The sequence below is a fragment of the Pseudomonas sp. NPDC047961 genome (genome assembly GCF_050272435.1).
In the GTDB taxonomy this organism is placed as follows: Bacteria; Pseudomonadota; Gammaproteobacteria; order Pseudomonadales; family Pseudomonadaceae; genus Stutzerimonas.
Genome location: NZ_JBNNMD010000001.1, coordinates 1,241,240 through 1,295,132, shown reverse-complemented (window position 1 = coordinate 1,295,132; position 53,893 = coordinate 1,241,240). Strand labels below are relative to the sequence as shown.

Below are 53,893 nucleotides of genomic sequence, written 5' to 3'. Positions count from 1 at the left end.
GCCGCTTGAAGTGCGGATGGGTAAAGGTAAGGGCAACGTCGAGTACTGGGTAGCCCAGATTCAGCCGGGCAAGGTGCTCTACGAGATCGAGGGTGTTTCCGAAGAGCTGGCGCGTGAGGCATTCGCCCTGGCTGCTGCAAAGCTGCCGCTCGCCACCTCCTTTGTTAAGCGGACGGTGATGTGATGAAAGCGAATGAGCTTCGTGAAAAATCCGCTCAGCAGCTGAACGAGCAACTGCTCGAGCTGCTGCGCGACCAGTTCAATCTGCGTATGCAGAAAGCAACTGGCCAGTTGGGGCAGTCTCACCTGCTCTCGCAAGTCAAGCGCGACATCGCTCGTGTCAAGACTGTGCTCAACCAGCAGGCAGGTAAGTGATCATGGCTGAAGTTGAAAAAACTGTCCGCACGCTGACTGGCCGCGTCGTCAGCGACAAGATGGACAAAAGCATCACCGTTCTGATCGAGCGTCGCGTCAAGCACCCGATCTACGGTAAATACGTGAAGCGTTCGACCAAACTGCACGCCCACGACGAAACCAACCAGTGCCGTATTGGCGACAAGGTCACTATCCGCGAGACTCGTCCGCTGGCGAAGACCAAGTGCTGGATGTTGGTTGATGTCGTTGAACGTGCCGTCGAAGTCTAAGGGCTAGGGGTCGGAGAAATTATATGATTCAGACTCAATCAATGCTCGATGTGGCGGATAACAGTGGCGCTCGTCGCGTCATGTGTATCAAGGTGCTCGGTGGTTCGCACCGCCGTTACGCCGGCATCGGCGACATCATCAAGGTTACCGTCAAGGAAGCGATTCCTCGTGGCAAGGTCAAGAAAGGCCAGGTAATGACCGCTGTTGTGGTCCGTACCCGTCACGGTGTTCGTCGTCCAGACGGCTCCATCATTCGCTTCGATGGCAATGCTGCTGTTCTGCTGAACAACAAGCAGGAGCCTATTGGCACCCGTATTTTCGGGCCGGTGACGCGTGAGCTTCGTTCTGAGAAGTTCATGAAGATCGTCTCGCTCGCGCCTGAAGTGCTGTAAGGAGAAGCCGCATGCAAAAGATTCGTCGCAACGACGAGATCATCGTCATCGCCGGCAAAGACAAGGGCAAGCGCGGTAAGGTGCTCCGGGTTCTCGCTGACGACCGTCTGGTTGTCGGTGGCATCAACCTGGTGAAGCGCCATACCAAGCCGAACCCGATGTCGGGCGTTCAGGGCGGTATCGTCGAGAAGGAGGCGCCACTGCACGCCTCTAACGTCGCTATTTTCAATGGCGAAACCAACAAGGCTGACCGCGTTGGGTTCAAGGTTGAAGACGGCAAGAAAATTCGTGTCTTCAAGTCGACCCAAAAGCCGGTTGAAGCTTGAGACTGCTAGGTAGATAACCATGGCACGACTAAAAGAAGTTTATCGGAAGCAAATCGCTCCCAAGCTGAAAGAAGAGCTTCAGCTTGGTAACGTGATGGAAGTTCCGCGCATTACCAAGATCACCCTCAACATGGGTATTGGCGAGGCAATCGGTGATAAGAAAATCATCGATAACGCGGTTGCCGATCTTGAGAAAATCACCGGCCAGAAGGTCGTCGTGACTCACGCTCGCAAGTCTATCGCTGGCTTCAAGGTCCGTGAAGGCTGGCCGATCGGTGTCAAGGTGACGTTGCGCAGCGATCGTATGTACGAGTTCCTGGATCGCCTGTTGTCGATCTCCCTGCCTCGGGTTCGCGACTTCCGCGGCCTGAATGCCAAGTCGTTCGACGGCCGCGGCAACTACAGCATGGGCGTGAAAGAGCAGATCATTTTCCCGGAAATCGATTACGACAAAATCGATGCCCTGCGTGGTCTGGACATCACTCTGACTACTACTGCTCGGACGGATGAAGAGGGGCGCGCGCTGTTGCGTGCATTCAACTTCCCGTTCCGTAACTGATTGGAGTAGGCACATGGCTAAGCAAAGCATGAAGAACCGCGAGCTGAAGCGTCAGCAAACGGTTGCTAAGTACGCCCAGAAGCGTGCCGCGCTGAAAGCAACCATCGCCAATCCGGAGTCCACTCCGGAAGCGCGCTGGGAAGCTCAGGTGGCTCTGCAGAAGCAGCCTCGTGATGCAAGCGCTTCGCGCCTGCGTAACCGCTGCCGTTTGACCGGTCGTCCGCACGGTGTTTATCGCAAGTTCGGTCTTGCGCGTAACATGCTGCGTCAGGCCGCTATGCGTGGCGACGTACCAGGTCTGGTCAAAGCCAGCTGGTAAGAATGGTAGCCCGGCGTTCCTGTCGGGCTGGCTGTTCCAAAATCAAGCCCCTATGGGGCTTGATTCGTTTCTGGACTATCTCTAGAATGTCCGGCTCGCCCGAGCCACGCCTTTGGCGTTCGCTCTTCTAGCAGGCGACACGAGCCTTCGCGGGCTTATTTTTTTGTATTAGGAGCCAAGAGCCCATGAGTATGCAGGACCCGTTAGCGGACATGCTAACTCGTATCCGTAATGCCCAGATGGCTGAAAAGTCCGTCGTAAGCATGCCGTCTTCCACTCTGAAGGTGGCAGTAGCCAACGTTCTTCAGGGTGAAGGCTATATCGCAGGATACAACGTCAGCAGCGACGCCAAGCCGCAGCTGTCTATCGAGCTTAAGTATTTCGAGGGCCGTCCGGTCATCGAGGAGCTGAAGCGCGTAAGCCGTCCTGGCCTTCGCCAGTACAAATCCGTTGATCAGTTGCCAAAGGTTCGCGGCGGTCTGGGCGTTTCGATCGTGTCCACCAACAAAGGTGTGATGACTGATCGGGCTGCTCGCGCTGCTGGCGTTGGCGGCGAAGTGCTCTGCACAGTGTTCTAAGGGGGGGATAAGCATGTCTCGCGTTGCTAAGAACCCCGTAAAGCTGCCCGCTGGTGTTGAATTCAACATGTCCGGCCAGCAGCTTTCGGTTAAGGGTGCCAAGGGCGCTCTGGAACTGAATGTGCACTCGTCAGTGGAAGTGATTCACGAGGCTGGTGAGCTGCGTTTTGCTGCTCGCAATGGCGATCAGCAGAATCGCGCCATGGCCGGTACCACCCGTGCGCTGGTTAACAATATGGTAATTGGTGTCAGCCAAGGCTTCGAGCGCAAGCTTCAGCTGGTTGGCGTTGGTTACAAGGCGCAAGCCAAAGGTCAAGTGCTGTCCCTGGCTCTCGGCTTCTCGCATCCGGTGGAATATGAACTGCCGCAAGGCGTTACCGCTGAGACCCCCAGTCAGACCGATATCCTGATCAAGGGTGTCGATAAGCAACTGGTCGGTCAGGTGGCTGCTGAAATCCGCGATTTCCGTCGTCCTGAGCCTTACAAAGGCAAAGGCGTGCGTTACTCGGACGAAGTGGTCCGTCGTAAAGAAGCTAAGAAGAAGTAGGGCATAGCAAATGAGCGTAAAGAAAGTTACTCGTCTGCGTCGCGCTCGCAAGGCACGCCTGAAGATGCGCGAGCTGGAAACCGTACGCCTTTGTGTGTACCGCTCTTCCCAGCACATCTACGCCCAGGTCCTTTCGGCCGACGGCGGCAAGGTCCTGGCCAGCGCCTCGACTCTGGACAAAGAACTGCGCGGCGGAGCCACTGGCAACGTCGACGCTGCCAAGAAAGTTGGTCAGCTGGTCGCTGAGCGTGCTAAGGCCGCAGGTGTCACTCAGGTGGCGTTCGACCGTTCTGGCTTCAAGTACCACGGTCGTGTCAAGGCACTGGCTGATGCTGCTCGTGAAGGCGGGCTGGAGTTCTAAGTTATGGCATATAACGAGCAAAAGCGCGACGAAGGCTACATTGAGAAGCTGGTTCAAGTTAACCGCGTCGCCAAGACTGTAAAGGGTGGTCGTATCTTCACTTTCACCGCGTTGACCGTGGTGGGTGATGGTAAAGGCCGTGTAGGTTTCGGTCGTGGCAAATCCCGTGAAGTGCCGGCAGCCATTCAGAAGGCCATGGAAGCGGCTCGCCGCAACATGATCCAGGTTGATCTGAACGGCACCACGCTGCAGTACGCCACCAAGGCGGCGCATGGCGCTTCCAAGGTCTACATGCAGCCCGCTTCCGAGGGTACCGGTGTGATCGCCGGTGGTGCTATGCGCGCCATCCTTGAAGTGGCTGGTGTGCAGAACGTCCTGGCTAAGTGCTACGGCTCTACCAATCCGGTGAACGTGGTTCATGCCACTTTCAAGGGGTTGAAGGCCATGCAGTCGCCTGAGTCGATCGCTGCCAAGCGTGGCAAGAGCGTCGAGGAGATTTCCTGATCATGGCTAACACCGTCAAGGTCACGCTGATTAAAAGCGTCAGCGGTCGTATCCCCAATCACAAGCTGTGCGTAAAGGGCCTCGGCCTTCGTCGCATTGGTCACACCGTCGAGGTTCAGGATACTCCTGAGAATCGCGGCATGATCAACAAGGCTTATTACATGCTCCGTGTGGAGGGCTAAGCCATGCAACTGAACGATCTGCGTTCTGCGCCGGGTGCCCGTCGCGAAAAGCTTCGTCCTGGTCGTGGTATCGGTAGCGGTCTGGGTAAGACCGGTGGCCGTGGTCACAAGGGTCAGACTTCCCGTTCCGGCGGCAAGATTGCTCCAGGGTTCGAGGGCGGTCAGCAGCCATTGCATCGTCGTCTGCCGAAGTTCGGCTTCGTTTCGCTGAAGGCCATGGATCGCGCAGAAGTGCGCACATCCGAGCTGGCCAAGGTCGAGGGCGATGTTGTCTCCGTGCAGAGCCTCAAGGATGCCAACGTCATCAACCAAAACGTGCAGCGTGTGAAAGTCATGCTGTCCGGTGAAGTTGGTCGCGCTGTGACCCTGAAAGGCATCGCCGCCACCAAAGGTGCGCGTGCGGCTATCGAAGCAGCTGGCGGCAAGTTCGAGGAATAAATGGCTAAGCAAGGTGCTCTCTCCGCGCTGAGTAATGGCGGGCTGTCTGAACTCTGGGCTCGTCTGCGCTTTTTGTTGATGGCGATTATCGTCTATCGGATAGGGGCGCACATCCCGGTGCCGGGGATCAATCCCGACAGGTTGGCCGAGCTGTTCCGTCAGAACGAAGGGACCATCCTTAGTCTGTTCAACATGTTTTCAGGTGGTGCGCTGGAGCGCATGAGCATCTTTGCTTTGGGGATCATGCCGTACATTTCGGCATCGATCATCATGCAGCTCATGACTGCTGTCAGTCCGCAACTTGAGCAGTTGAAAAAGGAAGGCGAGGCCGGTCGCCGCAAGATTAGCCAGTACACGCGCTATCTAGCGCTCGTTCTGGCGATCGTGCAGGCCATTGGCATGTCCGTCGGTCTGGCCGGTCAAGGGGTCGCATTCAGCAGTGACTTCGGCTTCTACTTCGTCGCCATCACGACGTTTGTGGCGGGTGCGATGTTCATGATGTGGCTGGGTGAGCAGATCACCGAGCGCGGTGTCGGCAACGGCATTTCGATGTTGATTTTTGCTGGTATCGTTGCTGGCTTGCCGGGCGCCCTTGGGCAGTCCTTCGAGTCGGCTCGCCAGGGTGATGTCAATATCATTGCGCTGTTGGCAGTGGGTCTGCTGGCCGTTGCGATCATTGGTTTCGTGGTCTTCATTGAGCGTGGTCAGCGGCGAATTGCGGTGCACTACGCCAAGCGTCAGCAGGGTCGTAAGGTTTTCGCTGCGCAGACAAGCCACTTGCCTTTGAAGGTCAATATGGCTGGTGTGATTCCGGCAATTTTTGCGAGCAGCATTCTGTTGTTCCCGGCTTCGTTGGGTCAGTGGTTTGGTCAGTCCGAAAGCATGAGCTGGCTGGCTGATATCTCGCAGGCGATCGCTCCCGGTCAGCCGTTGAATATCCTTTTGTTCAGTGCCGGCATTATCTTCTTCTGCTTCTTCTATACGGCGTTGATGTTCAACCCTAAAGACGTCGCAGAAAACTTGAAGAAGTCCGGTGCGTTTATTCCAGGGATTCGTCCTGGTGAGCAGTCGGCGCGCTATATCGATGGTGTGCTGACCCGCTTGACCTTGTTCGGCGCCCTGTACATGACGGCTGTTTGCTTGCTTCCTCAGTTCCTTGTGGTAGCCGCAAATGTGCCGTTCTACCTTGGCGGGACCTCGTTGCTGATTGTGGTCGTGGTTGTAATGGACTTTATGTCCCAAGTGCAGTCACACCTGATGTCCCACCAGTACGATTCCCTGATGAAAAAAGCCAACCTGAAGGGCTACGGCAGCGGAATGCTCCGCTGAAGTCGGCTCGTAAGGTTCTAGGAGTTGGTCATGAAAGTTCGTGCATCGGTTAAAAAGCTGTGCCGCAACTGCAAGATCGTTCGTCGCGAAGGCGTCGTTCGAGTGATCTGCAGCGCAGAACCGCGACACAAACAGCGCCAAGGCTGAGTGTGAGCTAAGGCTCGAGCCCGGTAGCTAGTGCGCTGCCGGGTTGATTATTTGTTATTACAGCGTTAGTATCTCGCGCCCTTTTCTTGGCTTCCGGGGCGTTGGGTAGCTGTCAATTGGAGTTTCACTGAATGGCCCGTATTGCAGGCGTAAACATTCCGGATAACAAGCACACTGTTATCTCGCTGACCTACATCTATGGTGTTGGTCGCACTCGCGCACAGACAATCTGTGCCGCTACCGGTGTAAACCCGGCAGCAAAAATCAAGGATCTTAGTGACGAGCAGGTTGAGCTGCTTCGTGGCGAAGTGGGCAAGTTCATCGTTGAAGGTGACCTGCGTCGCGAAGTCAACATGAAGATCAAGCGCTTGATGGACCTGGGTTGCTATCGCGGCCTGCGTCATCGTCGTGGTCTGCCGGTCCGCGGTCAGCGTACCAAGACCAACGCTCGTACCCGTAAGGGTCCGCGTAAGCCGATCCGCAAGTAATCGCATTAGCGCATCGACAGGAATCTAATCATGGCAAAACCTGCTGCTCGTCCTCGTAAAAAAGTAAAAAAGACGGTGGTTGATGGCATCGCCCATATCCACGCTTCTTTTAACAACACCATCATCACTATCACCGACCGTCAGGGCAATGCGTTGTCCTGGGCGACGTCTGGTGGATCCGGCTTCCGCGGTTCGCGTAAGAGCACCCCGTTCGCTGCCCAGGTGGCTGCCGAGCGTGCTGGTCAAGCTGCGCTGGAGTATGGCCTGAAGAACCTGGACGTTAACGTCAAGGGTCCTGGTCCGGGTCGTGAATCTGCCGTTCGTGCATTGAATGGTTGTGGTTATAAAATCGCCAGCATCACCGACGTGACGCCGATCCCGCACAACGGGTGCCGTCCGCCGAAGAAGCGCCGCGTGTAATCAGGAGACAGTGAGAAATGGCTCGTTATATTGGTCCCAAGTGCAAACTGTCTCGTCGTGAAGGCACCGATCTCTTCTTGAAGAGTGGTGTGCGCGCGCTCGAATCGAAGTGCAACATCGAAACCCCACCGGGTGTTCACGGTCAGCGTCGTGGTCGTTTGTCTGACTACGGTACCCAGTTGCGTGAGAAGCAAAAAGTCCGCCGTATCTATGGTGTTCTCGAGCGTCAGTTCAGCGGTTATTACAAGGAAGCTGCCAGCCGCAAGGGCGCTACCGGTGAAAACCTTCTGCAACTGCTCGAGTGCCGTCTGGATAACGTCGTGTATCGCATGGGCTTTGGCTCTACTCGTGCCGAATCGCGTCAGCTGGTCTCGCACAAGTCGATCAGTGTGAACGGTCAGACCGTGAACGTTCCGTCTTACCAGGTCAAAGCTGGTGACGTGGTAGCCGTTCGTGAGAAGTGCCGCAACCAGCTGCGTATCGCCCAAGCCCTTGAACTGTGCGTACAGCGCGGTCGCGTTGAATGGGTCGAAGTAGATGCCGACAAGAAATCCGGTGTTTTCAAGAATGTTCCGGCGCGCAGTGATCTGTCAGCCGACATTAACGAAAACCTGATTGTCGAGCTCTACTCCAAGTAAGGGCTAGAAAATAGGTGTATCCATGCAGATTTCGGTAAATGAGTTCCTGACCCCCCGCCATATCGATGTGCAGGTGGTCAGTCCGACCCGTGCCAAGATCACACTCGAGCCACTCGAGCGCGGTTTTGGCCATACCCTGGGCAACGCGCTGCGTCGTATTCTGTTGTCCTCCATGCCCGGCTGCGCTGTGGTCGAGGCTGAGATCGACGGTGTGCTCCACGAGTACAGCGCCATCGAGGGCGTGCAGGAAGATGTCATCGAAATCCTGCTGAACCTCAAAGGTATCGCCATCAAGCTGCACGGCCGTGATGAAGTGACCTTGAGCCTGGTGAAGAAGGGCGCGGGCGCTGTTACCGCTGCCGATATCCAGCTGGATCACGATGTCGAAATCGTCAATGGTGATCACCTGATCGCCAACCTGGCGGCTAATGGTTCGATCAACATGAAGCTGAAGGTCGCTCGCGGCCGTGGCTACGAGCCGGCTGATGCGCGTCAGAGCGATGAAGATGAAAGCCGCAGTATTGGCCGTCTTCAGCTCGACGCAACCTTCAGCCCGGTCCGTCGCGTGGCTTATGTTGTCGAAAATGCTCGTGTTGAGCAGCGTACCAACTTGGACAAGCTGGTTATCGACCTGGAAACCAACGGAACCCTGGATCCTGAAGAAGCGATCCGTCGTGCCGCGACCATTCTGCAGCAGCAGTTGGCCGCGTTCGTCGACCTCAAGGGTGACAGCGAGCCGGTCGTGGTCGAGCAGGAAGACGAGATCGATCCGATCCTGTTGCGTCCAGTTGACGATTTGGAACTGACCGTACGTTCGGCGAACTGCCTCAAGGCAGAAAACATCTACTACATCGGTGATCTGATTCAACGCACCGAAGTCGAGCTGTTGAAGACGCCGAACCTGGGCAAGAAATCTCTGACCGAAATCAAAGATGTTCTGGCTTCTCGTGGTCTGTCCCTCGGCATGCGCCTCGACAATTGGCCGCCAGCCAGTCTCAAGAAGGACGATAAGGCTACGGCCTGATCGACCATAGTCACCGAACTGATCGTTTGGTAAGGAATTTCAATCATGCGTCATCGTAAAAGTGGCCGTCATCTCAGCCGCACAAGCGCTCACCGCAAGGCCATGTTCCAGAACATGGCGGTGTCGCTGTTCGAGCACGAACTGATCAAAACAACCCTGCCCAAGGCCAAGGAACTGCGTCGCGTAGCTGAGCCGCTGATCACTTTGGCTAAGGAAGACAGCGTCGCTAACCGTCGCCTGGCTTTCGACCGTACTCGCTCCAAGGCTATCGTTGGCAAGCTGTTCAACGATCTCGGCCCGCGTTATGCCACCCGTCAAGGTGGTTACCTGCGTATTCTCAAGTGCGGATTCCGCGCCGGGGACAATGCGCCGATGGCTTACGTTGAGCTGGTTGACCGTCCGGTCACCGGTGAAGTGGAAGCTGCTGAGTAAGTTTTGCTTGCTTGAAAAAACCGAGCGTATGCTCGGTTTTTTTATGCGCACAGATTAGTTCCTAATATCGCTCTGCTCTGATCGATATCGATGTGTTGGCTTTCTGAAGGCATCTCTCTAGAACGCCAGGCCAATCGCCTTGTATTCAGCTTAAGATGACATGAGCGAAACATGGCCGCTTAAGATATCCGCTCTTCGTTTGCGGCTAATCAGTTCGCTAGGCCCGTGGTCATGGGCCCGCTTTGTGTCCGCTCTTCAGCCACCCACGCGCGCGTTACGGTTTTTGGTAGCAGGCAGCGAGACGTCGTCGACCGAGAAATAGCCGGATAGCAGCTGATGTTTAAGCCGGGCGCTATACCCGGCTTCTATTGCTGTTAGGCCTTGTCGCGCTCCAGCAAGGGTTTTAGGAAGTGGCCGGTATGTGACTGGGGCATTGAGGCGACTTGCTCCGGTGTACCTGTTGCGATGATCTGTCCGCCCTTCGAGCCTCCTTCTGGCCCCAGATCGACTAGCCAGTCAGCGGTTTTGATTACATCCAGGTTGTGTTCGATTACCACGACAGTATTGCCGTGGTCACGAAGGCGGTGGAGTACGTCCAGGAGCTGCTGGATATCCGCAAAGTGCAGCCCAGTGGTTGGCTCGTCGAGGATGTACAGGGTTTTACCTGTGTCGCGCTTGGATAGCTCTCGGGACAGCTTGACACGCTGCGCTTCGCCGCCAGAAAGGGTGGTCGCACTCTGTCCCAGCTTGATATAGGAAAGTCCTACGTCCATTAGCGTTTGCAGCTTGCGCGCCACAGCGGGCACTGGATCGAAGAACTCCCTGGCCTCCTCGATGGTCATGTCCAGTACTTCAGTAATGCTCTTGCCCTTGTACTTCACCTCGAGCGTTTCGCGGTTGTAACGTTTGCCTTTGCACACATCACAGGGCACGTAGATGTCGGGCAGAAAATGCATTTCCACCTTGATCACGCCATCGCCCTGGCAGGCTTCACAGCGACCGCCCTTTACATTGAAGGAGAAGCGTCCCGGTCCGTAGCCTCTCGACCGTGCTTCCGGAACGCTGGCAAAGAGTTCGCGAATGGGGGTAAACAGGCCGGTGTAGGTAGCTGGGTTGGAGCGGGGCGTCCGTCCAATCGGGCTCTGATCGATGTCTACGACCTTGTCCAGGTGCTGGAGCCCGTCGAATGAGTCGTGCGGTGCCACTTCTAACGTAGTAGCACCGTTCAAGGCTGTGGCGGTGATCGGGAAGAGCGTGTTGTTGATCAGTGTCGACTTACCCGAGCCCGAAACACCTGTGATGCAGGTCAGTAGGCCGACCGGGATCTCCAAATCTACGTTGCGCAGATTATTCCCTCGTGCCCCCTTTAGCTTGAGTAGCTTGTCGGGGTCACGCGGTGTCCGCTCGGCAGGATAGAGAATCTTCACCCGGCCGGATAAATAACCGCCGGTCAGCGACGCAGGGTTGGACATGACTTCATCGGGAGTGCCCTCTGCCACGATCTGCCCGCCATGCACGCCCGCCCCCGGGCCAATGTCGACTACGTAGTCAGCCAGGCGGATTGCGTCCTCGTCGTGCTCGACGACAATGACTGTGTTGCCGATGTCGCGGAGGTGGCGAAGCGTGCCCAGCAGGCGCTCGTTGTCCCGTTGATGGAGCCCGATGGAAGGTTCGTCGAGGATGTACATGACGCCGACCAGGCCGGCACCAATCTGGCTCGCCAGGCGGATGCGCTGAGCTTCGCCGCCCGATAGGGTGTCGGCGCTGCGGTCCAGGGTCAGGTAGTCGAGGCCGACATTCACCAGGAACTGGAGGCGCTCGCAGATTTCCTTGAGGATCTTATCGGCAATCTCGCCGCGGCGACCGGGTAGCGTGAGCCTTCTGAAATACTCGGTGGCATCGCCAATTGGCAGCCCGGTCACTGCGGGTAGCGTCTTGTCGCCGACCCAGACATGGCGAGCTTCGCGCCGCAGCCGGGTGCCTCGACATTCCGGGCAGGGCTGGGTGCTGAGATATTTGGCCAGCTCCTCACGCACCGAATTGGACTCGGTTTCACGGTAACGGCGCTCAAGGTTGGGAATGATGCCCTCGAAGGGGTGCGAACGTTTGACGATGTCGCCGCGGTCGTTCAGGTAGCGAAAGTCAACATTCTCCTTGCCGCTGCCGCGCAAAACGAACTTCTGCTGGTCGGGCGGCAGTGAGTCAAACGGTTCGTCGAGACTGAAGCCGTAATGCGAGGCGAGTGAACCGAGCATCTGAAAGTAATAGACGTTGCGGCGATCCCAGCCACGAATAGCACCTTCAGCCAGCGTCAGCTCGCCGTTGACTAGGCGCTTGGCGTCGAAGAACTGTTTCACGCCAAGGCCGTCGCAGGTCGGGCAAGCCCCGGCTGGATTGTTGAACGAGAATAGCTTGGGCTCCAGCTCGCTGATCGAGTGCCCGCAGATGGGGCAGGCGAAGCGGGCGGAGAAAATCATCTCGTCGCTTTCATCCTCTTCCTCCATCGAGGCGACCAGAGCAATGCCGTCGGCGAGCTTCAATGCGGTTTCGAATGATTCAGCAAGTCGTTGCTGCAGATCGCTCCGGACCTTGAAGCGATCGACCACAACGTCGATGGAGTGTTTTTTCTGCTTGTCCAGCTTGGGCAGCTCATCGAGTTCGCAGAGCCGACCGTTTACCCGCGCGCGTACAAAGCCCTGAGCGCGCAGCTCGTCGAATACCGCCAAGTGCTCGCCCTTGCGCTCGCGGATGACCGGGGCTAGCAGCATCAGCTTGCGGCCTTCCGGCAGTGCCAGCACCTGGTCGACCATCTGGCTCACCGTCTGGGCCTCCAGTGGCGCGTCATGGTCGGGGCATCGTGGCGTGCCAGCGCGTGCATAGAGCAGCCGCAGGTAATCGTAGATCTCGGTAATGGTGCCAACCGTGGAGCGCGGATTGTGCGAGGTCGACTTTTGCTCAATGGAAATGGCAGGAGAGAGCCCTTCGATGGTATCGACGTCGGGCTTTTCCATTATCGAGAGGAATTGCCGGGCGTACGCCGATAGGGATTCGACGTAGCGGCGCTGGCCCTCGGCATAAAGCGTGTCGAAGGCCAGCGAGGACTTGCCCGAACCGGACAGGCCTGTGATCACGATCAGTTTGTCGCGTGGCAAGGTCAGGTCGATGTTTTTCAGGTTGTGGGTACGAGCCCCACGAATCAGAATCTTGTCCAAAGCAGCCTCGCATGGCGGGCGAAAACCCGAAAGTATACGGCCAGGGGCGACATCGCGGCAAAGTAGCGAGCCTGTGCCGAGCAGGGGATGACTGCTAGAATCGCCGCCGGTTAATTCAAGCGAGACCCCACATGCATGATCCTTACAGCGAGCGCATGAGCGCTAGCGAAACCCGTGCAGCCTCCGGCTTAGCCCTGGTTTTCGCGTTTCGCATGCTCGGCATGTTCATGGTTCTGCCGGTGCTGGCAACCTATGGTATGGATCTGCAGGGCGCAACGCCGGCACTCATTGGTCTCGCCATTGGTGCTTATGGTTTGACCCAAGCGATGCTGCAAATTCCGTTCGGAATGATTTCTGATCGAATTGGACGCCTTCCGGTGATCTATTTCGGGCTACTGATCTTTGCCGCTGGCGCTGTGCTCGCGGCAACGGCCGACACCATCTGGGGGGTGATCGCCGGTCGCGTCCTGCAAGGGGCAGGTGCAATTTCGGCTGCGGTAATGGCCTTACTATCCGACCTGACTCGGGAACAGCATCGCACCAAAGCAATGGCGATGATTGGCATGAGCATCGGCGTATCGTTCGCGGTGGCGATGGTTGTCGGTCCGCTACTGACAAGCGCATTCGGACTCTCAGGGTTGTTCTGGGTAACGGGAGGCATGGCAGCGCTGGGCATTCTCGTCGTAGCCGTGCTTCCGCGCGCGCCAGCACATATCCGGCACCGCGAATCAGGGGTCGCCAGACAGGCGCTGGGCGCAACGCTTCGCCATCCAGACCTGCTGCGGCTTGATTTCAGTATTTTCGCGCTCCATGCCGTTCTCATGGCCAGCTTCGTGGCGTTGCCGTTAGCGCTTGTGAATGAAGCCGCTTTGCCCAAGGAAGAGCATTGGTGGGTGTACCTCACCGCACTGGTGGTGGGTTTCTTCGGCATGGTGCCTTTCATCATATATGGGGAAAAGAAGCGCCAGATGAAGCGCGTGGTACTTGGCGCGGTAGCCGTACTGGTGCTCTCCGAGTTGTTTCTCTGGTGGTTCGGCAATCAGCTCTGGTCGCTGGTCGCCGGCATGATCGTGTTCTTCATCGCATTCAACTTGCTGGAAGCTTCGTTACCGTCGCTGATTAGCAAGGTCGCCCCCGCAGGTGGCAAGGGAACGGCGATGGGGATTTACTCAACGAGTCAGTTTCTCGGCTCCGGCCTGGGCGGCGTACTTGGCGGTTGGCTCTATCAGCAGGGTGGGCTAGGCCTGGTATTTGCTGGTTGTGCAGCGCTCTGCGCGCTCTGGTTTGCCGTGACTTGGAGTATGCGTGAGCCTCCCTATGTCACGGGGCTTCGTCTGCCGCTGTCGGCCGGGGCTGCGCGTAATCCCGCACTCACGGAACAGATGATGGCGGTCCCTGGTGTGTCCGACGCAGTGGTCATCGTCGAGGAGGCCGCTGCTTATGTGAAGGTGGACCTGAAGGCGCTGGATCGAGCTGCACTGGATCACTTGGTGGCCTGATCGAGCGACGCCACATTGCCCGTCGACAAACTTGAGGCTTTGGGCATCGTCCGGTCGCGCCGGTTGGCCGACCTCCGGCGGTAGGGTAAGATTGCCGGTCATTGGTTGTTTCCCGATTGCGAGGATTTCAGCCAACTACATTCATGTTTCAGCAAAGGAGTTACCCATGGCCAGAGGGGTGAATAAAGTCATCTTGATCGGCAATGTCGGCGGCGACCCGGAAACCCGCTACATGCCCAATGGCAATGCGGTGACCAATATCACGCTGGCCACCACCGACAGCTGGAAAGACAAGCAGACTGGCCAGCAGCAGGAGCGCACCGAGTGGCATCGTGTCGTGCTGTTCGGCAAGGTTGCCGAGATTGCTGGCGAGTATCTGCGCAAGGGCTCGCAGTGTTATATCGAGGGTCGCCTGCAAACCCGAGAGTGGGAAAAGGATGGCGTCAAGCGCTACACCACCGAGGTGGTAGTAGACATGGGCGGCACCATGCAGCTGCTCGGCGGCCGTGGTGGCAGCTCCGACGATGCGCCTCGTCAGTCTCAGCCACGCCCCCAGCGTGATTCCCAGCCGCAACAGCAACAACAATCGCGCCCGCAGTCTCAGCCGCAGCCTGCCCAGCAGCCGGCCCCGGACTACGACAGCTTCGACGACGATATCCCGTTCTAGAGTTCACTCCATGCGAATGCGCCTGATGCTGTTGGGCGGCGGTAATGCCCTGGGTCAGGCGCTTATCCGCCTGGGTGCCGAGGAGGACATCGGCTTCCTCGCGCCACGCCCGCCCAGCCAGGGCTGGGATGCGCCAAGTCTGACTACTTTGCTCGACGATAACCGCCCGGATATCGTGATCAACCTCGCCTATTACTTCGACTGGTTCCAGAGTGGGCGTGTCGATGAAGCGGTGCTCGCCAGTCAAGAGCGCGCAGTCGAGCGCCTGGCCGAGCTGGGCCAGCATCATCAGTTTGTACTGATGCAGCCTTCCAGCTACCGCGTCTTTGATGGAGCCAGAACCACCTCCTACAGTGAGAAAGACGAGGTCGCGCCGTTAGACGCTCGCAGCTGCGCCCTTTGGCGTGTGGAGCAGAGTGTGCGTTCGCTTTGCCCTCGGCACGTTTTGCTACGGTTTGGTTGGTTGCTCGACGATAGCTCAGAGGGCTTGCTGGGTCGGTTCCTTCAGCGTCTTGAGCAGAACGACGAGCTGTGTCTCGCTGATGATCGTCGAGGCAACCCCACGCCCGTTGAAGATGCTGCGCGGGTCATTCTGGCTGTGTTGAAGCAGCTCGATTGCGAGGCGCCGTTGTGGGGCACCTATCACTATGGTGGGCACGAGGCGTCAACCCCGTTGGTGGTTGGCCAAGCGCTTCTGGCCGAAGCGGCTAACCATCGCCAGCTGGCGGTTGCGAGCCTGACTCCCATCGCACACGCCGCCTGCTCGGATGCAGCGGACGAGCCGCAGCATGGCGTGCTGGCGTGCAAGAAGATATTCAATACTTTCGGCATCAAGCCGCGCGCCTGGCGCACTGGGCTGCCGAGCCTGCTGGAGCGCTACTATCGACATGGCTGACTTACCGATTCTGGTTACCGGTGGCGCCGGTTTCATTGGCTCCAACCTTATCGATGCGCTTGTCGCGCGAGGCTACCCTGTTAGGGTGCTGGACAACCTGTCCACCGGAAAACGCAGCAATTTACCGGACGATCCGAGCGTTGAGCTGATTGTGGGGGATGTGGCGGATGCACAAGCCATGCGCAGCGCAGTTCAGGGCTGTCGCGCCGTTGTGCACCTTGCCGCGGTGGCGTCGGTACAGGCTTCGGTCGATGACCCGGTTGGCACGCACCAGAGCAATCTGGTCGGTACGCTGAATTTGTGTGAGGCCATGCGCGAGACGGGCGTACGCCGGGTTGTTTTCGCTTCCAGCGCGGCGATCTACGGCAACAATGGCGAAGGCCAGCCCATCGACGAGGACACGCCCAAGGCGCCCTTGACTCCATATGCGGCGGACAAGCTGGCCAGTGAGCACTATCTTGATTTCTACCGGCGTCAGCATGGACTTGAGCCGGCAGTCTTCCGCTTCTTCAATATTTACGGCCCTCGGCAGGATCCATCCTCTCCCTATTCAGGTGTGATCAGCATTTTTACCGAGCGGGCACAGAAGGGATTGCCTATTGCTGTTTATGGGGATGGACAGCAGACTCGGGATTTCCTCTACGTAGGCGATCTGGTAGAGCTGCTGCTGCAGGCGCTAGAGCTGCCTGTTGTGGAGGTGGGGGCTGTGAATGTTGGTTTGAACCAGGCGACCTCTTTGAACCAGCTGCTCGATGCGGTTGGCGATGTGCTGGGCGGATTGCCCGAGGTGAGGTACCAGGCGGCGCGACAGGGAGATATCCGTCATTCGCGAGCTAACAATACGCGGCTGCTGCAGCGCTATCGTTTACCTGAGCCTGCGACCGGAATGCGCGACGGCCTGGCGAAATTGCTAGGTTTGTAGCGTAATCCGCGGGCATAGAAAAGGCGCCGAGAGGCGCCTTTGTCTTGTCTGAGATTCGGCAATGCCGACGGCTTCAGAACTTGTAGCCGAGACCGACCATGTAAACCATGGGGTCAACTTCCACGTCGACCTTTGCACGAATGCCTAGGCCAGGGTGGTCAATATAGGCGTCGGTGTCGATATCGATGTAACGGACCTGCGCGTTGAGCATGACCTGTTCTGTCAGCATGTAGTCCATGCCAACCTGAGCTGCCCATCCCCACGAGTTTTTTACTCGGAAATTGTCATAACCACGATCAGTGAAGTTGCTGCTGACACTTTCATCAAAGAACCAAGTGTAGTTAACCCCGGCACCAACATATGGCTGGAATGCAGACGTGGTTGCCATTGGGTAATAGACAAGGCTGAGGGTTGGCGGCAAGTGTTTGAGTTCACCGAGATTGCCGTCAGCAATGCCACCAAGGCCGGTACCGGACACTGAGACGTCGTGGGTGAACGGGCTAGCGGCCAGCAGCTCGACTCCGAGGTGATCGGTGACCATATAAGCGAAGTTCAGGCCCAGCTGGGTATCGCTGTCGAGCGATGCTTTCCCACCCAGGTCTGTCCCGGCTAGGACTCCACGGTCAACCGCTACGCCTGAAGTCTCTTCACGCGGATCAACAGTAATCGCACCAGCACGGACAATCACGTCACCAGCCTGATGGGCCTGGGCGAAAGGGGAGGCGAGGGCTACGGCCAGCACGGACGCGGTAAACAGGGTCTTGCGCATAATGGAACTCCATCCAGACATGGTGTGTTGCGACTGGTGGCCATGGTAGGGCGTGCGGGCCCGCCGACTTTGATCCAGCTCAACGAAACGTTCCGCTTTATCCGGGCTGCGACGTATTGCCCGGGTTGCCTTCTTTTGCGGATCTAGATGATAATGTTTCTCTTTTCTGGTCTGACCTTCGTCTGCAAGGACCCATCAATGCAAGCCCTTATACCCCGCCTCTTGGCGGTCGCCGTGTTGCCCTGCTGCGTGCAGCTCCATGCAGCTCCGCTGGACGCTGCGCTGGAAGAAAGCCAGCAGCTGGCTGCAGAAGCCAAGGCGTCGCAGGCGCGCATCGAGCAACTCGATGACGCGACGCGGCAGATGCTCACCGAATACCGCAACGCCGTTCAGCAGGCGGAGGCCTTGAAGGCCTACAACGAGCAGCTGGTCGAGCTGACCGCTGCGCAGCGCAAGGAACTGGATGGATTCCAGCGTCAGTTGGACAGCATCGAACGCACCCAGGAAGCCGTTGCACCGCAGATGGGGCGGATGATCGAAGTGCTCGAGGAGTTCATCGCGGCAGACCTACCGTTCCTCCCCGACGAGCGCGCCGATCGGCTCGCCAGCCTGCAGGACATGCAGGCGCGCGCAGACGTCAGTCTCGCTGAAAAATACCGGCGCATCCTCGAGGCCTATCAGATCGAGAGCGATTACGGACGTACCCTGGAAGCCTGGCGCGGTGAGCTGCCGGTCGAAGGTGGCAGCCGCAGCGTTGAGTTCCTGCGCCTGGGGCGGACCATGCTGTATTACCAGACGCTGGATGCTCACGAAAGCGGATGGTGGAATCCGCAGACCCGCGCCTGGGAAGTACTCGATGGCAGCGCGCGTCGACCAATCACCAAGGCCATTGCCATCGCTCGTCAACAGCAAGCCCCAACCTGGCTCGAACTGCCCATCAAAACCCTGGCCAAGGAGGCTGCGCAATGAGCCGCTTGTTGACGTTGTTGCTCATCGGCTTGTTGCCGGCAATGGTTCAGGCTGCCGAACCGTTGAGTCCTGACCAGCTGCTGCAGCGCATTCGCAGCGAACGCGCCGCGGAAGTCGACGCCATGCAAGCGCGCGAGCAGGCCTTTATCCAGAATCGCAGCGAGCAAGCGCAACTGCTGGCGCGAGCCAATGCCGCGCTTGAACAACAGAAAGCCGAAGCCGAGCGTCTGAAGACAGAATTCGACCGTCAGGAAGCCGCGTTGGCCGAGCAGGAAAAGCTGCTGGCGCAGCGTGTCGGTCACCTTGGAGAACTATTCGGTGTGGTGCGGCAGAGTGCTGGTGACATCGCCGGGCAATGGCAGGACAGCCTGCTCAACGCGCAGTACCCGGAGCGCCTGCAGCGTCTGCGGGCATTGGCGGAAAGCCGCACGCTGCCGTCAGCTGAGGATCTGGATAGCTTCTGGATGACCCTGCTTGAAGACCTTACGGCCAGTGGCCAGGTGGAGCGCGTCGAGCTGGCGGTAGTCGGCGTCGACGGGCAGCGCACCACTCAGCCGGTCCTGCGGGTCGGTAACTTCTCGGCGTTCACCGCCGATGATTTCCTTCGCTACGACAGCGACGCCCGCGAATTGCTGACGCCTGGCCGCCAGCCTGCCGGCATGGGGATGGTCAATGACTATGTCGACAGCAGCGAGGCGTTGGCCACTCTGCCGATCGATCCGAGCCGCGGCTCGTTGCTGGCTCAACTGCAGCGTCAGCCGCAACTGTGGGACCGCGTTCAGCAGGGCGGGCTGGTCGGCTGGGTGATTCTTGCCTTGGGTGCCGTCGGCCTGATCCTCGCCATCTGGCGCATGGTCTACCTGGCACGGGTTGGGCGAGCAGTGAGCCGGCAGACGCGCGAGCTCAATCAACCGCGTGACGACAACCCGCTTGGGCGCATCATCGGCGTGTTGGGACCGAAGCCACAGCTGTCCGATCTCGAGACGCTTGAGCTCAAGCTCGACGAGGCGATCCTTCAGGAAACACCGCCACTCGAACGCGGTCAGCCACTGCTCAAGTTGCTTAGCGCCGTCGCGCCGTTGCTCGGCCTGCTGGGTACGGTGACCGGCATGATCGTGACCTTCCAGGCGATTACGCAGAGTGGCGGTGGTGACTCTCGGCTGATGGCTGACGGTATCTCCCAAGCATTGGTAACCACGGTGTTGGGTCTGGTTGTGGCGATACCGCTGTTGTTCCTGCATAGCCTGCTGGCCAGCCGCAGCAAGGCGCTGATCCAGCTGCTCGAACAGCAAAGTGCTGGCCTGATCGCGCTGCATCTTTCGGGGACTCCGCGTCGTGACTGATCTGCATGGCCAATGGCTGCGTCTGGTCGACAGCGGTCATGCGCTGCTCGACTTCATGGCGGCGGGCGGCGCAGTGATGTGGGCGCTGGCTGCGCTGTGCGTACTGTATTGGACGCTGGTCTTTGAGCGTTTGTGGTTCATGCGCCGGGTGTTTCCGCGCTGGGTGGAAGCCCGGCGCCAGGCCTGGGGTCAGCTGCCCAACGAACCTGGCAGCTGGCAGCGTGCGGTACGCAGTGCCTGGCTCGCTCAGGCGCAGCAACAGCTTTCCGGCCCGCTGCGGATGAGCAAGACCATGGTGGCAATGTATCCGTTGCTCGGATTGCTTGGCACCGTGACCGGCATGATCGCGGTGTTCGATGTATTGGCACTCAACGGTACCGGCAACCCTCGCGGCATGGCAGCGGGCGTATGGCAGGCGACCCTGCCGACCATGGCCGGCATGGTGCTGGCCATTACTGGACTGTTCAGCCTGGCGCGTCTCGAACGTATTTCGCGCTTGGCTCTCGACCGGCTGGCCGACCAGCTGCGTCACGATTGAGGATTTACGGATGCGTATGCGTCGTCATCATTATCAGCAGGAAGAAGACACCGGCATCGACTTGACGCCGATGCTCGACGTGGTCTTCATCATGCTGATCTTTTTTATCGTCACCAGCTCTTTCATCAAGGAGTCTGGCGTCGAGGTTCAGCGGCCACAGGCTGACACCGCCAGCGCGCAGGACAAAGGCAACATCCTGATTGCGGTGACGGCCGATGGTCAGGTCTGGATCGACAAGCAAGCCGTGGACGTCCGCAGCGTGAGAGCTCACGTCGAACGCATGCGTGTCGACCAGCCGGAAGGCGCGGTAGTGGTGCAGGCCGATCAGGATGCGCGCACCGGTCTTGTGGTCCAGGTGATGGACCAGGCACGTCTCGCCGGGGTTCAGGACGTCGCCCTGGCCGCCAGTTCGGGAGCGCAGTGATGGTTCGTGGACTGACCCGCGTCGGGTTGTCCTTCATTGCTGCCTGCGTGGTGGCGTTGCTGTTGTTTGCGTTGATGCTAAGCATGGTTAACCCGCCCCATAGCGAGGTGACCGACGACCCGGTTGCCATCGCCAATTTCGTGCGGATGGACAACCGCAACGAAAGCACTGCGACCCGCTCGCGGCAGCAGGCACCGCAACCGCCTCAACCCAAGACACCCCAGACCCCAACGCCGCCGACGCCGAGCATGGCCACTCCGAGTGCCAATCTGCCGAAGCTGGATCTGCCCTTGCCGAACATCGATACCGGTGTGTCGGTTGCAAGTGCGCCCGCGCCCAGCCTCGCGGGACTGACGGCCGCCTCTGCTCCGGCAGCACCGCCCGCACCCGCAGCGCCGTCAGCGGACGAGACGGCATCGCAATCCGGACCTGAACAGGACGTCATGCCGCTCAATGATGTGCGTCCCGAATATCCCTATCGGGCGCGTCAGCGCGGTATCGAGGGCCATATCAAGCTCGCGTTTACCATCACCGCCGCCGGTAAGGTCGAAAATATTCGCGTGATGGAGGCTTCACCGCCGAACGTGTTCGATCGCGAGGCCCGTCGTGCTGCCTCCCGCTGGCGTTTCGCACCGCGTACCGAAAACGGTTCTGCCGTATCGCGCGAAGCCGTTAAAACCCTGCATTTCCGCCTGCAAGGAGAACGCTGACATGCCCCGTTTGCTGTTATTGATCTCGTTGTTGTTTGCTGTATCGGCTCAAGCGGCGCAGAGCGTCGATCCCTCGGTGTTCAAAGCGCTGGAACGTGCCCAGAGCGCGCAGGAGAAGGGGGACTACGGCGCAGCCCACCGAGCGCTCAAACAGGCCGAGGCGAAACCGGGCAGCGCAGAGGAAGCTCTGTTGTGGCGCAGCCGTGCCTATCTGGCCTGGGCTGAAGGCAACAATCGCCAAGCGCTGGAACTGCTCGACAAGGCAATTGCCAGTGGCAAGCTTGACGAGTCGATACTGCCCAACGAGCGGCTCAATCTGGCGAAACTCAACCTGGTCGAACGCCGCTATGCCAAGGTCGTCAGCCTGCTGGGCTCACCCGCCAATGCAAGCGAAGAAGTCCTGCAGATGTTGGTGCAGGCTTATCAGGGGCTCGGGCAGCATGCCAAGGCATTGCCACTAGCCGAACGCTATCTCCAGGCCAACCCCAACGCGGCCGACACCTGGTTGCAGTTTCTGGTAGCCGGTAACGCTGAGCTGAAGCGTTACGAGACAGCAGAGCGCTGGCAAAGCAGGCTTCTCGCCCGCCACCCGAATCAAGCCAAGAGCTGGCGGCAGTTGGCAGGCTTGCAGCAGATGGCCGGCGATGAGGACAAGGCGCTGGCAACCCTGCGTGCGGCCCATGCCAAGGGGCTGCGCTTCAGCGAAGCCGAGCTGGACAATCTGGTATTGCTTGCCGGTGCCGCTGGCCAGCCCTGGCAAGGTGCGAAGCTGCTGCAGGGCATGCTTGAGTCACGCCTTCTAGCCAGCGATGCCAAGCGGCGTGAGCGTCTGGGCATGCTCTGGTGGCAGGCACGCGAGCGTTCGGAAGCGGCGCAGATCTACCGCGATCTCGCGGCTCAATCCGGTAGCGCCAAGTTCTGGCTGAACGTTGCTCAGTTGGAACTGGAGCAAGCCCACTGGCAGGCTGGTCTCGATGCGCTGAAACAGGCCGAGCGCGCAGGCGCCGAACGGCGCAAGGTTCGTTCCTGGCGCGAGTGGGCCGAAGGCGAGCTCAGCTTCGAGCGGCAGCGCCAGGTCGCCAGTACTCGTTGATCGGGTTGTCTGGACCGTTTGAGAAGGGGTTCCAAGCAACTTCGGGTCAATCAGGCCTAGCGCGCGTTTATGCGTTATGGACATAGAGCGCTGATCGACGCAGAGCGGTTCGGCGCAAATAACACGCATCGCTACAGCTCGTACATGGAGTGCGTTGACAGCAGGCATCCCAGAGCCAATCAGCACCCGCATGAATGGCGTGGGAGCAGAAGTGGTATTGCCCGATGCCGCTCAGCTTGCCGATCAGGCTGGGTTCCGCTGCCTTATTCGAGCTCGTAGAGGTAGATCTTCTGCGCTTCCATGCGATAGCCGGCATCGGCCAGTTCGCTGGTGGCGTGTTCGACTTTTAGCGGGCCTTCGATCCAGAAGGGCTGGTACAGCTCGTCCACCTTTACGCCAAGCTCGCTGGTGGCATGCACGATCTGGTTGGAAGGCGGTGGCGGCACGTGAATACAGGCGCCGAAGTAGGGCACCAGCAGAAACTCCGTCACCCGCCCATCCTCGCTCATGTCCAGCGGCACAATGTAGCCGGGCAGCTTGACCTGAACGCCATCTAGCTCTTTGACGACCGGCTCGGCCGGCGATTGCTGAGCCGCTGCCGGACCCGCTTCCGCAGCGAGCGCATCGGCCAGTTGCGACATGTCGTGAAGCGCTACAGGCGGTGGAGGTGGCGGCGCGTCTGCCGGGATCAGGTCCGACCATTGCAACTCACGAACATCGGCAACCGCGAAGGGCGCCGCGAGGGCGAGCAGGGTGGCAAGCAGCAGGCGAGACATGGAATTCCTCATAGTCTGATCGACAGGCCGTCGGCCAGCGACTGCCGATAGGCGCGCCACGCCGGCACACAGCCCATCAACAGCCCAGCCAGCAGTATGCCCGCCAGCAATGACCACTCATAGGCGCTTGGCAGCGCCAGCGGCAGATAAAGACCGTAGTCACTTTGCAGCGGCCCCTGCGCGACCGCAATGGCGATATACAGCAGCAAGAGCCCGAACAGTGCACCCGCAAGTGCCAGGCTGAAAGCTTCGACCACCAGCAGGCCGGCGATATGCCAAGGCCGGGCACCAACCGAACGCAAGATCGCCATCTCCCGGCGCCGCTCGTTGAGGCTGGTGAGAATGGCGGTGAGCATGCCGATCAGTCCGGTCAGCACGACAAACAAGGACACCACGAACAGCGCCTGTTCAGCGGTGCCCATCAGGCTCCAGAGCTCCTGCAGCGCCACGCCGGGCAGAATCGCCAGCAGCGGCTCGCCACGATAGCCATTGATTTCGCGCTGCAGCGTGAAGGTGGCGATCTTGCTGTTGAGGCCCAACATGAAGGCAGTGATCTGCTTGGGTTGTAGGTCTAGCTGGCGCGCCTGTTCGGCATCAATGCGAGCTGCACCACGCGCCGGCATGCCGTTCTGCCAGTCGATATGCAGCGCCTCCATGCCTGCCAGATTGATATGCAGCGTGCGATCCACCGGCGTGCCGGTGCGCTTGAGAATGCCAACTACACGAAAGGGCTTATCGTCATGTTTGACCAAGCTGACCGTGGCGACGCCATGCGCCAGCACCAGCTGGTCGTCCAGCGTGTATTTCAGTGCCTCGGCCACTTCGGCGCCCAGCACCACTTCAAACGGGTCTTCGGCGAATGGCCGACCTTGCGCCAGTTGCAGCGGCTGCTTGCGACCGTAACGGTAATGGTCGAAATAGGCGCTGCTGGTGCCCATCACGCGATAGCCGCGGTGAGAATCGCCCAGCGAAATGGGAATGGCCCAGCTGACTCTGGGATGCTCGGCGAAATGCTCGAAGCTCTCCCAACGGATATTGTTAGTGGCATTGCCGATCCGGAACACCGAATACAACAACAGATTCACCGAGCCGGAGCGGGCGCCGACGATCAGATCGGTGCCGCTGATGGTGCTGGCAAAGCTGGCGCGGGCTTCGGTGCGCACCCGCTCTACGGCGAGCAGCAGGCATACCGAGAGCGCAATGGCGAATACGGTAAGCAGCGCAGTGAAACAGCGGTTGTTCAGGCTCGCCAAGGCCAGACGCAACAGGTACATGGCCTATATCTCCGGGGCGCGAGCGGCGCGATTGAGGTCTGCCAATGAGACGCTGCGGTCGAACAGTGGCGCCAGGCTTTGGTCGTGGCTGACGAACAACAGGCTCGACCCGGCCTGTTCGCATTCGGCAAACAGCAACTGCAAAAAAGCTTCTCTACTATCGGCGTCGAGGGCAGAGGTGGGTTCGTCAGCGATCACCAGTTCCGGCTGCCCGATTAGTGCACGCGCCGCGGCGACGCGTTGTTGCTGGCCGATCGACAGCGCTTCGGCACGCCGATCGAGCAGGCTTTTCGGAATGCCGAGATGCTGGAGCAAGCTTGCCGACGCTTGCTCAACGCTGCCGTGCCGCTGGCGGGCGCGCTCGGCTCTTGTCTTGGAGAAGTGGCAGGGCAGGCCGACGTTCTCGGCCACCGAAAGAAAGGGCAGCAGGTTGAACTGCTGGAAGATGTAGCCGGTGTGATCGACCCGGAAGCGATCCCGAGCACCGGCAGACAGCGCGGCGAGGTCGGTGCTGAGCAACTGGACTGTTCCGCGTTGCGCTTTCTGTACGCCGCCGATCAGTCCGAGCAGGGTCGTCTTGCCGCTGCCCGACGGACCCTTGAGAAACAGGCTCTGGTTGCGCGCCAGCGTGAAGCTGGGGATGTCGAGCAGCTCTGCCTGGCCCGGCCAGGCAAAACCCAATTGGTGCAGTTCGAGCAACGGTGCGGTCATCGAGATGATCCGTATCAGGCGAGCCGGTGAGTTTACTGCGTCGGGCCAGGCGGCGGCAGACGGGATCGGATCAGAACGTCGCGCGTGGCTGGTCCGCGTCGAGTTGGGCGCCCCGTTGGCCCTTTGGACCGATCAGCTGTGCCTGAATTTTCTGAGTGCCGGGGAACGCCTTGAACAAGCCTTGCAGATCGAGCGCCTGCAGCGCTTGGGGTGTGGCGCAATCGAAGCGGTAGTGCGCGTGAATTTCGCTGTGCTGGCTTTCATGATCTTCGTCGTGCTCGTGCTCTTCGCCATGGTCATGGGCCTCGCCTTCGAATAACGGACTTTCGAGCTCAGTTTCAGTCAGGGTGCAGCCAGCTGCTGCAGGCAGGCCAAACAGGCTGTTCGGTTGTTCCAGCTGTTTGCGAGCGTCGGCAATCTTGCGTTTGTCTGCATCGCTGCTCGGCGCGTGCTCGAACCCCACCAGATTCATCGCCGGGCTGCGCAGCTCGATTTCCAGCGTGGAGCCGTCCAGCGCCGCATCCAGTTCCGCAGCGCCATGCTCGTGGGCGCTGAGACTGTCGTGGTGCGCATGGTCGTGATCGTGTTCAGCAGCCAGAGCAAAACCGGGCAGTAAGGCGAAGGGCAGGGCAAGCAGCAGACGGCGCATGGTGATCTCCATATGATTGATGGTTACGTTATAACAAACGTGCGTAACGTCTGGCCAGTGTCCACCTCCCATGGGAGCATGCGATCTAGTTTTTCAGGAGAGTGGCGATGATTCGAATTCGCGGCCATGTGGGCGATCTAGCGGTGGACCTCAGCATTGATATGGACGATCACGATTGGGCGCAGTTGGGGCGTCAGATGCCCGCTGCACAGGTTACGGCTGCCCCGTCGCAGCTGGCTGACAAGCCTACCGTTGACCCTCATTGGCACGAGGCGCAGCAGTTGCTGCGAACGGCACGGAACATGGACGGGCCTCAGCTGTTGGCCGAGCTGCAAGCGCTGGCGGGCAGCGCTCAAATGGGCAAGCGTCTGCTGGTGCGCTTGCGCCACTGCGCGCAGGTCAAGGTCGATAGCGGTGCGGATGCACCTGTCTATCGCTGGGTCGACTGAACGGCGCGACTGCGATCCGGGTTACAGACGCTGCGTCTGGAAGGTATCGCAGCGTGTCGGGTCGCCATTGTCGAATCCAATACGAAACCACTTCACCCGTTGCGCAGAGGTGCCATGGGTGAAGGCATCTGGAACGACTCGGCCCTGACTTTGTTGCTGCAAACGGTCGTCGCCGATCGCGCTCGCCGCATTCAGTGCTTCCTCCAGATCCCCCGCCTCAAGCCAGTCATGGCGCTGTTGGGCGTGGTTGGCCCAGACCCCTGCGAAGCAATCCGCCTGCAATTCCTGGCGCACCAGAAGGCCATTGTCGCCCTCCATGCGCGCGCCGCGCTGACGGGCAGCCTGCATCTGTTGCGAGACGCCTAACAGTGTCTGTACGTGGTGGCCGACCTCATGGGCGATCACATAAGCCTGAGCGAAATCGCCCGCGACCGAAAAACGCGACGCCATCTCGTCGAAGAACTGCAGGTCGAGATACACCTGCTGGTCGCCCGGACAGTAGAAGGGGCCAACCGCTGAATTGGCGAAGCCACAGGCCGAGTTCACGCCACCACGAAATAGCACCAGCGTCGGGTCGCGGTACTGCTGGCCGGACTGCTGAAACAAGGCACGCCAAGTGTCCTCGGTGTCGCCCAGGATGGATTGGACGAAGGCAACCTGCGGGTCCTCACTGTTGGCTGGGGCGTTGCTCTGCTGGGTCGTTGCGGGACCTGATTGATCGGCCAGCTGACCGAGAATCTGCATGGGATCCTGACCGGACAACAGGCCGATCACCACCACGACTGCGACGCCCGCCAGGGTCAGGCGACCGCCACCGATGCCTCCGCTTCGGCCGCGAGCGTCCACCACATTGTCACTGCGACGAGCCTTCTTCCAACGCATGCCTGAGTCCTTCTGTCAGTTCTTACCTGAGTCAGACCGGCCTCAGCCTCAGCAAATTCAGCGGCGCTACAAACGTTTCGTCTGTTTCATCAGTCTGCCGGGTACTCGGCCAGCACCGACTGCTCACCTTCGTCGCTCACAGCGATTACTTTGAACGCGTCTTTACGGTCGCCCATTTCCATACCTGGCGAACCCATCGGCATGCCGGGTACCGCCGCACCGATCAGATCGGGCTGTGCTCGAAGCTTGAGAATGTCGGCAGCCGGGACGTGGCCTTCGACGAATTTTCCATCGATCACGCCGGTATGGCAGGAACCCAGGCTATGGGGCACGCCGAGGCGGGTCTTGACGGCGGCCATGTCGGGTTCAACGTGGTCGTCGACCTCGAACCCGTTGGCTTCCAGATGCTCTATCCAGGCCTTGCAGCAACCGCAATTGGCGTCGCGGTGCACCTCGATGGCGATGGGCTCGGCCGCTTGAGCGAGGCTGGCGAAAAGAGCGGTGGCAAGCAATAAACGACGCATGAAGGTCTCTCCGGCGGGGTTGAGCGCAGCATAGCCCCATGCTCGCAGGCACCCAAGTTTGCTGGTGTGAGCGAATGTCACAGGAGTCGGCGAACAAGCGTGGAGCGAACCAAAACGGGGCGATCCGGTCGGATATCCATCGTGGTGCGGAGCCGCTGTCAGGAGAGTTTTCGATGCGTTTTGCCCGTTTCGTTCTGCTCGCGCAGGCATTGGTGATGGCCTGTCTCAGTTTGGCCTACTGGCTGTGGCCTCACGAGATGGCCAATCTCAACGGCATGCTGCTGATGGAAACCGCGTCGGTCAGTCACATGCGTGTCTATTACGGCGGCTTGCAGCTGGGGCTGGCATTGTTCCTGATCTGGGCCGCGCGTGCACCGGAGCGAGCCCGGCCAGCCCTGATCATGCTAGTGATGACCATGGCGGCGCTGGTGCTGGGGAGGCTGGTGTCGCTCTGGCTGGATGGCGGCGCCTTGGTTGGCTTCGATCTCGCCTCCATGCTCTATCGCGTGTTGGCTGTGGTGTTTGCCGGTCTCGCCTGGCGCGCTATTCGCGAGCGTCCGGAGCAAGAGCCTGAGCGCCTTGAGCCTGCCACCCATCGCCTCGTCAGCGAATCACCGATGCCATTCAAGCTTGGCGACACGCCTCCGGCCGTAGAGCCTGCGTCCGGTGATGCGGCACCGCAGCCGTTCCGCCGCGGGGATCCGCTCGCCTGACCGATGCCGCCGGAAGCAGGTCAGCTTCGCATTGGCGCTGACGAAGCGCCGTTGCCTCTCGGTTGAACCGGAGGGCTCTGCCTCGTGCACTCATCGGCCGCTACCGGCCAGGCGCTCATAATCCAACGTTAATTGTTCAAGCTTGCGCAGCAGCGAGTCGCTGGTGGTGACGATTACGGTCGGCACGAAGCGTGAATCGTCCGCCAAGGTGAATCCGGCCCGGGCGAAACGCCATTGGGTATCGATCTTTTCGAGCTGGCTGACGATTTGCGCGGTGTTCTGCGGCGCCGCCTTCAGCTCATTCAACCCCTGTTCGAACTCATTGACTGCAGCATCGAAATCGCTGCGCAAGCGCTGCTCTGGAAGCTTCCAGCTCATGGCCAGGTAAAGCATGGCGATGCGCTGACTGAGCATGCGTTGGCGCCCGCTGCGATTGACCAGACGGGCCGCCTGATTGCCGCTGTGACGCTCGATTTTCCCGACCAGCGCTTCGCTCTGGCTGAGGAAGCGGTCAGCCAGGCGCAGGAGTTCGGCGGATTGGCTGCGGTCCGGGCGGCTCAGAGCCAACTGACGATACTGGTGCCAGGTGTCAGTTGCCTCGTTCAATGCTTTGCGGATATCCCCGTCAGCGGCGTATTCATCGAGCCACTGAGCATTCTCCTCGACGCTGGCAATGCTGTTGTCGAGCTGACTGGCGGCGAGGTCGACACGGGTGTCGGTGCCGATCATCAGGTAGGTCTTGGCGATGCGTTGGCTGAGCATGCGCTGCATGCCGGCTCGGTTGACTGCTTCAGCGTCGCTGATGCCTGCTTGGCAGGGGAAGCTGCCAAGCAGGCCGAGTAGCAGTGCAATGGTTAACGGAAATTTGAACATGGAGCGCTCCTGACGTCCGGACGGGCGCGATGCTGACCGTTCGGTCAGTCGGCGTGGCGAGACGATAGAGCCCTGCGCGCTAACGGCATTGATGGTTATCAAGGGCGCTGGAGTGTTGTTGCAGCCTGAGCCGTGGCGCACACCGGGCGCATCCGGCTCAGCCCTTGGCCTCGTTCTCCAGTACCCAGACCGCCGCTTCCACCCGCGAACGCAAGCCCAGCTTGTGCAGCAGATTCTTAACGTGGACTTTAACGGTGCCTTCGGTAATGCCGAGCTTACGGGCGATCATCTTGTTGCTCTGGCCCTTGGCAATCAGGCGCAGGACCTCTTTTTCGCGCTTGGTCAGGCTGGAGAATGGCACCTGCCCGGTGGGTTTCGGACGTACCCGGATCGCTTCGGCGAGCACCTGGGTCAGTTCAGGGCTCAAGGCCATACGGCCCGTCGCCGCCAGGCGAATCTGCTCGACCAGTTGTTCGGCGTCCATGTCCTTGAGCAGATAGCCGTCAGCACCGTTGCGCAGGGCTTCGAGTACATGGCTTTGTTCATCGGAGACGGTAAACATGACGATGCGTGCGTCGATGTCGGCATCGCGCATGCGGCGGGTGGTTTCCAGTCCGTCGATACCCGGCATGTTGAGGTCCATCAGGATGAGATCGGGCTCGGTCTGTTGCGCGAGGTGGATGGCGTCCTCGCCGTTACCCGCCTCACCGACCACCTCCAGATCACTTTCCAGTTCCAGCAGGTCACGCAAGCCTCGACGCATCATGGGGTGGTCGTCGACCAGCAGGATTCGTGCAGTAGTCCCTTCGTTCATGCGTGACATGTTCCTGGCTCCGGGGAAATGTGGCGGTAGGCGGGCGGAAACCTCAGGTACACCAGCGTGCCTCCGGCGGGTCGCCGACCGATATTGATGGTGCCGTTCAGGCTGTTGGCGCGCTCGCGCAGGATGATCAGGCCGTAATGGCCGGCACGCTGCTCCTCGGGGTTGATACCAATGCCGTCGTCCTCGATCCTCACGTGGATGGTGCCGATGCTGTCCTGCGTCAGACTCAGCCAGCAGTGCTCCGCCTCGGCATGCTTGACGACGTTGCTAAGCGCCTCGCGGACGATCTGCAGGCAGTGCACTTCTTCGTTGGGAGTGAGCGGGCAGTGATCGAGCTGATAGTCACTCTCTACCTGCAGTCCCGAATTGGCGCTGAATTCTTCGATCGTTGCATACAGCGCCGGTTTGAGCCCTGGCTCGTTGACCTTGATGCGAAAGGTGGTGAGCAGTTCCCGTAGCTGGCGGTAAGCCGCGTTCAGACCCTGGTCGATCTGCTGCACGCTGTCGTCCAGTTGTGCCTGGTCGCTTTGCTTCTGCATCAGACGCTTCAGCCGTGCCAGTTGCAGCTTCTGCGCGGCCAGCGCCTGGGCCAGTGAATCGTGCAGTTCACGGGCGATCACCGCTCGCTCCTCCATCAGTGCCAGGCGTGCCTGTTTCTGGCCCGATTGAGCCAGGCTCAGCGATGCGGCGAACAGGTCGGCCAGGGTCGTCAGCGGTAGCGTCTGCCAGGGCTGCAATGGCTCGCCCGGGCGATAGGCCACCCGCAGCGAGCCCAGATCATCCGGCCCGGAGCGCAACTCGAATGTCAGCAGTTTGTCGCCGCTCGGTAGTCGGCCGCTCTGGTTCACCGGGCAGGCATCGCATTGGGGTAGCTGGCAGTATTCAGGCGGCTGCAAATCGTGCGAAGTCATCGCCGTGTGGCTGCCCGCTTCGGCGGAACGGTTCAGGCACAGCGATATCGGGCCGGTGTCGAGGACCTGCTGCACCTTGTTGAGTTGCGCGCCCATCATCTGCGTAGGGTCGTCCGGTTTGCTGTAGAGCAACCGGGCGCTGTCGAACAACAGCTGCAGCGTGGCGTTGCTGCGGGTCAGGGCGGCGGTCTTGTCATCCACCTTCTGCTCCATTTGCGCGTAGAGGCTGGCCAGTTCATGGCTCATCTGGTTGAGCGTGCGGGCCAGCAGGCTGAGCTCGGTATCGCCGGGAATCTGCACCTGGCCGCTGAAGTCGCCCTTGCCGATATCGCGCGCCATCTTGGTCAGGCTGCGCAGTGGCGTGGCCAGGTTGTTGTGCAGGCCGTAGACGAGCACGAAGGCGATCAGCACGATGACGAACAGAGTGCTGGCCTGCAGTGCGCGGATAACGCTGAGCTTGCCTTCCGATGCCTCCTGCAGCGTACGGACGAAGGTGTCCAGCTCACTGACGAAGGCCGGCGCCTCTCGACGGTAGTCCTCCAGTCGCGCCGGTTGCGCATCAAGCAATGGGCGCATGTCTTGTTCCCAATGCTGCGAAACCGCAGCGTGCAAAGCCGGCAGACGGGTGCTGCCGTGGCGGTGCAAGGCCGAGCGCAACGAGGCGGAGCGCAACGTTTGCTGCAGGATTTCGATGCGCTCATAGAGCAGCGCCTGCGAGCCGTGTTCGGCAGTGAAAGCCAGGCGGTAGGCCTGCATGCGCAGACTGCCGGCCTGATTGATCGCCTCGGCGTCGCCTTCCAGGGCGTCGGCCAGGTAGAGGTTGGCAAGCATGCTGAGCAGCGAGACACCGATGATCACCACGAAGGCCACCAGCGTATTGAACACGATCGAATGTCGGGTGGAGAGCGGCTCGCTTTCGGTTGAAGACATGTTCGGCTCGACGGTCGGGCGATGCCTCATTCTGCGCCTCGTCGATCCCGCTGACCACGGGTGAGAGCGTACCTCCAATGCTTCATGGGCCCCTCCAGGCCCTCCGCGACTGACCCCGTGACACTGGCTAACCTGCTGATTCACTGACGATTTTCCGGTTGGAACAGGAGTACCTCGGAAGGGGTAGTCACAGAGCCTGTGGCAAAACGCCAGTTTCGTTGTATTGACCCCAATCAAATTCGGATCGATCCCCCCCGCTTAGCGTGCGAGCCATTCCTGAACCCGCTGCGCTTGCAGGCAGGGTCTTGGCGCCAAGAGGATCGACCATGAGCAATATCGAAAAGTGGGACGTGGAGGACCAGATCTTCTGGGACACCACTGGCAAGCGGGTCGCCAATCGCAATCTGTGGATCTCCATCCCGAGTCTGCTGATGGGCTTCGCCATCTGGCTGATGTGGGGCATCGTCACGGTGCAGATGCTCAACCTGGGCTTTCCCTTCGCGCCCGCCGAGCTGTTCACCCTGACCGCCATCGCCGGCCTCACCGGCGCCACTCTACGCATCCCGGCGTCGTTCATGATCCGCATCGCCGGCGGGCGCAACACCATCTTCCTCACCACCGCACTGCTGATGATTCCGGCGGCCGGTGCGGGCATTGCGCTGCAGAGCCAGGACACGCCGTTGTGGGTATTTCAGCTGCTGGCCTTCCTCTCCGGTATCGGCGGCGGCAACTTCGCCTGCTCGATGAGCAACATCAGCACCTTCTTCCCGAAGAACCAGCAAGGATTGGCGCTGGGCCTCAACGCCGGCCTCGGTAACTTCGGTGTCACCACCATGCAGATCCTGATCCCGCTGGTGATGACTGCCGGTGTGTTCGGCTTTATCGCCGGTGACCCGATGACACTGGTCAAGGACAGCGGCACGTTGATCGGCGGCATTCCTGCCGGAACCGATACCTGGATCCAGAATGGTGGCTGGGTCTGGCTGCTGTTCCTGGTGCCGCTGGCTTTCGCCGGCTGGTTCGGCATGAACAACCTGCTGGTGATCTCGCCGACGCCGGGTTACCCGCTGAACGCCTTCGGCAAGATTCTCGGTCTCTACGCCGTGGCCTTTTTCGCCGCCGCCGTCGGCCTGTACCTCTACTTGCCTGCGCCGACCGGCCTCGGCGTGCTGAATATGTGGGGCGTGATGCTGCTGACCATCGGCGCGACGCTCGGCATGCTGCGCCTGCTGCCGGGCAGCATCAGCCCGAACATCAAGCGCCAGTTTGCGATCTTCCGCGACAAGCACACCTGGTCGATGAGCGTTCTCTACATCCTGACCTTCGGCTCGTTCATCGGCTTTTCCATGGCGCTTCCGCTGTCGATCACGGTGATCTTCGGTTTCATGAATGAGGTCGGCGCTGATGGCGTGGTGACCCGCGTCGCCAACCCCAACGCACCGAGTGCCCTGACCTACGCCTGGATCGGCCCGTTCATTGGCGCCCTGATCCGCCCGCTGGGCGGATGGATTTCCGACAAGGTCGGCGGCTCCATCGTCACCCAGGTGATCTCGGTGGTCATGGTTGGCGCCTCGGTCGCGGCCGGCTACGTGATGCAACAGGCCTACGGCTCGGCCCAGCCTGAAGAGTACTTCTTCCTGTTCCTGGTGCTGTTCCTGGTGCTGTTCGCCGCCAGCGGCATCGGCAACGGCTCGACCTTCCGCACCATCGGCGTCATCTACGACCGCGAGAAGGCCGGCCCGGTACTCGGCTGGACCTCCGCTGTCGCCGCCTACGGCTCCTTCGTCGCCCCGATCGTGATCGGCGAACAGGTCAAGGCGGGCACCCCGGAAGTGGCGATGTACGGCTTCGCGGTGTTCTACGCGCTGTGCCTGATCCTCAACTGGTGGTTCTACCTGCGCCCCAACGCCTACGTGAAGAACCCCTGAGTCCGGAGAGCCGCCATGAACATCATGCTTGCCTACGACAACTCGCGTAACGCCCGGAAAGCCCTGGACGCCACCCTCGAGATGTTCGGTCCGCTCAACCCCCTGATCATGCTGATCGGGGTGGTGGAAGACACCCGCGATACCAGCGATTCGGCGGCCGAGCTCTACGAGCGTGAACGTCGCGAATTCCAGGCGTTCCTGCAGGAGGCGGCGGCCAAGGTCAGCGCCTTCGGTCTGGACGTCGACGTGATGCTCGCCGAAGGCGACGCCCGCAAGATGATTCTCAAGGCTGCCGAGCACAAGAAGCCCGACCTGCTGGTGATCGCGCGGCATTCAAACGAACCGGACGGCGGCTTCATCTCCCGCTCGCTGAATCTCTTGGTCGACGAGCTCGACTACATGACCTTCGGCAGCGTCAGCGCCTTCCTGGCCCGCCGGGCGCCTTGCCCGGTCCTGATCCAAGCCTGCCCCTGAGTGAGGAGCTCAACATGAGAGTTTCTACGCTGTTCGAATGGAAGCGCCCCGAGATCCGGGCCCTGCATCTGACCTGGATCGCCTTCTATATCTGCTTTTTCGTCTGGTTCGGCATGGCGCCGCTGGCCTCAAGCATGCTGAAAAGCGTGAACTGGCTGACGCCCGAAGACCTCAAGCTGTTCGCCATCGCCAACGTGGCGCTGACCATCCCGGCACGCATTCTCGTCGGCATGGCGCTCGACCACTGGGGGCCGCGCCGGGTGTTCTCGGTATTGTTGGTGGTGATGGCGGCGCCCGCGCTGTTCTTCGCCTTCGGTGACAGCCGCGTCCAGCTGCTGGTGTCGCGGCTGATCCTCGGCTCCATCGGCGCCAGCTTCGTGGTTGGCATCCATATGACGGCCATGTGGTTCAAGCCCAAGGACATCGGTTTCGCCGAAGGTTTCTACGCCGGCTGGGGCAACTTCGGTTCCGCAGCGGCGGCCATGAGCCTGCCGGCCATCGCCATCCACGCCTTCGGTGGCCCGGAAGGCTGGCGCTGGGCGATTGCCAGCTCGGCGATCGTCATGGCCGTCTACGGCGTGTACTACTGGTTTGCCCTCACCGACGGTCCGGCCGGCACCATCCACCGCAAGCCGCACAAGGCCAGCGCGCTGGAAGTCAGCACCTGGGCCGACATGATCAAGCTGATCGTCTGGACCATCCCCATGGTCGGCGTGCTGGGCATCCTGGTCTGGCGCATCGAGGGGCTGGGTTACCTGGGCGCGACCGGCGCGGCGATCTGCTACTCGGTGATCGCGCTGGTGGTGATCTTCCAGGTGGTGCAGATCCTGCGGGTCAACATACCGATCCTGAAGAAGGGTGTGCCGGAAGACGACAAGTACCCCTTCAACACCGTGGCCGCGCTCAACTCCACCTACTTCGCCAACTTCGGTGCGGAGCTGGCGGTGGTGTCGATGCTGCCGATGTTCTTCGAGCTGACCTGGGGCCTGACCCCGACCACCGCGGGCATCATCGCTGCCTCCTTCGCCTTCGTGAACCTGGTGGCGCGGCCCATGGGCGGGCTGGTTTCCGACCGCTTCGGCAACCGCCGCTTCGTCATGCTCGCCTACATGCTCGGCATCGCCGTCGGGTTCTTCCTGATGGGGCTGATGAACGCGTCCTGGCCGCTGATCGTCGCTGTCGCCATCACCGTGGCCTGCTCGATGTTCGTCCAGGGCGCCGAGGGCGCGACCTTCGGGATCATCCCCTCGATCAAGCGCCGGGTTACCGGGCAGATCTCCGGCATGGCTGGGGCCTACGGCAACGTTGGCGCCGTCTGCTACCTGACCCTTTACACCTTCGTGACCCCCTCGCAGTTCTTCATGGTGATTGCCGCCGGTGCGTTCGTCAGCTTCGGGCTCTGCCTGCTCTGGCTGAAGGAGCCCGAGGGAGCGTTCTCCGACGAGTACTACGTATCCAGCGTTGACCGCGAGTTGGAGGCCCGCCAGAAGCTCGCGTCCTGACGTTCATAGCCCTGATGCGTCGGTCCCTGAGGCGGGCGCCAGCCGAGATTGATAAGCCGACCGGTCGGGCCAGTGGTTCGCAACCGGAGTGAGGAGAGAAACCAATGAGCCACTTGCTCGATCAACTGCGCTTCTTCAACAGGAAGCAAGGCGAGTTCGCCGACGGTCATGGCGAAACCCGCATCGAATCCCGCGACTGGGAGAACGTCTACCGCTCCCGTTGGCAGTACGACAAGATCGTGCGCTCCACCCACGGGGTGAACTGCACCGGTTCGTGCTCCTGGAAGATCTACGTGAAGAACGGCCTGATCACCTGGGAAACCCAGCAGACCGACTACCCGCGTACCCGCAACGACCTGCCCAACCATGAGCCGCGCGGCTGCCCGCGCGGCGCCAGCTACAGCTGGTACATCTATAGCGCCAACCGCCTGAAGTACCCCAAGGTGCGCAAGCCGCTGCTGAAGCTGTGGCGTGAAGCGCGGCGCAGCATGAGCCCGGTGGACGCCTGGGCCAGCATCGTCGAGGACAAGGCCAAGGCCGAGTCCTACAAGAGCAAGCGCGGCATGGGCGGCTTCATCCGTTCCAGCTGGGAAGAAGTCAACGAGATCATCGCTGCCGCCAACGTCTACACCGTCAAACAGTACGGCCCGGACCGTGTCATCGGTTTCTCGCCGATCCCCGCCATGTCCATGGTCAGCTACGCTGCCGGTAGCCGCTACCTGTCCCTGATCGGTGGCGTGTGCCTGAGCTTCTACGACTGGTACTGCGACCTGCCGCCGGCCTCGCCACAGGTGTGGGGCGAGCAGACCGACGTGCCGGAATCGGCCGACTGGTACAACTCCAACTACATCATCGCCTGGGGCTCCAACGTCCCGCAGACCCGTACCCCGGACGCGCACTTTTTTACCGAAGTCCGCTACAAGGGCACCAAGACCGTTGCCATCACCCCGGACTACGCCGAAGTCGCCAAGCTCACCGACCTCTGGCTCAACCCCAAGCAGGGCACCGATGCCGCCCTGGCCCAGGCCTTCGCCCACGTCATCTTCAAGGAATTCCACCTCGAGACGCCGAGCGAATACTTCCGCGACTACGCCAAGCGCTACACCGACCTGCCGGTGCTGGTGCGCCTGAACGAAAAGGACGGCAGCTACATCGCCGACCGCTTCCTGCGCGCCTCGGATCTGGCCGACAACCTCGGCCAGGAGAACAACCCCGAGTGGAAGACCATCGCAGTCGATGGCACCACCGGCGAGCTGGTTTCGCCGCTCGGCTCCATCGGCTACCGCTGGGGCGAGAAGGGCAAGTGGAACATCGAAGCCCGCGAAGGCAAGGACGGCCGTGACGTCGACCTGAGCCTGACCCAGATCGATGGTGGCGAGACGGCCGAGGTCGCCTTCCCGTACTTCGGCGGCATCCTCCACGAGCACTTCCAGCACGCTGAAGGCGAAAGCATCCAGCTGCGCCGCGTACCGGTACGCAGCATCACCCTGGCCGACGGCAGCACCACCAAGGTCGCCACCGTGTTCGACCTGATGGCCGCCAACCTGGGTATCGACCGTGGTCTGGGTGGGGCCAACGTCGCTTCCAGCTACGACGACGCCAGCGTGCCGGGCACTCCTGCCTGGCAGGAAGTCATCACCGGCGTGGCGCGTGAGAAGGCGATCCAGATCGCCCGTGAATTCGCCGACAACGCCGACAAGACCCATGGCCGTTCCATGATCATCGTCGGTGCGGCGATGAACCACTGGTATCACATGGACATGAACTACCGCGGCCTGATCAACATGCTGATGTTGTGCGGTTGCGTGGGGCAGACTGGTGGTGGCTGGGCGCACTACGTCGGCCAGGAAAAGCTGCGTCCGCAGTGCGGCTGGCTACCGCTGGCCTTCGGCCTCGACTGGAGCCGTCCGCCGCGCCAGATGAACGGCACCAGCTTCTTCTACAATCACAGTTCGCAGTGGCGCCACGAGAAGATGAGCATTCACGAAGTGCTCTCGCCCCTGGCCGACAAGTCGCAGTTCCCCGAGCACATGCTCGACTACAACATCCGCGCCGAACGTGCCGGCTGGCTGCCGAGCGCGCCGCAGCTCAACCGCAACCCGCTGCAGATCTGCCGTGACGCCGAAGCCGCCGGCATGTCGCCGGTCGACTACGTCACCCAGTCGCTCAAGGACGGTTCGCTGCGCTTCTCCTGCGAGCAGCCGGACAGCCCGGAAAACTTCCCGCGCAACATGTTCATCTGGCGCTCCAACCTGCTGGGCAGCTCGGGCAAGGGCCACGAGTACATGCTCAAGTACCTGCTGGGCACCAAGAACGGCGTGATGAACGAGGACCTCGGCAAGCGTGACGGCTTCAAGCCGCTCGAAGCCGAATGGCAGGACGACGGCGCCATCGGCAAGCTCGATCTGGTCACCACCCTCGACTTCCGCATGTCCTCAACCTGCGTGTACTCCGACATCGTCCTGCCGACCGCGACCTGGTACGAGAAGGACGACATGAACACCTCGGACATGCACCCCTTCATCCACCCGCTGTCCGCTGCCATCGACCCGGCCTGGGAAGCGCGTTCGGACTGGGAAATCTACAAGGGCATCGCCAAGGCCTTCTCGAAGATGGCCGAAGGTCATCTGGGCGTGGAAAAGGACCTGGTCACCGTGCCGCTCTTGCACGACAGCCCCGGCGAACTGGCCCAGCCATTCGGCGGCACCGACTGGAAAACCGCTGGCGTCGATCCGCAGCCGGGCAAGAACTGCCCGAACATGGCGGTGGTCGAGCGCGACTATCCCGCCACCTATAAGAAGTTCACCTCCCTCGGCCCGCTGCTCGACAAGCTCGGCAACGGTGGCAAGGGCATCAACTGGAACACCCAGGCTGAAGTCGATTTCCTCGGCGAGCTGAACTACAAGGTGCGCGAGGAGGGCGTCAGCCAAGGGCGTCCGCAGATCGAGTCGGCCATCGATGCTGCCGAGGTCATCCTCAGCCTGGCGCCGGAAACCAACGGTCACGTCGCGGTGAAGGCCTGGGCCGCTCTTTCGGAATTCACCGGCCGCGACCACAGCCACCTTGCGCTGCCCAAGGAGCACGAGGCGATCCGCTTCCGTGACATCCAGGCGCAACCGCGCAAGATCATCTCCAGCCCGACCTGGTCAGGCCTGGAAGACGAGCATGTGTCGTACAACGCCGGCTACACCAACGTCCACGAGTTCATCCCGTGGCGCACCATCACCGGTCGCCAGCAGTTCTTCCAGGACCACCCGTGGATGCAGGCCTTCGGTGAGCAGCTGATGAGCTACCGGCCGCCGATCAACACCCGCACCATCGATTACGTGAAGGGCAAGAAGAGCAACGGCAATACCGAAATCGTCCTCAACTGGATCACCCCGCACCAGAAGTGGGGTATCCACAGCACCTACTCGGACAACCTGATCATGCTCACCCTGAGCCGTGGCGGCCCGATCGTGTGGATGTCGGAAGTCGACGCCAAGAAGGCCGGCATCGAGGACAACGACTGGATCGAGTGCTTCAACGCCAACGGCGCCCTGACCGCCCGTGCGGTAGTCAGCCAGCGTGTGATGGAAGGCATGGTGATGATGTACCACGCCCAGGAACGCATCGTGAACGTGCCCGGCAGCGAGACCACCAAGACGCGCGGCGGCCACCACAACTCGGTGACCCGCGTGGTGCTCAAGCCCACCCACATGATCGGCGGCTACGCCCAACAGGCGTACGGCTTCAACTACTACGGCACCGTGGGCTGCAACCGCGACGAGTTCGTCGTGGTACGCAAGATGGCCAAGGTCGACTGGCTCGACGGCCCGAACGGCAACGACCTGCCGCAACCCCTGCCGCAAGACATCTGAGGAATAGGCCATGAAGATTCGTTCACCCAAGGTGGCAGCGCATGGTCCCCGGACCATGCCCGCTCTGAAGATCAAGGCGCCGGTTGTGGAGGTTGCACAATGAAAATTCGTTCACCCAAGGTGGCAGCGCATGGTCCCCGGACCATGCCCGCTCTGAAGATCGAGGCGCCGGTTGTGGAGGCTGCACAATGAAAATTCGTTCACAAGTTGGCATGGTCCTGAACCTGGACAAGTGCATCGGCTGCCACACCTGCTCGATCACCTGCAAGAACGTCTGGACCAGCCGTGAAGGCATGGAATACGCCTGGTTCAACAACGTCGAGACCAAGCCTGGCATCGGCTACCCGAAAGAGTGGGAGAACCAGGACAAGTGGAAGGGCGGCTGGGTGCGCAATGGCGACGGCACCATCAACCCGCGCATCGGTGGCAAGTTCCGGGTGCTGGCGAACATCTTCGCCAACCCGGACCTGCCGACCATCGACGACTACTACGAGCCGTTCGACTTCGACTACCAGAACCTGCACACCGCGCCGATCTCCGAGCACCAGCCAGTGGCACGTCCGCGCTCGCTGATCTCCGGCCAGCGCATGGAAAAGATCGAGTGGGGCCCGAACTGGGAGGAAATTCTCGGTACCGAATTCGCCAAGCGTCGCAAGGACAAGAACTTCGACAAGATCCAGGCGGACATCTACGGGCAGTACGAAAACACCTTCATGATGTACCTGCCGCGCCTGTGCGAGCACTGCCTGAACCCGACCTGCGCCGCGTCCTGCCCGAGCGGTGCGATCTACAAGCGCGAGGAGGACGGCATCGTTCTCATCGACCAGGAGAAGTGCCGCGGCTGGCGCATGTGCATCAGCGGCTGCCCGTACAAGAAGATCTACTTCAACTGGAAGAGCGGCAAATCCGAGAAGTGCATCTTCTGCTTCCCGCGCATCGAGGCCGGCATGCCCACCGTCTGCGCCGAAACCTGCGTCGGCCGCATCCGCTACCTCGGCGTGCTGCTGTACGACGCCGACCGCATCCATGAAGTGGCCAGCACCGTCAACGAGCAGGACCTGTACGCCAAACAACTGGAGATCTTCCTCGATCCGTTCGATCCGAAGGTCATCGAGCAGGCGCTCAACGATGGCGTGCCGATGTCGGTGATCGAAGCCGCGCAGAAGTCGCCGGTGTACAAGATGGCGGTGGACTGGAAGCTCGCCCTGCCGCTGCATCCGGAATACCGCACGCTGCCGATGGTGTGGTACGTGCCGCCGCTGTCGCCAATCCAGAACGCTGCGGCGGCTGGCCACGTCAGCATGGACGGCGTGCTGCCGGACGTCGACAGCCTGCGCATCCCCCTGCGCTACCTGGCCAACCTGCTCACCGCAGGTGACGAGGAGCCGGTCAAGCTGGCGCTCAAGCGCATGCTCGCCATGCGTGCCTACAAGCGCGCCGAGCAGGTCGATGGCGTGCAGGACTTGGAGGTGCTGGAGAGCGTCGGGCTGTCGGTGGCCCAGGTCGAGGACATGTACCGCTACCTGGCCATCGCCAACTACGAAGACCGCTACGTGATCCCGACCGCGCATCGCGAGGAGGCCATGAGCGATGCCTTCGCCGAGCGTTCCGGTTGCGGCTTCAGCTTCGGCAGCGGCTGCTCGGGCGCCTCGGACACCAACATGTTCGGTGCCAAGAAGGCCAACCGCCGCGACATCATCAAGACCGTCCAGCTGTGGGAGGACTGAGCCATGCGCATCCTTAAAGTGATTTCCCTGCTGCTGGACTATCCCGACCAGCATCTGCGCGACGGCCATGCCGAACTGGCTCAGGCCATCGGCGCGGCGCGCGAGATCAGCCCGGAGCAGCGCATCGCGCTGCGCCGCCTGCTCGATGAGCTGACCGAAGACGACCTGATGGACGTGCAGGAGCGTTACACCGACCTGTTCGACCGCGGTCGTTCACTGTCGCTGCTCTTGTTCGAACACGTGCATGGCGAGTCTCGCGACCGCGGCCAGGCCATGGTCAACCTGATGGCGCAGTACACGGAGGCTGGCTTCGACATCGGTGTACGCGAGCTGCCGGACTACATTCCGCTGTACCTCGAGTACCTCGCCACCCGCGATGACCTCGAGGCCCGCGAGGGGCTGGCCGACGTGTCGCACCTGCTGGCTCTGCTGGCGGCGCGTCTGCAGGAGCGCGAAAGCCCGCATGCCGCGTGCTTCCGTGCGCTGCTGCAGATCGCCGGCGAGCCGGTGCAGGAAACCCTGGCCGGCCTGCAGGAGCAGGTCGCCGCCGAGGAACGCGACGACTCGCTGGAAGCGCTGGACAAGATCTGGGAGGAGGAACAGGTCAATTTCCTCCAGGCCGAGCAGCAGGATCGCTGCCCATCCATGCCGAGCGGGCCGGGCAAGGCTCGCGAGGAAAGCCCGGTGCCGCTGCACTGGACCGATTTCAAGCATGACGGGCAGGCCGCCGCGCTCGCCCAGGAGGTGCGCAATGTCTAACTTCAATTTCCTGCTGTTCGGGGTCTACCCCTACATCGCCCTGGCCATCTGCCTGATCGGCAGCTGGGCACGCTTCGACCTGTCGCAATACAGCTGGAAGGCTGGCTCCAGCCAGATGCTGTCAAACAACCGCATGCGCCTGGCGAGCAACCTGTTCCACGTCGGCATCATCTTCATCCTGGCCGGACATTTCGTCGGCCTGCTGATGCCCGAGGCGCTGTATCACTCGTTCATCAGCAGTGGCCAGAAGCAGATCGTGGCGATGGTGTCCGGCGGCTTTTTCGGCATCCTTTGCCTGATCGGCCTGGTGATGCTGATTCACCGCCGGATGACCGACGCCCGCGTGCGTGCCACCTCCAACACCAGCGACATCATGATCCTGTTCGTGCTGCTGGCGCAGCTGGTGCTGGGGCTGCTGACCATCGTCGCCTCCACCGGCCACCTGGACGGTTCGGTGATGGTGCTGCTGGGCACCTGGGCGCAGAGCCTGGTGACCCTCCAGCCGGTCAAGGCTGCAGGCGCCATCGAAACGGTCGGCATCATCTACAAGCTGCACGTGTTTCTCGGCGTGACCCTGTTCGTGCTGTTCCCCTTCACCCGTCTGGTGCACATCGTCAGCGCACCGGTGTGGTACCTGGGGCGGCGCTACCAGATTGTCCGCCAGAAGGGCGTCAAACCGACCATGCCGCGCCCGCAACGCCCGCGTACCTATGAAGCGCCGGCCCGAGAAACATCCGCGCCGACGGCTGTGCCCGGTTACGCCACGGCTAAGAACAAGACGCCGGCGTGATGGCTCGGCGGCTGGCGTCTCTGCGTCAGCCGTCCTGGCTGAATCGACCAAACGTTCAAACGGCTTTATCGAGGTGATCATCATGGGTTGTGGATGTGGTGGAAGCACAGGCGGAGGCGGCTGCGGTGGCGGCGCGCGTCCGGAGATCGAAGTGCCGGCCGAGGCCCCGCTGTTCGAGGAGCTGGCGCACGAAGTTCATACCAATACTGCCGCTGAGCAAGCGTCCGGCGAACCCGCGCTGATCGCCAGCAGTGAACAGGAATGGCCCCGGGTGCACGTCAACGGCGTGGCGATCGCCTCGCAGGCCATTGCCCAGGAACTGCAATATCACCCGGCCGAAAGCCGCGATGAGGCCGTCTACCTGGCGACCCAGGCGCTGGTGCTGCGTGAGCTGTTGCAGCAGCGCATCGGCGAGCTGGGGCTGATGGTGCGAGCCGAGGCTGGCGAGAGCGAGGAGGAGGCGGCCACCCGCACCCTGATCGAGCAGGAAGTGCCGCTGCCGCTGGCCGATGAGGCGGCCTGCCGGCAGTACTACAACGGCAACCAGCAGCGCTTCTTCAGCGCACCCCTGCTGGCCGCGCGGCATATTCTGCTGGCCTCCCCGGCAGACGATGCCGAAGCCCGCAGCCTGGCTCGGGAACAGGCCTTGGCGTTGATCGCGCAGCTGCAGGCCGAACCGCAACGCTTCGCCGAACTGGCACTGCTGCATTCGGCCTGCCCGTCGAAGGGGCAGGGCGGTGCGCTGGGACAGATCAGCAAGGGCCAGACGGTGCCGGAATTCGAGCGCCAGCTGTTCCGTCTTCCGGTCGGCCTGTGCCAGCAACCGCTGGAGAGCCGTTACGGCTATCACTTGGTGGCCGTCGACCAGCGCATCGAAGGCGAGCAGCTGCCCTACGAGGTCGTCGCCGGCTCGATCCGCGCCGAGCTCAACCAGCGCGTCTGGCAGATCGGCGTCAGCCAGTATCTGCAGAACCTGGTGGGTGCGGCGCACATCGATGGCATCCATATGCAGGGCGCGGACACGCCACTGATGCAATAGCGGAGACTTAGCTCAACGTAGGGTGGATGACGCTTCACCCATCCACCTTTGCGGGCTGGAGGTGGATGGAAGCGGCGGCACTCGCACCACCCCACCGGGTCGCACCACCGGGCGGGGCCATGGTGGATGAAACAAGTGTCATCCACCCTACGAAGGTTCAGAGGTGTTATCGATGACTCAATTACGCGATGCCCACAACCGCCAGATCGACTACCTGCGCATGTCGGTGACCGACCGCTGTGATTTTCGCTGCGTCTACTGCATGGCTGAGGACATGACCTTCCTGCCGCGCCAGCAGGTGCTCGGCCTGGAGGAACTGGAACGCATCGCGCGGATATTCGTCGGTCTGGGGGTGAAGAAGATTCGCCTCACCGGCGGCGAGCCGCTGGTACGCCAGGGCATCGTCGGTCTCTGCGAGCGCATCGCGGCCTTGCCCGGCCTGCGCGAACTGGTGATGACCACCAACGGCTCGCAGCTGGTCAAGCTTGCAGCACCGCTGGCGCGCGCCGGGGTCAAGCGGCTGAACATCAGCCTGGATAGCCTGGATGCCGCAAAATTTCACGCCATCACCCGCACCGGTCAGCTGCAGCAGGTGCTCGACGGCATCGAGGCGGCGCGCGATGCCGGCTTCGAGCGGATCAAGCTCAACGCCGTGGTGATGAAGGGCCGCAACGCCGAGGAAGTCGCCGACCTGGTGGATTTCGCCATCGCCAGCGGGCTGGACATGAGCTTCATCGAGGAAATGCCGCTGGGTGACGTAGGTCGTTCGCGCGGCGAGAGCTTCTGCTCCAGCGACGAGGTGAAGGCGCTGATCGCCGAGCGGCACACGCTGATCGATTCGGCCGAGCAGAGCGGCGGCCCGGCGCGTTACGTGCGCCTGCCGGACCATCCGCAGACGCGCATCGGCTTCATCTCGCCGCATTCGCACAACTTCTGCGCCACCTGCAACCGCGTGCGGCTGACGGTGGAAGGGCGCCTGCTGCTGTGCCTGGGGCACGAGAACGCCATCGACCTACGTGCCTTGCTGCGTCGTCACCCGATCAGCGATCAGCCGGCGATCGATGCGATTCACGCCGCGTTGCAGCGCAAGCCGTTGCGTCACGAATTCTCCAGTGGCGGTGAGGTCCAGGTATTGCGCTTCATGAACGCCAGCGGTGGTTGAGCCAATGCCCCATGGGCTACGAGTCGACCGCTTAATTCGCTACCATCGGCCGGTATTGCCGGCTTGACTCACATGCCAGGTGCCACAGTCGGGCCTTGTCGCAGAAACCGCTCGTGCCATCGCCTGCAACGCTCACGGCACCACTCAGCGCGCACATACCTCCAAAGGGTAATGGGTTCGCATACGGCACGGGTGCAGCCTGTGCACACATCTTCAAAGGAGTTTCGAGCCATGGCTCATCTGTCCAACACCGAATTCCAGCCCCTGAGCATCGCGGTGCTTACGGTGAGCGACACCCGCAACATCGATTCCGATACCTCCGGCCAAGCGCTGATCGATGGGCTGCAGAGCGCCGGCCATACCTTGGCCGAGCGGGCCATCGTCAAGGACGACATCTGGCAGATCCGCGCCCGCGTCTGCAGCTGGATCGCCAGCGAGAACGTGCAGGTGGTGCTGATCACCGGCGGCACCGGTTTCACCGCCCGCGACAACACTCCGCAGGCGGTACAGCCGCTGCTGGACAAAGATGTCGACGGCTTCGGCGAGCTGTTCCGCTACGTTTCACTGGGCGAGATCGGCACCTCCACCGTGCAGTCCCGCGCGCTGGCCGGCATGAGCAACGGCACCCTGGTTTGCTGTCTGCCCGGTTCGACCAATGCGTGCCGCACCGCCTGGAACAAGATCCTTGTCGAGCAGCTGGACAGCCGTACCAAGCCCTGCAATTTCGTGCCGCACCTCAAGGCTAGCGCGGTCGAATACTGCGGGCCACGCTCATGAGCGCCTGTGGCTGCGACACCAGTGGCCTGAAGCCGGTCGACGAGGCCATTGCCGAACTGCTGGCGCGGGTGCCCGCGCTGCCGCCGGTCGAACATGTGGCGCTGCCCGATGCCCTTGGTCGGGTGCTGGCCGAATCCCTCGATGCACCCTTCCCGGTGCCGGCTTGGGACAACAGCGCGATGGACGGTTACGCCCTGCGCGCGGCCGACCTGCCGGCTGACGGCGGTTGGCTGCCGCTGGCCGGGCGCATTGCCGCCGGTGATGCGGCCGACCAGCAACTGCCTGCCGGCCACGCCGTGCGCATCTTCACCGGCGCGCCGCTGCCGCCGGGCGCCGACACCGTGGTGGCGCAGGAGGATTGCCAGATCGAGGCCGATCGCGTGCATTTCCCCGGGGTTATCCCGGGTGCCCATGTGCGTCGGCAGGGCGAAGAAGTGAAGGCCGGTGAGCTGGTGCTGCAGGCAGGCAAGCGCTTGCGACCGCAGGAAATTGGATTGCTGGCAAGCTTCGGCGTGGCCCGCGTGGCGGTCTATCGTCGTTTGCGCATCGGTCTGCTTTCCAGCGGTAACGAGCTGCGCGAACCCGGTGAGCCGCTGGCGCCGGGACAGATATACAACTCCAACCGTTACTGCCTGCTCAGCGTGCTGCGCAGCCTCGGCATGGAAGTACACGACTATGAAATCCTGGTCGACGAGCTGGCTGCCAGCCGTGACGCCCTGGCGCTGGCCGCTTCCGAATGGGACATGCTGATCACCTCCGGCGGCGTCTCGGTCGGCGAGGAGGATCACCTCAAACAGGCCATTCGCGAACTGGGCGAGCTGCACATGTGGCGCCTGGCAATTCAGCCCGGCAAGCCGCTGGCCTTTGGCGAGGTCAATGGCAAACCGTGGATCGGCCTGCCCGGCAATCCAGCTGCGGCGCTGATCACCTCGCTGGTGGTGGCGCGGCCGTTCCTGCTCAGTGCCCAGGGTTGCACCGAGGTGCTGCCCAAGCCGCTGCGCCTGACCGCTGGCTTCGCCTGGCGCAAGCCGAACAACCGTCGCCAATACCTGCGCGCGCGGCTGGAGCAGGTCGATGGCGAGATGCGCGTGTGCCTGCACCCGCGGCAGGGCTCGGCGATGCTGACCTCGGCCAGCTGGGCGGAAGGCCTGGCTATCGTCGAGCGCAACCGCACGCTGGAAGAAGGGGAGACGGTGGAGTATCTGCCGTTCAGCGAGTTGCTCGGCTGACAAACAAAAACGCCCGGTCGATGACGAGTCGGCCGGGCGTCTTCGTGCCTGGGTCAGATTTGTCGCTGCGGCAGCATCCGTCGAAGAACGTCGTCGCGGCGAACGTAGTGGTGAAACAGCGCTGCTGCAGCATGCAGACCGATCAGCCAGTAACCGAGCACGGCCACGGTTTCGTGAACTTCCTTGATATCACCGGCTAAGGCCTTGTCCGGGCCCAGCAGAGCGGGTAATTCAAGACCGAAGAACGGAATGGGTTTGCCAGCGGCGCTCAAGGTCAGCCAGCCCAACAGCGGAAGGCCGATCATCAGCGCGTAGAGCGCCAGGTGCGCCAGCTTGGCCAACCGTTGCTCCCAGGCTGCGCTGGCAATGGCGAGCGGCGCCGGTCGCAGCCATCGAGCCAGCAAACGCAGCCAGACCAGCATGAACACCGACAGGCCGAGCATGAAATGCCACTGCTTGAGCAACTCTCGCGGCTCGCTGCCCTTGGCAAAATTACCCTTCAGCTCGATCGTTGCGTAGACCGCTGCAATCAGCAGCACCATCAGCCAGTGCAAGCCAATGGACAGCCGTCCGTAGCGGATCGGCATCAGTTTATCGTTCATTTCACCTACTCCTCGTGTGGATACTTGCCGCCGAGTCTAGGCCTCGAAACTTAAGCGAAGCTTATCTGGGCAAGCGTCGCGACGATTCGACGCGGTGTTGTTGCGCGGCATGCCTCAAGGCAGCGCAGCGACGGCTGATACGGGGCGCGGCGATCGAATACTGGTGCTGCGCGAAGGGGATAGCCTGGGATTGAGGGCAGGCTCAGGTACGGGGAATACGCACAATCGCGCGTAATCCACCCAGTGCCGAATCGAGCAGTTCAACAGTCGCACCGTGCAGCTCGGCGATGCGCGCAACAATCGACAGGCCGAGCCCAGCACCCTGACCGTCGCCGAGGCGAACGAAGCGCTCGAACAGTTGCTCACGCAGCTCGGGCGCAATACCGGGCCCGCTGTCCGCAACCTCAATGATCAACTTATCCGGGGTGCTGCGCAGCTGTACCTCGATCCGCCCGCCGCTGGGGGTGTAGGTCAGCGCGTTACCGACCAGGTTCTGCAACAGCGTGGCCAGGCTTGCGGCATCGCCGGTCAGTGAGTAGTCACCGTGCTCATCGACTTCCAGTGTGAGTTCCTGTTCGCGGGCGATGGCCAGTGGCGTCAACTCGGCGAGGGTGTCGCGTGTCAGCCGACGCATGTCCAGCGGTGCCAGGAGCAGTTGCTGGGCGCTGGGTTCCAGTCGCGCGAGGGTCAGCAGCTGAGTGACTACGCGTGTCGTACGGTCGACCCCGGCGAGGAGCTGCCTGAGGGCTTCGTCACGGTCTGCCTCGTTGCCGGCCTGTTGTGCGTTCTGGGCGTGAATGCGCAGCACTGCCAGCGGTGTGCGCAGTTCATGGGCCGCATCGGCGATGAAGCGTTTTTCCCGATCGACCAATTGATTGACCTGTTGCAGCAGGCGATTGAGCGAGGCGGCCACCGGCTCCAACTCCTGCGGCAGCGGTGCCAGCAGCAGCGGCGCGAGGTTGTCCGGATCGCGATTCTTCAGTAGCTGGGCCATGTGCGCCAGGGGGCGCAAGCCCCAGCCCACCGCCAGCCAGATCAGCAGCGCCAGCAGAGGCAGACCGATCAGGTCAGGCAGCAGGCTGCGCCGGGCGATCTTGCCGACCAGCTCGCCGCGCACATCGTCGCGCTCGCTGACCAGAATCCAGAGTTCGTCCTCGGGGTCGTGCAACAGGAACAGGCGCCAGGCATGGCCGTCTAGCTGCACGTCGTGATAACCGCCACTCAGGTCGCTGAATGGCGACGCCGAGTCTGCCTTGGCCAATTCCTGCAAGGCGCCGTTCGGCGCACCGGCCGACTGCAGCACGCTGCTGCCATCCGCGGCGTAGACCTGAAAGCCGAGTTTGGTTTCGTAATCGTGCCCGGGCACCCCCTGATTCCGCCGCGCGTTCACCGCGGCGTCCAAGGCGCTCTGCAGCGCGTGGCGGGCTGATGGCTCCATTTCGCGCATCACCAGCCCCTGCACCAGCCGCGCGCTCTGCGCCAGCTGGGCGTCGAACAGCTCTTCGATCTCGTGGCGAGCGTCGCGATAACTGCGCCAGGAGATCAGGCTCAGCGACAGCAGCAGGATGCCGAGCACCAGCACTAGGGTGCGGTTGCGGATAGAGCGCCTCAGCATTTGTCCACCAAATAGCCGACCCCGCGCACGGTGCGGATCAGCTCGGGGAAGAATTTTTTGCGCAGGTGATGGATATGCACCTCCAGCGCGTTGCTCTCGACCTCCTCGTCCCAGCCGTAGAGCACCTGCTGCAGCCGATCGCGGGTCAGCACCCGACCGGGCTGGGCGATCAGCTCGTGGAGCAGGACGAATTCCTTGCGCGGCAGGTTGATCGGCGCGCCCTGGTAGCTGACCTGCTGGTTCACCGGGTCGAGCAGAATGCCGCGATACTCCAGGGTCGGCTCCGGGCGATTGAAGCTGCGCCGAAGCAGGGCGCGCAGGCGAGCCTTGAGTTCGGCGACATCGAAGGGTTTGACCAGGTAATCGTCGGCGCCGGCGTCCAGCCCGGCAATGCGATCACTGGTGGCATCGCGCGCGGTCAGTACCAACACCGGCACGGGGTTGGCGCTGGCGCGCAGCCGCTTGAGTACTTCCAGACCGTCCATACGCGGCAGACCGAGGTCGAGGATCGCCAGCTCGAAGCTCTCGTGACTCAGCGCATGCAGCGCGCTAGCGCCGTCCTGCAGCCAGTCCACTGTATAACCCTCCGGCTTCAGCGCAGTGCGGATGCCCTCGCCAAGAGCACGATCGTCTTCCACCAGCAGAATGCGCATGTCGTTTCTGTCGTCCTGAAGGGTTTGTGGCATTGCTTTGCATTCAACGCCGTCGCGCGCGGTTATTCCAGTTTTTCCTTGACCTGCGCGAGCAGCGCGCGGGCTTCGTCGCGGCGACCGGCATCGGCGACTTCACGACCGGGGCGGGCAGGTGCGGCGATGGCTTTTTCCAGTGCGGCGCTTGCTTCGCCATAGCGCTTCTGGCGCAGCAGGAAATCACCGTGGAAGTAGTTCGGGTCGATGCCGTTCGGGTTCAGCGCCAGCGCCTGATGGAACAACGCCTCGGCCTTGTCCTCGTCACCGAAGCCGATCGGCCAGCCAGGCACCTGATAGTAGAGGCTCGCGAGGCTGGTGTAGGCCGAACCATCAAGGGCCTGCGGATCAAGTTCGATGGCTTTCTCCAGTTCGGCCTTGGCCTGCTTGACCAGGCTCAGCGCACCGAGCCCGCCCTTGGCGCCGGCCCAGGTGCTGAGCACGATGCCGTGCCAGATATGCAGCTCGGCGGCCTGGGGTTCGCCGGCCGCCGAGCTTTCGGCCTCCGAGGCGAGCCGGGCGAAGGCCGCCTCGCGCTGTGCCGCAGGCAGTTGATAGTTGATCTCCGCCCAGCGCGTCTGGATCTGGCGCAGCGATGACTCGCCGGCCGGGCTGAGGGCTAAGGAGGGTTGGCTGGCCAGGGCCAGCATCAGGGCGCAAAGGCCGAGCAGAGGCTTCATGGGTGTTCTCCGGTAGAGGTAGGTTGCGATGCGGGTGGCGTTGGCTGTTCGGCGCGGGCGAAGCGCTTGATCACCGGCAACTGTTTTCGCAGCGCCTGATCGACCAGACGCGGCAAGAGGCCGTTGAGGCGCACGAAGAGCTTTTCCGGCCAGCCGAGGTACATCTCTTCACGCTCGGTGGCGATGGCGTGGACGATCTGCCGCGCGACTTCTTGCGGATCATCCATCTCCACCTTCAGCTCGTTGTTCATCGCCACCACATCGGCGCTGTTCATCGCCGTGCGGGTGGCGCGGGGCGCGACGTAGAGCACCTTGACGTGGCTGTCGGCCAATTCGCGCCGCAGCGCTTCGGAGAAGCCGCGCAGGGCGAACTTGCTCGCGCAGTAGGCGGTGAAACCCGGGTAGCCGATGGAGCCGAAGGTCGAGCCGAGGTTGACCAGCAGCGCCTGCGGTTGCTGGTGCAGCAACGGCAGCAGCAGGTGGGTCAGCTGCAGCGTGGCGGTGACGTTGACGCCGATCAGGCGGGCGATGGCGTCCTCGTCCTGCTGTTCGAGCAGGCTGAACTGGTTGATTCCGGCGGCATTGATCACGCAGTTGAGGCCGCCGAAACGCCGCGCGGCATCGAGCACCGTGTACCGGCCGCTGCGCTGGGTGAGGTCCGCGCAGACCAGGCTGACCTGCCCTGGATAGCGGCGCGCCAGCGCTTCCAGGGCAAGACTGTCGCGTCCCACCAACAACAGCCGTGCGCCGTTCGCGCAGAGCCGCTCGACCAGCACCTGGCCGATGCCGCCGCTGGCGCCAGTGAGCAGGATGCGCGCGTCACGCAGTTGCATGGCTGTGCTCCGGCGCGCTCAGGCTGCGGAAGATATCGCCGTAGAGTCGGTAGACCACGCGAGCGGTGTGCACCACGGCGGCCTTGTCGTCCTCGTCGTCGAGGCGGTTCATCAGCTTCTTGAAGAACTCGATGTGCTCCATGTCCAGGCTGCCGTGGGAGGTCAGGTAGCTGAATGCCTTGGCCGGCAGCTGCAGCTTGTCCTGCAGCACGCCAGCGGCCTGGGTCGCCAGGGCGATGCTGGTGCCTTCGAGCACGTTAACCATGCCGAAGAAGCTCGCCGGGTTGTGTCGCGCGATGCGGTCGTAGACATAGGCGACCATCAGTTCGGTGGGCAGTGCCGGCTGGCCGTGGCGCACCGCCTCAGCATCGCCACCGCAGGCGCGAATGTCGTTGAGAATCCATTCCTGGTGGCCGATTTCTTCCTCGATGTATTCGGCGATCGCCTCGCGCAGCCACTCCAGGCGCTCCGGCAGGCGTGCGCCGCAAGCCATCAACAGCGGCACGGTGTGCTTGACGTGGTGATAGGCCTGGGTGAGGAAAGCGATGTACTGCGCGCGGGTCGCAGTGCCGGCTAGCGCGGCGTGGATGATCGGCGCGCCGAGCAGGTACTCGCGCTCGCTGTTGGTCTGGTGTTGTAGTTGGTCGAAAAAATCCATGCTGCGTACCTCGAAGTCAGGAAAAAGTAGGGCGTTAATGGCCGGTTGGTAATGGTTGAAGAGGGCGTTGCGACGCAGCCGGCCGTTGGCGGTGACCAGACCGTTGCTGGCGGTGAAGGGCTCGGCGGCGCGCAGCCAGTGGTGCACGCGGGCGTAGTCCGGCAAGCCGGCGTTGACCCGCTCGACCGCCGCCTGCAGCTCGGCATCGCTCAGCTCGGGGCGGCGAGGTACGAGCACGGCGACGTTCTGCGCCAGTGCTTCGCCATGCAGCCAGGCCTGGGCGATGGAGGCCTGCTGCACCAGCTCCGCCTCGACCCATTCCGGGTTGACGTTGCGTCCGTACGCGGTGACGAACTGGTGCTTCTTGCGCCCGTGCAGGACCAGGAAACCGTCCTCGAAATGGCCGAGATCGCCAGTCGCCAACCACTCGCCAGCGAGGGCCAGCTCACCGAGGTAGCCGAGCATGTGCGGGCCGCGCACCAGTACCTCGTCATCGTCGGCCAAGCGCAGCTCGACGTGCGCCAGCGGCCGGCCGACCGTGCCGATGCGCCGCGCCTCGGGTGTGTTCAGGCAGACCACCGAGGCGCATTCGGACAGGCCGTAGCCCTCGAACACCGGTAGTCCGAGCCGCTCGGCGCGTTCAAGCAGCTGCGGCGCGACGCGGCCGCCACCGACCGCGATGAAGCGCAGCGAAGTCGGCAGCGGCACGCCCTGTTCGGCGGCGCTGACCAGGGCCAGCAGCAGCTGCGGCAGCAGGATCAGGCTGTGCGGCCGGTTCTCGTTCAGCGTCGTGACAAAGCGCGGCAGCTCGAAACCTGCGGCGCCGCTGAAACCGATCTCCGCCAGCGGACGCAAATCGATCCGTGCCCCCGCCAGCAGCGGCGCGTAGAGCCCGGCGATGTTCTCCAGTAGGGTAGCCAGCGGCAGCACGCACAGGTGCTGCTGCACATCGCAGGCCAGGCTGGCCTGCCGCAGGCTCTCGGCCACCGCCAGCTGCGCTTCGGCATCCAGGCAGACGCCCTTGGGCTGGCCGGTGGTGCCGGAGGTATAGGTGATCTTCAGGGTGCCGTCGGGCACCGGTGTGACGGCATCCGGCTGGCGCAGTAGCAGGCCGCCGACGCTCTGACGAAAGCCGCAGCGCTCGCTGAAAGGGCTGACGGCGCCGATCAGGCAGTCGATGCCGGCATGGTTCAGTACATGCTCCTGCTGCGCCGGGGAAAAGAATCCCGGCAGCGGCACGCAGACCAGCCCGGCGCGCAGCAGGGCCAGGTCCCACAGCGCCCACTCCAGACCGTTATCCAGCGCCAAGGCGACGCGCTGCACGCCGAGCTGTTGCAGATGGCTGGCGCGCGCGGCCACCTCATGGCGCAGTTCGGCGTAGCTCAGTTGGCGCGGCCCTTCGCCCAGCGCGATGCCGGCGTGCTGGTCGAGTGCCGTCCAGAAGCGTTCAGCTGCAGGCTGCATGGGGCGCCTCCGCGGTGTCGAACAGCGGCTGATAGCCGAGCCGCGCATAGAGGCCGAGCTGCAGCAGGCGCTGGTGGCCTGGCAGGATCTCGCCGGCCATCAGCTGCGGCCGGCAGGCGTAGTAGCTGCCCCAGTCGGCCAGCTCCTCGCCCATGCGCGCCGGATCGGCCAGACCCAGCGGCAGCGGATCGAGCGCCAGGCGCTGGAAGCTGTTAAGCAGTGCC

At 61.8% G+C, this 53,893-nt stretch carries 59 protein-coding genes and 3 pseudogenes (2 of these 62 cut by a window edge); 43 read left to right on the top strand and 19 right to left on the bottom strand.

Going from position 1 to position 53,893, the window contains the following annotated elements; all coding sequences use genetic code 11:
• From rplP to rplQ, 20 genes are all read left to right on the top strand, one after another.
• Window positions 1-184, top strand: the 3' end of a protein-coding gene (gene rplP, locus ACQKIK_RS06225) for a 50S ribosomal protein L16 (RefSeq protein ID WP_003176421.1). It extends 230 nt beyond the left edge of the window; 184 of the gene's 414 nt are visible here — the last part of the coding sequence; its start codon lies beyond the left edge, outside the window; it ends in the stop codon at window positions 182-184.
• On the top strand, window positions 184-375 hold the full coding sequence (gene rpmC / locus ACQKIK_RS06220; protein WP_003289209.1) for a 50S ribosomal protein L29: 192 nt from the start codon (window positions 184-186) through the stop codon (window positions 373-375). Before rplP ends, rpmC begins: the two co-directional genes overlap by 1 nt.
• Before the next feature lie 2 nt (window positions 376-377).
• A complete protein-coding gene (gene rpsQ, locus ACQKIK_RS06215; protein ID WP_029404618.1) occupies window positions 378-644 on the top strand; it encodes a 30S ribosomal protein S17 in 267 nt (88 codons plus the stop codon).
• Between the two features lie 23 nt (window positions 645-667).
• On the top strand, window positions 668-1,036 hold the full coding sequence (gene rplN, locus ACQKIK_RS06210) for a 50S ribosomal protein L14 (RefSeq protein WP_003289207.1): 369 nt from the start codon (window positions 668-670) through the stop codon (window positions 1,034-1,036).
• 11 nt (window positions 1,037-1,047) lie between these two features.
• Window positions 1,048-1,362 carry a 50S ribosomal protein L24 gene (gene rplX / locus ACQKIK_RS06205; RefSeq protein WP_019339971.1) on the top strand — a complete coding sequence of 105 codons (315 nt, stop codon included), beginning with the start codon at window positions 1,048-1,050 and terminating at the stop codon, window positions 1,360-1,362.
• Between the two features lie 19 nt (window positions 1,363-1,381).
• Entirely contained in the window at window positions 1,382-1,921 is a 540-nt protein-coding gene (rplE, locus tag ACQKIK_RS06200) for a 50S ribosomal protein L5 (RefSeq protein WP_019339970.1), read from the top strand.
• Between the two features lie 13 nt (window positions 1,922-1,934).
• Entirely contained in the window at window positions 1,935-2,240 is a 306-nt protein-coding gene (gene rpsN, locus ACQKIK_RS06195) for a 30S ribosomal protein S14 (RefSeq protein ID WP_046164401.1), read from the top strand.
• A 185-nt stretch (window positions 2,241-2,425) separates the two neighbouring features.
• Window positions 2,426-2,818, top strand: a complete 393-nt coding sequence (gene rpsH, locus ACQKIK_RS06190) for a 30S ribosomal protein S8 (protein WP_003281824.1) — start codon at window positions 2,426-2,428, stop codon at window positions 2,816-2,818.
• 13 nt (window positions 2,819-2,831) lie between these two features.
• Window positions 2,832-3,365, top strand: a complete 534-nt coding sequence (gene rplF, locus ACQKIK_RS06185; RefSeq protein WP_019339968.1) for a 50S ribosomal protein L6 — start codon at window positions 2,832-2,834, stop codon at window positions 3,363-3,365.
• A gap of 10 nt (window positions 3,366-3,375) precedes the next feature.
• On the top strand, window positions 3,376-3,726 hold the full coding sequence (gene rplR, locus ACQKIK_RS06180) for a 50S ribosomal protein L18 (protein ID WP_019339967.1): 351 nt from the start codon (window positions 3,376-3,378) through the stop codon (window positions 3,724-3,726).
• 3 nt (window positions 3,727-3,729) lie between these two features.
• Window positions 3,730-4,230, top strand: coding sequence for a 30S ribosomal protein S5 (gene rpsE / locus ACQKIK_RS06175; protein ID WP_019339966.1), 501 nt, complete (start codon window positions 3,730-3,732; stop codon window positions 4,228-4,230).
• A 2-nt stretch (window positions 4,231-4,232) separates the two neighbouring features.
• Window positions 4,233-4,412, top strand: coding sequence for a 50S ribosomal protein L30 (gene rpmD / locus ACQKIK_RS06170; protein ID WP_003281818.1), 180 nt, complete (start codon window positions 4,233-4,235; stop codon window positions 4,410-4,412).
• A gap of 3 nt (window positions 4,413-4,415) precedes the next feature.
• Window positions 4,416-4,850, top strand: coding sequence for a 50S ribosomal protein L15 (gene rplO / locus ACQKIK_RS06165; protein ID WP_102838126.1), 435 nt, complete (start codon window positions 4,416-4,418; stop codon window positions 4,848-4,850).
• Window positions 4,851-6,179: a preprotein translocase subunit SecY gene (secY, locus tag ACQKIK_RS06160; RefSeq protein WP_046164402.1), complete on the top strand. Its 1,329-nt coding sequence runs from the start codon at window positions 4,851-4,853 to the stop codon at window positions 6,177-6,179.
• Between the two features lie 30 nt (window positions 6,180-6,209).
• Window positions 6,210-6,326, top strand: coding sequence for a 50S ribosomal protein L36 (rpmJ, locus tag ACQKIK_RS06155; RefSeq protein ID WP_014854209.1), 117 nt, complete (start codon window positions 6,210-6,212; stop codon window positions 6,324-6,326).
• Window positions 6,327-6,457: 131 nt separating this feature from the next.
• Window positions 6,458-6,814, top strand: coding sequence for a 30S ribosomal protein S13 (gene rpsM, locus ACQKIK_RS06150; RefSeq protein WP_045430560.1), 357 nt, complete (start codon window positions 6,458-6,460; stop codon window positions 6,812-6,814).
• 30 nt (window positions 6,815-6,844) lie between these two features.
• Window positions 6,845-7,234, top strand: coding sequence for a 30S ribosomal protein S11 (rpsK, locus tag ACQKIK_RS06145; RefSeq protein ID WP_014854207.1), 390 nt, complete (start codon window positions 6,845-6,847; stop codon window positions 7,232-7,234).
• Between the two features lie 17 nt (window positions 7,235-7,251).
• Window positions 7,252-7,872: a 30S ribosomal protein S4 gene (gene rpsD, locus ACQKIK_RS06140; RefSeq protein WP_045430555.1), complete on the top strand. Its 621-nt coding sequence runs from the start codon at window positions 7,252-7,254 to the stop codon at window positions 7,870-7,872.
• A gap of 22 nt (window positions 7,873-7,894) precedes the next feature.
• Window positions 7,895-8,896, top strand: coding sequence for a DNA-directed RNA polymerase subunit alpha (locus ACQKIK_RS06135; RefSeq protein WP_019339960.1), 1,002 nt, complete (start codon window positions 7,895-7,897; stop codon window positions 8,894-8,896).
• 45 nt (window positions 8,897-8,941) lie between these two features.
• The gene (gene rplQ / locus ACQKIK_RS06130) at window positions 8,942-9,328 is read left to right on the top strand and encodes a 50S ribosomal protein L17 (RefSeq protein WP_019339959.1); all 387 of its coding nucleotides are present in this window, start codon (window positions 8,942-8,944) and stop codon (window positions 9,326-9,328) included.
• 374 nt (window positions 9,329-9,702) lie between these two features.
• On the opposite strand, the gene uvrA is transcribed toward rplQ, so the two are convergent.
• Window positions 9,703-12,540, bottom strand: coding sequence for an excinuclease ABC subunit UvrA (gene uvrA, locus ACQKIK_RS06125; RefSeq protein WP_499135124.1), 2,838 nt, complete (start codon window positions 12,538-12,540; stop codon window positions 9,703-9,705).
• A 131-nt stretch (window positions 12,541-12,671) separates the two neighbouring features.
• Between uvrA and ACQKIK_RS06120 the strand changes: the two genes are divergently transcribed.
• The 4 genes from ACQKIK_RS06120 to ACQKIK_RS06105 all read left to right on the top strand — a co-directional run bounded on the left by ACQKIK_RS06120 (window position 12,672) and on the right by ACQKIK_RS06105 (window position 16,523).
• Entirely contained in the window at window positions 12,672-14,039 is a 1,368-nt protein-coding gene (locus ACQKIK_RS06120; RefSeq protein WP_499135122.1) for an MFS transporter, read from the top strand.
• Window positions 14,040-14,205: 166 nt separating this feature from the next.
• Complete coding sequence (locus ACQKIK_RS06115) at window positions 14,206-14,706, top strand: single-stranded DNA-binding protein (RefSeq protein WP_045430547.1); 501 nt, start codon at window positions 14,206-14,208, stop codon at window positions 14,704-14,706.
• Window positions 14,707-14,716: 10 nt separating this feature from the next.
• Window positions 14,717-15,601 (top strand): sugar nucleotide-binding protein, encoded by an 885-nt coding sequence (locus ACQKIK_RS06110; RefSeq protein ID WP_499135120.1) that lies wholly within the window; start codon window positions 14,717-14,719, stop codon window positions 15,599-15,601.
• Entirely contained in the window at window positions 15,594-16,523 is a 930-nt protein-coding gene (locus ACQKIK_RS06105) for an NAD-dependent epimerase/dehydratase family protein (protein WP_241530165.1), read from the top strand. The genes ACQKIK_RS06110 and ACQKIK_RS06105 overlap by 8 nt, the downstream gene beginning before the upstream one ends.
• A gap of 73 nt (window positions 16,524-16,596) precedes the next feature.
• Here the strand turns inward: ACQKIK_RS06105 and ACQKIK_RS06100 are convergent, their stop codons facing one another.
• Window positions 16,597-17,292 (bottom strand): OmpW/AlkL family protein, encoded by a 696-nt coding sequence (locus ACQKIK_RS06100; RefSeq protein ID WP_499135119.1) that lies wholly within the window; start codon window positions 17,290-17,292, stop codon window positions 16,597-16,599.
• A gap of 198 nt (window positions 17,293-17,490) precedes the next feature.
• On the opposite strand from ACQKIK_RS06100, the gene ACQKIK_RS06095 reads away from it, so the two are divergent.
• The 6 genes from ACQKIK_RS06095 to ACQKIK_RS06070 are packed head-to-tail and all read left to right on the top strand — an operon-like array spanning window position 17,491 to window position 22,369.
• A complete protein-coding gene (locus tag ACQKIK_RS06095; RefSeq protein ID WP_064481388.1) occupies window positions 17,491-18,261 on the top strand; it encodes a DUF3450 domain-containing protein in 771 nt (256 codons plus the stop codon).
• Window positions 18,258-19,604 (top strand): MotA/TolQ/ExbB proton channel family protein, encoded by a 1,347-nt coding sequence (locus tag ACQKIK_RS06090; RefSeq protein ID WP_499135118.1) that lies wholly within the window; start codon window positions 18,258-18,260, stop codon window positions 19,602-19,604. The genes ACQKIK_RS06095 and ACQKIK_RS06090 overlap by 4 nt, the downstream gene beginning before the upstream one ends.
• Window positions 19,597-20,142 (top strand): MotA/TolQ/ExbB proton channel family protein, encoded by a 546-nt coding sequence (locus tag ACQKIK_RS06085; RefSeq protein WP_046163948.1) that lies wholly within the window; start codon window positions 19,597-19,599, stop codon window positions 20,140-20,142. The genes ACQKIK_RS06090 and ACQKIK_RS06085 overlap by 8 nt, the downstream gene beginning before the upstream one ends.
• Before the next feature lie 10 nt (window positions 20,143-20,152).
• Window positions 20,153-20,566 (top strand): ExbD/TolR family protein, encoded by a 414-nt coding sequence (locus tag ACQKIK_RS06080; RefSeq protein ID WP_045430526.1) that lies wholly within the window; start codon window positions 20,153-20,155, stop codon window positions 20,564-20,566.
• On the top strand, window positions 20,566-21,276 hold the full coding sequence (locus tag ACQKIK_RS06075; protein ID WP_499135117.1) for an energy transducer TonB: 711 nt from the start codon (window positions 20,566-20,568) through the stop codon (window positions 21,274-21,276). Before ACQKIK_RS06080 ends, ACQKIK_RS06075 begins: the two co-directional genes overlap by 1 nt.
• 1 nt (window position 21,277) lies before the next feature.
• Window positions 21,278-22,369, top strand: a complete 1,092-nt coding sequence (locus tag ACQKIK_RS06070) for a tetratricopeptide repeat protein (RefSeq protein WP_499135115.1) — start codon at window positions 21,278-21,280, stop codon at window positions 22,367-22,369.
• Between the two features lie 263 nt (window positions 22,370-22,632).
• Here the strand turns inward: ACQKIK_RS06070 and ACQKIK_RS06065 are convergent, their stop codons facing one another.
• The 4 genes from ACQKIK_RS06065 to ACQKIK_RS06050 all read right to left on the bottom strand — a co-directional run bounded on the left by ACQKIK_RS06065 (window position 22,633) and on the right by ACQKIK_RS06050 (window position 25,779).
• On the bottom strand, window positions 22,633-23,145 hold the full coding sequence (locus ACQKIK_RS06065; protein WP_045430516.1) for a DUF3299 domain-containing protein: 513 nt from the start codon (window positions 23,143-23,145) through the stop codon (window positions 22,633-22,635).
• An 8-nt stretch (window positions 23,146-23,153) separates the two neighbouring features.
• A complete protein-coding gene (locus ACQKIK_RS06060; RefSeq protein ID WP_499135113.1) occupies window positions 23,154-24,419 on the bottom strand; it encodes an ABC transporter permease in 1,266 nt (421 codons plus the stop codon).
• Between the two features lie 3 nt (window positions 24,420-24,422).
• Window positions 24,423-25,130: an ABC transporter ATP-binding protein gene (locus ACQKIK_RS06055; protein ID WP_499135112.1), complete on the bottom strand. Its 708-nt coding sequence runs from the start codon at window positions 25,128-25,130 to the stop codon at window positions 24,423-24,425.
• A gap of 70 nt (window positions 25,131-25,200) precedes the next feature.
• Entirely contained in the window at window positions 25,201-25,779 is a 579-nt protein-coding gene (locus ACQKIK_RS06050) for a DUF2796 domain-containing protein (protein ID WP_499135111.1), read from the bottom strand.
• Between the two features lie 107 nt (window positions 25,780-25,886).
• On the opposite strand from ACQKIK_RS06050, the gene ACQKIK_RS06045 reads away from it, so the two are divergent.
• Window positions 25,887-26,228 carry a hypothetical protein gene (locus tag ACQKIK_RS06045; RefSeq protein ID WP_463288144.1) on the top strand — a complete coding sequence of 114 codons (342 nt, stop codon included), beginning with the start codon at window positions 25,887-25,889 and terminating at the stop codon, window positions 26,226-26,228.
• Between the two features lie 21 nt (window positions 26,229-26,249).
• Here ACQKIK_RS06045 and ypfJ read toward each other — a convergent pair whose 3' ends face one another.
• Both ypfJ and ACQKIK_RS06035 read right to left on the bottom strand, forming a co-directional pair.
• Complete coding sequence (ypfJ, locus tag ACQKIK_RS06040; protein ID WP_499135109.1) at window positions 26,250-27,110, bottom strand: KPN_02809 family neutral zinc metallopeptidase; 861 nt, start codon at window positions 27,108-27,110, stop codon at window positions 26,250-26,252.
• 89 nt (window positions 27,111-27,199) lie between these two features.
• On the bottom strand, window positions 27,200-27,634 hold the full coding sequence (locus tag ACQKIK_RS06035) for a DUF411 domain-containing protein (RefSeq protein ID WP_046163939.1): 435 nt from the start codon (window positions 27,632-27,634) through the stop codon (window positions 27,200-27,202).
• Between the two features lie 173 nt (window positions 27,635-27,807).
• Here ACQKIK_RS06035 and ACQKIK_RS06030 point away from each other — a divergent pair, with 173 nt between their 5' ends.
• Window positions 27,808-28,347 (top strand): DUF4345 domain-containing protein, encoded by a 540-nt coding sequence (locus tag ACQKIK_RS06030; protein WP_499135107.1) that lies wholly within the window; start codon window positions 27,808-27,810, stop codon window positions 28,345-28,347.
• Between the two features lie 90 nt (window positions 28,348-28,437).
• Here ACQKIK_RS06030 and ACQKIK_RS06025 read toward each other — a convergent pair whose 3' ends face one another.
• The 3 genes and pseudogenes from ACQKIK_RS06025 to ACQKIK_RS06015 form a co-directional block, all read right to left on the bottom strand.
• On the bottom strand, window positions 28,438-29,220 hold the full coding sequence (locus ACQKIK_RS06025; protein ID WP_499135105.1) for a type IV pili methyl-accepting chemotaxis transducer N-terminal domain-containing protein: 783 nt from the start codon (window positions 29,218-29,220) through the stop codon (window positions 28,438-28,440).
• A gap of 157 nt (window positions 29,221-29,377) precedes the next feature.
• Window positions 29,378-29,986 carry a two-component system response regulator NarL gene (gene narL, locus ACQKIK_RS06020; protein WP_231108059.1) on the bottom strand — a complete coding sequence of 203 codons (609 nt, stop codon included), beginning with the start codon at window positions 29,984-29,986 and terminating at the stop codon, window positions 29,378-29,380.
• Window positions 29,964-31,970: pseudogene (locus tag ACQKIK_RS06015) on the bottom strand (ATP-binding protein). The gene narL and the pseudogene ACQKIK_RS06015 overlap by 23 nt, the downstream one beginning before the upstream one ends.
• A 240-nt stretch (window positions 31,971-32,210) precedes the next feature.
• On the opposite strand from ACQKIK_RS06015, the gene ACQKIK_RS06010 reads away from it, so the two are divergent.
• The 11 genes and pseudogenes from ACQKIK_RS06010 to ACQKIK_RS05960 all read left to right on the top strand — a co-directional run bounded on the left by ACQKIK_RS06010 (window position 32,211) and on the right by ACQKIK_RS05960 (window position 47,131).
• On the top strand, window positions 32,211-33,812 hold the full coding sequence (locus ACQKIK_RS06010) for an MFS transporter (RefSeq protein ID WP_046163936.1): 1,602 nt from the start codon (window positions 32,211-32,213) through the stop codon (window positions 33,810-33,812).
• Between the two features lie 15 nt (window positions 33,813-33,827).
• Window positions 33,828-34,286 carry a universal stress protein gene (locus ACQKIK_RS06005; RefSeq protein ID WP_045430483.1) on the top strand — a complete coding sequence of 153 codons (459 nt, stop codon included), beginning with the start codon at window positions 33,828-33,830 and terminating at the stop codon, window positions 34,284-34,286.
• Window positions 34,287-34,300: 14 nt separating this feature from the next.
• Window positions 34,301-35,788, top strand: a complete 1,488-nt coding sequence (locus ACQKIK_RS06000) for an MFS transporter (RefSeq protein ID WP_127838386.1) — start codon at window positions 34,301-34,303, stop codon at window positions 35,786-35,788.
• 104 nt (window positions 35,789-35,892) lie between these two features.
• Window positions 35,893-39,648 carry a nitrate reductase subunit alpha gene (locus ACQKIK_RS05995; RefSeq protein WP_499135103.1) on the top strand — a complete coding sequence of 1,252 codons (3,756 nt, stop codon included), beginning with the start codon at window positions 35,893-35,895 and terminating at the stop codon, window positions 39,646-39,648.
• 188 nt (window positions 39,649-39,836) lie between these two features.
• Window positions 39,837-41,375, top strand: coding sequence for a nitrate reductase subunit beta (gene narH / locus ACQKIK_RS05990; protein ID WP_499135101.1), 1,539 nt, complete (start codon window positions 39,837-39,839; stop codon window positions 41,373-41,375).
• A 3-nt stretch (window positions 41,376-41,378) separates the two neighbouring features.
• Window positions 41,379-42,134 (top strand): nitrate reductase molybdenum cofactor assembly chaperone, encoded by a 756-nt coding sequence (narJ, locus tag ACQKIK_RS05985; protein WP_064481404.1) that lies wholly within the window; start codon window positions 41,379-41,381, stop codon window positions 42,132-42,134.
• A pseudogene (narI, locus tag ACQKIK_RS05980) lies at window positions 42,127-42,801 on the top strand (respiratory nitrate reductase subunit gamma); the annotation flags it as partial. The gene narJ and the pseudogene narI, both read left to right, overlap by 8 nt.
• A 205-nt stretch (window positions 42,802-43,006) precedes the next feature.
• On the top strand, window positions 43,007-43,963 hold the full coding sequence (locus tag ACQKIK_RS05975) for a peptidylprolyl isomerase (protein WP_499135097.1): 957 nt from the start codon (window positions 43,007-43,009) through the stop codon (window positions 43,961-43,963).
• Between the two features lie 172 nt (window positions 43,964-44,135).
• Complete coding sequence (gene moaA / locus ACQKIK_RS05970; RefSeq protein ID WP_499135095.1) at window positions 44,136-45,125, top strand: GTP 3',8-cyclase MoaA; 990 nt, start codon at window positions 44,136-44,138, stop codon at window positions 45,123-45,125.
• A gap of 231 nt (window positions 45,126-45,356) precedes the next feature.
• Window positions 45,357-45,902, top strand: a complete 546-nt coding sequence (moaB, locus tag ACQKIK_RS05965) for a molybdenum cofactor biosynthesis protein B (protein WP_014821507.1) — start codon at window positions 45,357-45,359, stop codon at window positions 45,900-45,902.
• Window positions 45,899-47,131, top strand: coding sequence for a molybdopterin molybdotransferase MoeA (locus ACQKIK_RS05960; protein WP_499135093.1), 1,233 nt, complete (start codon window positions 45,899-45,901; stop codon window positions 47,129-47,131). The genes moaB and ACQKIK_RS05960 overlap by 4 nt, the downstream gene beginning before the upstream one ends.
• 53 nt (window positions 47,132-47,184) lie before the next feature.
• On the opposite strand, the gene ACQKIK_RS05955 is transcribed toward ACQKIK_RS05960, so the two are convergent.
• The 8 genes and pseudogenes from ACQKIK_RS05955 to ACQKIK_RS05920 form a co-directional block, all read right to left on the bottom strand.
• Complete coding sequence (locus tag ACQKIK_RS05955; protein WP_463288182.1) at window positions 47,185-47,733, bottom strand: cytochrome b; 549 nt, start codon at window positions 47,731-47,733, stop codon at window positions 47,185-47,187.
• Between the two features lie 202 nt (window positions 47,734-47,935).
• Window positions 47,936-49,348: an ATP-binding protein gene (locus ACQKIK_RS05950; protein WP_499135090.1), complete on the bottom strand. Its 1,413-nt coding sequence runs from the start codon at window positions 49,346-49,348 to the stop codon at window positions 47,936-47,938.
• Entirely contained in the window at window positions 49,342-50,001 is a 660-nt protein-coding gene (locus ACQKIK_RS05945; RefSeq protein ID WP_046163972.1) for a response regulator, read from the bottom strand. Before ACQKIK_RS05945 ends, ACQKIK_RS05950 begins: the two co-directional genes overlap by 7 nt.
• A gap of 62 nt (window positions 50,002-50,063) precedes the next feature.
• Window positions 50,064-50,714, bottom strand: coding sequence for a tetratricopeptide repeat protein (locus ACQKIK_RS05940; protein WP_499135088.1), 651 nt, complete (start codon window positions 50,712-50,714; stop codon window positions 50,064-50,066).
• A complete protein-coding gene (locus ACQKIK_RS05935) occupies window positions 50,711-51,547 on the bottom strand; it encodes an SDR family oxidoreductase (RefSeq protein ID WP_499135086.1) in 837 nt (278 codons plus the stop codon). Before ACQKIK_RS05935 ends, ACQKIK_RS05940 begins: the two co-directional genes overlap by 4 nt.
• A complete protein-coding gene (locus tag ACQKIK_RS05930; protein ID WP_499135208.1) occupies window positions 51,534-52,244 on the bottom strand; it encodes an iron-containing redox enzyme family protein in 711 nt (236 codons plus the stop codon). Before ACQKIK_RS05930 ends, ACQKIK_RS05935 begins: the two co-directional genes overlap by 14 nt.
• Window positions 52,233-53,669, bottom strand: a pseudogene (locus ACQKIK_RS05925) (AMP-binding protein); the annotation flags it as partial. The gene ACQKIK_RS05930 and the pseudogene ACQKIK_RS05925, both read right to left, overlap by 12 nt.
• Window positions 53,653-53,893, bottom strand: partial view of a thermostable hemolysin gene (locus ACQKIK_RS05920; RefSeq protein ID WP_499135084.1) — the 3' end only. Its footprint extends 449 nt past the window's final position; 241 of the gene's 690 nt are visible here — the last part of the coding sequence; the start codon falls outside the window, past its right edge — the gene reads right to left on this strand; its stop codon occupies window positions 53,653-53,655. The pseudogene ACQKIK_RS05925 and the gene ACQKIK_RS05920, both read right to left, overlap by 17 nt.

Coding starts and splice junctions, on each gene's coding strand:
- ACQKIK_RS06095 (WP_064481388.1), top strand. CDS start 17,491: ATGCAAGCCCTTATACCCCGCCTCTTGGCGGTCGCCGTGTTGCCCTGC.
- ACQKIK_RS05935 (WP_499135086.1), bottom strand. CDS start 51,547: ATGCAACTGCGTGACGCGCGCATCCTGCTCACTGGCGCCAGCGGCGGC.
- ACQKIK_RS06115 (WP_045430547.1), top strand. CDS start 14,206: ATGGCCAGAGGGGTGAATAAAGTCATCTTGATCGGCAATGTCGGCGGC.
- ACQKIK_RS06120 (WP_499135122.1), top strand. CDS start 12,672: ATGCATGATCCTTACAGCGAGCGCATGAGCGCTAGCGAAACCCGTGCA.
- ACQKIK_RS05995 (WP_499135103.1), top strand. CDS start 35,893: ATGAGCCACTTGCTCGATCAACTGCGCTTCTTCAACAGGAAGCAAGGC.
- ACQKIK_RS05960 (WP_499135093.1), top strand. CDS start 45,899: ATGAGCGCCTGTGGCTGCGACACCAGTGGCCTGAAGCCGGTCGACGAG.
- moaB (WP_014821507.1), top strand. CDS start 45,357: ATGGCTCATCTGTCCAACACCGAATTCCAGCCCCTGAGCATCGCGGTG.
- rplX (WP_019339971.1), top strand. CDS start 1,048: ATGCAAAAGATTCGTCGCAACGACGAGATCATCGTCATCGCCGGCAAA.
- ACQKIK_RS06035 (WP_046163939.1), bottom strand. CDS start 27,634: ATGCGTCGTTTATTGCTTGCCACCGCTCTTTTCGCCAGCCTCGCTCAA.
- ACQKIK_RS06065 (WP_045430516.1), bottom strand. CDS start 23,145: ATGTCTCGCCTGCTGCTTGCCACCCTGCTCGCCCTCGCGGCGCCCTTC.
- ACQKIK_RS06000 (WP_127838386.1), top strand. CDS start 34,301: ATGAGAGTTTCTACGCTGTTCGAATGGAAGCGCCCCGAGATCCGGGCC.
- rpsM (WP_045430560.1), top strand. CDS start 6,458: ATGGCCCGTATTGCAGGCGTAAACATTCCGGATAACAAGCACACTGTT.
- moaA (WP_499135095.1), top strand. CDS start 44,136: ATGACTCAATTACGCGATGCCCACAACCGCCAGATCGACTACCTGCGC.
- ACQKIK_RS05945 (WP_046163972.1), bottom strand. CDS start 50,001: ATGCGCATTCTGCTGGTGGAAGACGATCGTGCTCTTGGCGAGGGCATC.
- ACQKIK_RS06030 (WP_499135107.1), top strand. CDS start 27,808: ATGCGTTTTGCCCGTTTCGTTCTGCTCGCGCAGGCATTGGTGATGGCC.
- rpsD (WP_045430555.1), top strand. CDS start 7,252: ATGGCTCGTTATATTGGTCCCAAGTGCAAACTGTCTCGTCGTGAAGGC.
- narJ (WP_064481404.1), top strand. CDS start 41,379: ATGCGCATCCTTAAAGTGATTTCCCTGCTGCTGGACTATCCCGACCAG.
- ACQKIK_RS06100 (WP_499135119.1), bottom strand. CDS start 17,292: ATGCGCAAGACCCTGTTTACCGCGTCCGTGCTGGCCGTAGCCCTCGCC.
- ACQKIK_RS06135 (WP_019339960.1), top strand. CDS start 7,895: ATGCAGATTTCGGTAAATGAGTTCCTGACCCCCCGCCATATCGATGTG.
- ACQKIK_RS05940 (WP_499135088.1), bottom strand. CDS start 50,714: ATGAAGCCTCTGCTCGGCCTTTGCGCCCTGATGCTGGCCCTGGCCAGC.
- ACQKIK_RS06050 (WP_499135111.1), bottom strand. CDS start 25,779: ATGCGCCGTCTGCTGCTTGCCCTGCCCTTCGCCTTACTGCCCGGTTTT.
- ACQKIK_RS06070 (WP_499135115.1), top strand. CDS start 21,278: ATGCCCCGTTTGCTGTTATTGATCTCGTTGTTGTTTGCTGTATCGGCT.
- ACQKIK_RS06010 (WP_046163936.1), top strand. CDS start 32,211: ATGAGCAATATCGAAAAGTGGGACGTGGAGGACCAGATCTTCTGGGAC.
- rpsN (WP_046164401.1), top strand. CDS start 1,935: ATGGCTAAGCAAAGCATGAAGAACCGCGAGCTGAAGCGTCAGCAAACG.
- ACQKIK_RS05950 (WP_499135090.1), bottom strand. CDS start 49,348: ATGCTGAGGCGCTCTATCCGCAACCGCACCCTAGTGCTGGTGCTCGGC.
- rpsE (WP_019339966.1), top strand. CDS start 3,730: ATGGCATATAACGAGCAAAAGCGCGACGAAGGCTACATTGAGAAGCTG.
- ACQKIK_RS05975 (WP_499135097.1), top strand. CDS start 43,007: ATGGGTTGTGGATGTGGTGGAAGCACAGGCGGAGGCGGCTGCGGTGGC.
- rpmC (WP_003289209.1), top strand. CDS start 184: ATGAAAGCGAATGAGCTTCGTGAAAAATCCGCTCAGCAGCTGAACGAG.
- ACQKIK_RS06055 (WP_499135112.1), bottom strand. CDS start 25,130: ATGACCGCACCGTTGCTCGAACTGCACCAATTGGGTTTTGCCTGGCCG.
- ACQKIK_RS06025 (WP_499135105.1), bottom strand. CDS start 29,220: ATGTTCAAATTTCCGTTAACCATTGCACTGCTACTCGGCCTGCTTGGC.
- ACQKIK_RS06045 (WP_463288144.1), top strand. CDS start 25,887: ATGATTCGAATTCGCGGCCATGTGGGCGATCTAGCGGTGGACCTCAGC.
- secY (WP_046164402.1), top strand. CDS start 4,851: ATGGCTAAGCAAGGTGCTCTCTCCGCGCTGAGTAATGGCGGGCTGTCT.
- narL (WP_231108059.1), bottom strand. CDS start 29,986: ATGATGCGTCGAGGCTTGCGTGACCTGCTGGAACTGGAAAGTGATCTG.
- rplN (WP_003289207.1), top strand. CDS start 668: ATGATTCAGACTCAATCAATGCTCGATGTGGCGGATAACAGTGGCGCT.
- ACQKIK_RS06105 (WP_241530165.1), top strand. CDS start 15,594: ATGGCTGACTTACCGATTCTGGTTACCGGTGGCGCCGGTTTCATTGGC.
- rpsQ (WP_029404618.1), top strand. CDS start 378: ATGGCTGAAGTTGAAAAAACTGTCCGCACGCTGACTGGCCGCGTCGTC.
- rpsH (WP_003281824.1), top strand. CDS start 2,426: ATGAGTATGCAGGACCCGTTAGCGGACATGCTAACTCGTATCCGTAAT.
- ACQKIK_RS06090 (WP_499135118.1), top strand. CDS start 18,258: ATGAGCCGCTTGTTGACGTTGTTGCTCATCGGCTTGTTGCCGGCAATG.
- rplO (WP_102838126.1), top strand. CDS start 4,416: ATGCAACTGAACGATCTGCGTTCTGCGCCGGGTGCCCGTCGCGAAAAG.
- rplQ (WP_019339959.1), top strand. CDS start 8,942: ATGCGTCATCGTAAAAGTGGCCGTCATCTCAGCCGCACAAGCGCTCAC.
- narH (WP_499135101.1), top strand. CDS start 39,837: ATGAAAATTCGTTCACAAGTTGGCATGGTCCTGAACCTGGACAAGTGC.
- rplR (WP_019339967.1), top strand. CDS start 3,376: ATGAGCGTAAAGAAAGTTACTCGTCTGCGTCGCGCTCGCAAGGCACGC.
- ACQKIK_RS06075 (WP_499135117.1), top strand. CDS start 20,566: ATGGTTCGTGGACTGACCCGCGTCGGGTTGTCCTTCATTGCTGCCTGC.
- ACQKIK_RS06110 (WP_499135120.1), top strand. CDS start 14,717: ATGCGAATGCGCCTGATGCTGTTGGGCGGCGGTAATGCCCTGGGTCAG.
- ypfJ (WP_499135109.1), bottom strand. CDS start 27,110: ATGCGTTGGAAGAAGGCTCGTCGCAGTGACAATGTGGTGGACGCTCGC.
- ACQKIK_RS06060 (WP_499135113.1), bottom strand. CDS start 24,419: ATGTACCTGTTGCGTCTGGCCTTGGCGAGCCTGAACAACCGCTGTTTC.
- ACQKIK_RS06005 (WP_045430483.1), top strand. CDS start 33,828: ATGAACATCATGCTTGCCTACGACAACTCGCGTAACGCCCGGAAAGCC.
- rpmJ (WP_014854209.1), top strand. CDS start 6,210: ATGAAAGTTCGTGCATCGGTTAAAAAGCTGTGCCGCAACTGCAAGATC.
- ACQKIK_RS06080 (WP_045430526.1), top strand. CDS start 20,153: ATGCGTATGCGTCGTCATCATTATCAGCAGGAAGAAGACACCGGCATC.
- rpsK (WP_014854207.1), top strand. CDS start 6,845: ATGGCAAAACCTGCTGCTCGTCCTCGTAAAAAAGTAAAAAAGACGGTG.
- rpmD (WP_003281818.1), top strand. CDS start 4,233: ATGGCTAACACCGTCAAGGTCACGCTGATTAAAAGCGTCAGCGGTCGT.
- rplF (WP_019339968.1), top strand. CDS start 2,832: ATGTCTCGCGTTGCTAAGAACCCCGTAAAGCTGCCCGCTGGTGTTGAA.
- ACQKIK_RS05955 (WP_463288182.1), bottom strand. CDS start 47,733: ATGAACGATAAACTGATGCCGATCCGCTACGGACGGCTGTCCATTGGC.
- rplE (WP_019339970.1), top strand. CDS start 1,382: ATGGCACGACTAAAAGAAGTTTATCGGAAGCAAATCGCTCCCAAGCTG.